This is a genomic window from Streptomyces sp. NPDC090445, assembly GCF_044769385.1.
GTDB lineage: Bacteria > Actinomycetota > Actinomycetes > Streptomycetales > Streptomycetaceae > Streptomyces.
The window spans coordinates 967,323-1,023,304 of the sequence record NZ_JBIVXV010000001.1; the positions used below are offsets into that span (position 1 = coordinate 967,323).

A 55,982-nucleotide genomic window follows, 5' to 3' on the forward strand; every position below is an offset into this window, starting at 1 on the left:
CAGGGAAGCGGCGACAGCATCCGCAGTGTTGTCAGGGAGACGAACGAGCCGGGCGTCCACTGGTGCCTCACCGGCTCCGACACCGGCCGGGTGACCACCGAACCCTGCAACGGCAGCTGGAACCAGAAATGGACCCACTACTCGGAGGGCTTCGTGAAGAACTGGGCGACCAAGCTGTGCCTGGACGTCAAGAGTGAGAGTCCGAACGTGGTGTACACGCGCGGGTGCCTGAAGCATGAGTGGCAGAAGTGGGCCTTCAAGCGGATCTGACGTCCCGCGGCGCGGTCGTGGACCGCTGAGGTGGCCTTCCACTGTCCGTGCCAGGGACGACCGGAGGCGCCTGCCCGGGCAACAGCCCAGGGCAGGCGCCTCTGCCCTGCTGAGGCGTCCCTTGCCGCGGGCTGAACGACGGCGGTCTGCCCACCCGCATCAGTTCCACCTGGGCCAGTGCCGCTCCGAGGCAACAGAACTTCTCGTGTCCGAAGCCGACATGAGGGTTCGGACCACCTCGCGCGGCTGCTCGCCGCGCCGGGCCGGGAGTGCGCCGACGGCTCGCAGAGATCGGGGTGCTCTCACCCCGGTTGCGGTCACAGTGCATTCCGCCGGCCCACAGCCTTCGGGCTGTAGAGGACCTGGCCCTCCGCGGCGGCGGCATCGAGGGTGACGACGAAGTCGACGCCGAGACGACCTGAGCGTGCTGTGGGTGGGTCTCACGCCGCGGATGCTGTGCCGCCTTCGTGTGCGTGCCTCCTGCTGGCCTCGTTCCTGGGTGCCAAGGGGGCGACCAACCCCCAGGTCGGGCGAATTCCACGCAACCGAGGTGCCGAGGGGACAGTGTGGCTCGCGGAGTTCGGGCTGGAGCCGGTCGCATCGCCTGGCCGGCACCCGCAAAGGCGCCGAGATCGCCGCAGGCGGAAGCGAGTCCTGGCAGCACGGCAGCTGGCCCGGATGCGGAGGGGGCGCCCCGCCCTCGCGACGACCGGCTACTTGATCACGGTGAGGAAGTCCGAGGTGGTCTATGAGGAGCGAGTCGTCCTGCGCCCCCATGCCCCTGATGGACCGTCAAGTAAGTCAGCATCTGCTCAGCAACAGTCCCCAAGCGTTCCTGAGCGGCTGATCGATTGGATGCCTGGTCGGCGGCGTCGCAACAGCCTTCCTGGCGCGGAAGTGCAGGCCAGGAGCCTTCTCGTCGGAGGGGAGCGATGTTCCTCACAAACATCGGACGGAGGTGTCGGTGTAGAGTCGAGACCGCCCTTGACCTGCAGAAAGCAGGCAGGGAGCCGTCTTCCAGGAGTTCAACATGCTGCGTACCATGTTCAAGTCCAAGATCCACCGGGCTACCGTCACGCAGGCCGATCTGCACTATGTCGGGTCCGTGACCGTCGACGCCGATCTGCTCGACGCCGCCGATCTGCTGCCCGGGGAGCTCGTCCACATCGTCGACATCACCAATGGGGCGAGGCTGGAGACGTACGTCATCGAGGGCGAGCGGGGGTCCGGGGTCATCGGGATCAACGGAGCCGCCGCGCACCTCGTGCACCCGGGCGACCTGGTCATCCTCATCAGCTACGCGCAGGTCGACGACGCCGAGGCCAGGGAGTTCACGCCGCGCGTCGTGCACGTGGACGCGCAGAACCGCATTGTGGAGCTGGGCGCGGACCCCTCCGCGCCGGTGCCGGGCACGGACCAGGAGCGCAGCCCCCACGCGGTGGCTGTCTGAGAGGAGTCGGGGACCATGACGCAGGCCGGATCGATCGAGTTCAAGGACCAGCGGGACGCCGGACGGCTGCTCGCCCTGGAGAACGGCGAGGCCGTCGGCCTCATCGCGTACTTCGTGCTCGACCGGGAGCCCGGCGCGCTCGTGGCCGTGCACACCATCGTCGAGCCCGGCCACGAGGGGCGGGGGATCGCCGGCGACCTGGTCCAGGCCTTCTACGGGATCGCCGCCGCCGAAGGGGTCCCCGTGGTCCCGCTCTGCCCCTACGCCGCGAGCTGGGCCGCCCGGCACCCCGACCAGGCGCCCGCGGCCCCCGCCGAGGCGGTCGCCGCGGCCCGGGCGCAGCTGGACGCCAGCCCCGACCTGTGGTGACGGGCCTGACCTGACCCTGCTGCACACCTCGCCGGTCCGCGTGTCCCTGTCTTCGACGCGCTGCGGGACCGGGACCACCCCGGGGCCGCGCTGCGCCACCTCGTGGTGCCGGAGCTGCCGGACCGGGCTCTGGGCGCACCACGGCAGCGGCGCCGTGCCGCTGCTCGACGCCGTCGGCCCGCCCGTCCTGGCCGGCGAGGGTGACTGGCATGCGTACACGGTGGCCGTTCCGGGCGACACCGACGGCGACGCCGACGGCAGGGTCGTGGCCTTCCGCGGCACCGCCGCCGGCCGGCATCGAGGCGGTACCGGCCTCCGGCCGCTGATCCGGGTCCCGGAGGCGTACCCGGCCGGATCCGGGGAAGGTGGGGCTTATGGTGCAAGAAGTGCGAAGCGTGCGAGGCGTGCGCGCCGAGGGCACGCAGCCGCCCGTGCCCGAGCCGCCGCCCACCCCCGGCCCGAACCCGTTTCCGGACCCGGAGCCCATCCCGCGGCCGGTTCCGCCCGTGCCCGGTCCCTTCCCCGAGCCGGATCCGGTGCCCGCGCCGCCCGGGCCCGCGCCCGTCCCGCAGCCCGGCCCGCTGAGCTGAAGCCCGCTGGGCCGAAGCCTGCTGGGCCGAAGCCTGCTGGGCTGAAACCCGCTGTCGGCGGCGGCGGCCCGGCCGCCGCCAACGACGGCACCGTCCTGCGGCCGGGTCAGGCCGTGCGGGTCTCCGAGCGGTCACCGCTCCAGAGGGTGTGGAACGATCCCTCACGGTCCGTGCGCCGGTAGGTGTGCGCCCCGAAGAAGTCCCGCTGCCCCTGGGTGAGCGCCGCCGGGAGCCGCTCCGCGCGCAGCGCGTCGTAGTAGGCGAGCGAGGCCGCGAAGGCGGGCACCGGGATGCCGTGGCCCACCGCCGCCGTCACCACGGTCCGCCAGTCGTCCTGGGCCGCGCCGATCTCCGCCGCGAAGCCCGCGTCCGCCAGGAGGCTCGGCAGGCCGGGCTGCGCGTCGTACGCCGCCCGGATGCGGTCCAGGAACGCGGCGCGGATGATGCAGCCGCCCCGCCACAGCGAGGCCACCGCGCCGAGGTCGATGTCCCAGCCGTACTCCTGGCTGCCCGCCTGGATCTGGTGGAAGCCCTGCGTGTAGGAGACGATCTTCGACGCGTACAGCGCCTGCTCCACCCGGGCGGCGAACGCGTCCGCCTCCGCGGCCGGCAGCGCCGCCGCCGACGGGCCCGCGAGCCCCCGGGCGGCCGTGCGCAGCTCCGCGTGGCCCGAGACCGCGCGGGCGAAGACCGCCTCGGCGATCCCCGACACCGGCACGCCCAGGTCCAGGGCGATCTGCACGGTCCAGCGGCCGGTGCCCTTCTGCTCCGCCGCGTCCGCGACGATGTCGACGTACGGGCGCCCGGTCGCGGCGTCCGTGTGCGCGAGCACCTCCGCCGTGATCTCGATCAGGTACGAGTCGAGCCGGCCCCGGTTCCAGGTCCGGAAGGTCTCCGCGATCCGCGCGGGGGAGTAGCCGGCGACCTCGCGCAGCAGGTGGTAGGCCTCGGCGATGAGCTGCATGTCGGCGTACTCGATGCCGTTGTGCACCATCTTCACGAAGTGCCCGGCGCCGTCGGGGCCCATGTGCGAGGTGCACGGCGTGCCGTCGGCGGCCTTCGCGGCGATCTTCTCCAGCAGCGGGCCGAAGGAGGCGTAGGACTCCTCGGAGCCGCCGGGCATGATGCTCGGCCCGAGCAGTGCGCCCTCCTCGCCGCCCGAGATGCCCACGCCCACGAAGTGGATGCCCTGCTCCCGCAGTTCGCGCTCGCGGCGGCGGGTGTCCTCGAAGTGCGCGTTGCCGCCGTCGATGATGACGTCGCCCGGTTCGAGCAGCGGGGCGAACTCGCGGATCACGGCATCGGTCGGCTCCCCGGCCTTCACCATGATGATCAGGCGGCGCGGCCGCTCCAGTGCGTCGACGAACTCCTTCGCCGATCCGGCGGCGACGAAGGACCCTTCGTGCCCGAACTCCTCCACCAGCACCTCGGTCTTGGCGGACGTGCGGTTGTGGACGGCGACGGTGAACCCGTTGCGGGCGAAGTTCCTGGCGAGGTTGCTGCCCATCACCGCAAGTCCGGTGACACCGATCTGGGCCGTGCTGCTCATGCGTGCGCTCCTGAGTGCTTCGACGGGCGGGGCCTTCGACGCTACCCCGGCGCGGACCCCCGTGGATCTTTCTGCTCACAAAACAACGTCAACTCGCCCGACCGTGCGCCCGGTTGCGCCCCTTGTCACGGCTTGGGTGTGACGTTAAGTTGTGGGATTCCTGATGTCTTGGATGGGGGCTTCCATGGGGGTACGGGGTCGGCACCGCCGGTACCAGCCGAGCAGTATCAACCGCGCGTCGCTCGCCGTCACCGCCGGCGGAGCCGGTCTCGCGCTCCCTCTCGTCGGAGCCGGGACGGGAACCGCGCAGGCTGCGTCGGTGGACACCTGGAACAAGGTCGCGGACTGCGAGTCCACCAACGACTGGCACATCAACACCGGCAACGGCTATTACGGCGGACTCCAGTTCAGCCAGAGCACGTGGAGCGCGTTCGGCGGCACGGTGTACGCCCCCCGCGCCGACCAGGCCACCAAGGAACAGCAGATCGCGGTCGCGGAGAAGGTCCTGAAGAGCCAGGGCCCGCAGGCCTGGCCGGCCTGCGGCCAGCACGCCGGGCTCGGCCGCGGCGGCCCGGCACCCGACCTCAAGCCCCAGAACCAGGTCGTCACCGTCCGGGCGCCGCAGGCCCCGGCGGGCGACCGGCCGGCCACCGAGCCCCGGCCGACCGGCACCTCGGTCCTGCCGAACCCGTACGTGGTCGCGCCCGGCGACTCGCTCTCGTCGATCGCCACGAGCCGGCACGTCGAGGGCGGCTGGCAGGCGCTGTACGAGACCAACCGGGCCACCGTCGGCAGCAACCCGAACCTGATCTTCCCCGGGCAGCGGCTCACCCTGCGCATCACCGCCGCCCCGCCCGCCCAGAACCCGGAGAAGCCGCCCCGCACGGCCGAGCCGGTCCCGCCCGTGGAGCCGGCGGAGCAGAGGACCGGGGAGCGGCCGGCGGACAAGCCCGCGGAGAAGCCTGCGGAGAAGGCCGCCGAGAAGGCCGCCGAGAAGCCCGCGGACAAGCCGGCCGAGCAGCAGGACCGGAAGCCCGCCGGCGGCCAGGGCGCCCAGCCGGCCGCCAAGCCCAAGCCCAAGCCCGCCGAGAAGCCCGCCGAGAAGCCCGCCTCAGCGCCGCTGCAGCAGCCGGCCGCGAGCGGCTTCACCGCCCCCGTCGACGCCGCCATCGGCACCGCCTACCGCAAGGCCGGCTCCGCGTGGTCCAGCGGCTACCACACGGGCGTTGACTTCCCCGTCGCCACCGGCACCGCCGTCAAGGCGGTCGGCCCCGGCCACGTCGTCTCCGCCGGCTGGGCTGGTGCGTACGGCTACCAGGTCGTCATCCGGCACGCCGACGGCCGGTACTCCCAGTACGCCCACCTGTCGGCGCTCGGGGTCAAGGACGGGCAGCAGGTCTCCGGCGGCCAGCGGATCGGCCGCTCCGGATCCACGGGGAACTCCTCCGGACCGCACCTGCACTTCGAGATCCGCAGCACCCCCGGCTACGGCTCCGACGTCGACCCGCTGAAGTACCTCCGCTCCCACGGGGTGGGCATCTGACCCCCGCACGTGCGGCGGCACGGCCGTGAGCACCACCAGGCCTGCCGCCGCCAGCGCGGCGCTCGCCAGGGCCACCGCCCCGCCCGCCGTCCCGTACCGGAAGCCCTCGCCGAACAGCGTGATGCCGACCGCCGCCGCGACCACCGGGTTGACCACCGTCACCGTGGCCAGCGGCGCGGTCAGCCCCGCCCCCCGGTAGGCCGCCTGGGACAGCAGCAGCCCGCCCGACGCGAGCACCGCGATCGCCGCAAGCTCCGGCCACACCGGCCCCGCGGGCCCCGCCGGCACCGCCGCCCCCGCGGTGACCCCCTCGGCCACCGACTTGGTGAACACCGAGGCCATGCCGAAGGACGTACCGGCCGCCGCCGCCAGCAGCACACTGCGCAGCACGGCCCGCCGCATCCGGTGCGCCGCCAGGAACAGCACGGCCACCGCGGCCGCGGTCACCGCCAGCAGCAGGCTCCGCTCCGCGCCCGCCGGCAGCCGGCCCCCGTCCCCGCCGGTCAGGGCGAGCAGCCCGGCCAGGCCCACGGTCGTGAGGACCGCGCCGCGCCAGGCGGCCGCGCCGGCCCGGCGGCGCACGAAGACGGCGGCCATGGGCAGCGCGAAGACGATGGTGAGCGCGCCGAGCGGCTGCACCAGGCTGAGCGGCCCGTACGCGAGGGCCACCACGTGCAGCAGGGCGCCGAGGCAGTTCAGTGCGACCGCAGCCCACCACACGGGCCGGCGCAGTGCGGCGTACGGCCGCCGGTCCGGGGTGCTCTCCGCCACCTGCTCCTGGACGATCGCGCCACCCGCGTACGCGATCGCCGACACCAGACAGAGCAGAACCGACAGCACCAGGGCACTCATGAATTCCACAATGCCCCACCCGACCGGCCATTTCCTCCCTCTGCGGGAGGGCGCCGATCCCACCCCGGGCGTAGTCCGAAAGCAGTACGCGGCCGCCCGCGCACTCCCGGCGGAGTACGCCGCGCCGGGTGCCCCGCACGGCGTCCCGTTCCGCGCCCTCCGTGACCGCCCGCTCGCGGTGCGTGAGAGCAGGCCCGACGGGTTTGTTTCCGGGCGTGTCGGATCCGTACAGTTGCCGCTTTGGGGACTTCCGCAGCAGGCGGACGCGGACGAGTGATCAAGGAACGGCAGCGGCCATGACGGTGACCGAGACCGAAGAGAACCAGGAATACGGGCCGGGCATCGACCCCGAGCGCATGGCCGTCTGCCTTGGCGTGCTGGAAGAGCTCGACCGGCTCGAGATCGACCACCCCGACGCCGTCGCCGTACGCCGGGCCACCGCCGGCGTCTACCGCACGGTCAAGCAGCGCCGCCGCCAGGAGCGCCGCGCCGCCAAGACCGCCAACGACAAGGCCGTCACCGAGGCCACCGCCACCGGGTCCGCGCAGCGCATCGACGACGAGACCGAGGGCATCCTGCCCTCCTCGGTCACGGAGGCCGGCCGGATCGCCGGGATACTCCAGCGCCCGCGCTCCTGCTACGTCTGCAAGACGCGGTACGTCGAGGTCGACTACTTCTACCACCAGCTCTGCCCGGACTGCGCCACCGAGAACCGCACCAAGCGCGAGGCCCGCGCCGACCTGGCCGGCAAGCGCGCGCTGCTCACCGGCGGCCGGGCCAAGATCGGCATGTACATCGCGCTGCGGCTGCTGCGCGACGGCGCCCACACCACGATCACCACCCGCTTCCCCAAGGACGCCATCCGCCGCTTCAAGGCGATGGAGGACTCGGCGGACTGGATGCACCGCCTGGAGGTCGTCGGCATCGACCTGCGCGACCCGGCCCAGGCCGTGGCGCTCGCCGACCAGGTGTCCGAGGCCGGTCCGCTGGACATCCTCATCAACAACGCGACGCAGACCGTGCGCCGCCTGCCCACCGCGTACGCCGCGCTGGTCGAGGGGGAGGGCGCCCCGCTGCCGGCCGGCGAGCTCCCCGCCCACCACGTCATCGGCGCCTTCAACTCCGGCGCGGTCGACGGCCTGGCCGCGCTGCCCGTCGGCGTGAGCGGGATCGAGGCGCAGAAGGTCGCCGACCTCGCCCTGGTCGCGGGCAACGCCAGCATCGAACGGCACCTCGACGGCACCGCCATCGACGCGGGCGGCCTGCTGCCGGACGTCGTCGAGTCCAACACCTGGGTGCAGACGATCGACCAGATCTCCCCGGTGGAGCTGCTCGAAACCCAGCTCTGCAACTACACGTCGCCGTTCATCCTGATCAGCAAGCTCCGGCCGGCGATGGCCGAGGCCGCCCGCAGGGCCTCCAGCGGGCGTGCGTACGTCGTCAACGTCTCGGCGATGGAGGGCGTGTTCAGCCGCGGCTACAAGGGCGCGGGGCACCCGAACACCAATGCCGCCAAGGCCGCGATGAACATGGTGACGCGGACCAGCGGCCAGGAGATGTTCGAGTCCGACCGCATCCTCATGACCTCGGTCGACACCGGTTGGATCACCGACGAGCGCCCGCACTTCGACAAGCTGCGCCTGGCCGAGGAGGGCTTCCACGCCCCGCTCGACCTGGTCGACGGCGCGGCCCGGGTCTACGACCCGATCGTCCGCGGCGAGGCCGGCGAGGACCTGCACAGCGTCTTCCTCAAGGACTACGCGCAGGCCAACTGGTAGGCCGACAGGCCGACAGGCCAGCAGGCGGGCAGGCGGGCAGGCCGGTAGGCGGGCAGGCCGGCAGGCGGGCCCGCACCCGCACCGTTCCGGACACGCTCCGGTCCCTCTTCCGAGGGGCCGGAGCGTGTCCGTTTTTGTGGTGTACCTCCGGACAACGGCACGGAACGGCCTCCTGAACACATCGGAAATTCGGTCCGTCAGGGTGGATTTGACCAATCTATAGAGCGCAGGCGCGCTCAAATGTGTAATCTGATGGGCAGCAGAACGGCCCCACCGGGCCGGCTCCACCATGACGCCACCGCGTCCGGAAACCCTTCATCCCCCTATTTGCCCGGCGTGCTGCGGCCGCCGGTTCGAGCGACACGAGGAGCGCGCGGTGACAGACACGAAGGTGAAGTCCGACGAACTGCCGGAGCGCACGGGCTGGCGCGTCCGCCCCCACTCCGACGAGCTCGGCAGCCTGGAAGTCTGGGCGCGCTCCGCGCCGATCCGGCTCGCCGGCTACGAGGAGGACCTGGCGGAGTCCCACATCCTGCCCGGTATCGACTGACCGGCCGGCCGCTCCCGGCCTGCCCGCACGCCCCCGAGCCGACCGGCGCCGGGGGCGCGGCACTGCCCGGGCCCACCCGTACCCGGGCCCCGCGAGCCCCGCCCGTACCGCGAGCGCCGCGAGCAGTTCCCGTTTCGTGTACGCCGTGAGCGTCATCGCTGACGGCGATCACCGCTTCCCCGCCGCACCGCCCCCGGGCAGGCTGGGGCGCATGACGAAACTGCTGATGCTGGGCGGGACCGAGTTCGTAGGCCGAGCCCTCACCGACGACGCCCTGCAGCGAGGCTGGGAGGTCACCGTCTTCCACCGGGGCCGCCACGCGCCGCCGCCCGGTGTCCGCACCGTGCACGGCGACCGCACCGCGCCCGGCGGACTGGACGCCCTCGCCGCGGCAGGGGAGTGGGACCTCGTGGTCGACACCTGGTCCGGCGCCCCCACCGCCGTACGCGACACCGCCCGCCTCCTCGCCGGCCGCGCCGGGCACTACACGTACATCTCCAGCCGCTCCGTGTACGCCTACCCCGCCCCGGTCGGCATGGCCGAGGACGGCCCCCTGGTCGAGGGCTCGCCCGACGCGGAGGCCACCGCCTACGCCGAGGACAAGCGCGGCGGCGAGCTCGCCGCCGAGGCGGCCTTCGGCGACCGGGCCCTCCATGTGCGCGCCGGCCTGATCGTGGGCCCGTACGAGAACGTCGGCCGGCTCCCGTGGTGGCTGAACCGGACCGCCCGCGGCGGCCCCACCCTCGCCCCCGGGCCGCGGGACCTGGCCCTCCAGTACATCGACGTGCGCGACCTCGCGACCTGGACCCTGGACGCGGCCCGGGCCGGCCTCGGCGGCCCGTACAACGCGGTCTCCCCGCTCGGGCACGCCACCATGGGCACCCTCCTGGAGGCCTGCGCGGCCGTCACCGGCGGACGCGCCGAGCTCCGCTGGACGGACCCGGAGGCCATCGCGGCAGCGGGCATCGAGCCCTGGACGGAACTGCCCGTCTGGCTGCCGCCGGGCGAGCTGTACGACTTCATGGTCGGCGGCGACGTCTCGAAGGCGCTGGCGGCGGGGCTGAAGTGCTGCCCGGTCGAGGAGACCGTCGCCGACACCTGGGCGTGGCTGCAGTCGCTCGACGGGCCGCCCCCGCACCGCTCGGACCGCCCCGCCAAGGGCATCGACCCCGAGCGGGAGGCCGCGCTACTCGGCCTCTGACCCGGTCCCGGCACCGCGGGCGCGGAAGTCCACCGCGAGACGGGTCGGCGGCAGGTACTCCCGGACGGGCCGGCGGTGCCACCACGCCCCCGTCTCGCGCAGCTCCCGCCAGGTCGTGAACCGGTACCGGTACACGCGGGCCCGGACGTAGCGCGGCGGCGCGTCCGGGAACGGGTTGCGGCGGATCAGCCGCAGCGTGTCCCGGTCGCCGGCCAGCAGCCGCTCGACGAGCTCCCCGAACCAGGGGTGCGCATAGCCGGGGGAGAGCGCCGCGAACCACATCAGCCAGTCCAGGCGCAGGTGGTACGGGGCGAACTGGCGCGGGACCCGCCGCAGGTCGCCCGGCTTGCCCTTGAACTCGTACTCCCGCCAGTCGCCGTCCTCCCGCGGCACCCGGTCCGCGGTGCCCTCGACCACCACCTCGTCGCGGATCCGGCCCACCGAGCCGAACGCCCCGTAGGTGTTGACCAGGTGCAGGGAGTCGAACGAGCGGTTCATCACCTGGCGGCGCGAGACCATGTTCGCCACCGGATGCCGGCTCAGCCACAGCACCAGCACCGTCACCGCGCAGACCGGCACCACGAACCACAGCGGCGCCCCGGCCGAGGCGGCGGCCGGCGGCGGCCCCGCGAGCCCCGTGAAGTCGACCGCCGACACGGCCAGCGTGATCGTCAGCCAGTTCAGCCAGGCGAAGTTCCCCGACAGCACCAGCCACAGCTGCGTCGCGATCACGGCGCCCGCCGCGTATGAGGCCACCGGCTGCGGGGTGAACAGCAGCACCGGCACGAACAGTTGCGTCACATGGTTCGCGGCGCACTCCACCCGGTGCAGCGGCCCCGGCAGCCGGTGGAAGAACCAGCTCAGCGGCCCCGGCATCGGCTGTGTCTCGTGGTGGTAGTACAGGCAGGTGAGCTCGCGCCAGCAGGCGTCCCCCCGCATCTTGATCAACCCCGCGCCGAACTCCACGCGGAAGACCACCCACCGCAGCAGCCACAGCACCAGCACGGGCGGCCCGACCCGGGCGTTGCCGAGGAAGACGGCGAGGAACCCCACCTCCAGCAGCAGCGACTCCCAGCCGAACGCGTACCAGGTCTGCCCCACGTTCACGATCGACAGGTACAGCAGCCACAGCACGGCCCACATCGCCATCGCCGCGCCCAGGGGCACCATGTCCCCGACGCCCGCGGCGAGCGCGGCGGCGATCGCCGCCCCCGCCCAGGCACAGCCGGCGAAGAAGCGGTCGGAGTAGTGCAGTTGGAACAGGCTCGGGGCGCGCCGGAACGGCACGTACCGCACGTACCGCGGCACGGGCAGCATGCCCTTAGCCCCGATCAGGGCCCGGAACTGCAGGGCGGCCCCGAGGAAGGCGAAGAGGTAGACGCCGGCCAGGGCCCGCTGGAAGACCAGCCGGGCCAGCCAGTAGCCGGGCGCCGTGAACCAGTCCATCGACTCCAGTATCCGGCCATCGGGCCGATCAGGCCGCCGCGGCCAGCCGGCGCAGGATCCGGCCCAGCCGGCGGGCGTAGCACCGCTGGAGGAAGGGGACCAGCGGGCCCGCCAGCCGGGTGTACCAGCGGGCGGGACGGCTGAAGGCGGTCACTTCGAACCACACCGTGCCGTCGGGGTCCCGGAGCACGAGGAAGGCCTCCTCGCCGCGCTCCGGATGCCCGGGCAGGGTGCCGTACGCGAAGCCGGTGCGCGCGGGCCCGTACGCCGTCCAGACCACCTCGCACGGGACGTCGATCCGCAGCGGCCCCCAGCCGATCCCCACGTCCACGCGGCTCCCGGGCCGGACGGCGACGTCGCCGCAGCGGACCCGCATGCCCGAGGCCCGGTGGACGGCCAGGGTGGTGACGGCGGTCCCGGCGGCCTCGAAGACGGCCCGGCCGCGGCCGATCCGGGTGCGGTGGTGCAGGTGGTGGTAGCCGGCGGGCGGCCGCCGGCCGTCGCGCCGCGCTCGGGGTAGCTGAGCGCGGGCCTGTCCGCGCTGATGATCCGGGTCACGGGGTGGTCACCTCCGGTCGTGGGCCGGCGGTGAGCCGGCGCCAGGCGAGTACCGAGCACAGGGCGAAGCCGAGCGCGTTGCCGAGGCCGTGGGTCGCGGCCATCCAGGTCAGGGTGGGGTGCGGGATTCCGGTGGCCTCGCCGAGCGCCCACCACAGGGCGAGCACCATGGTGGCCCCGAGGACGGCCGCCGAGACCGTCAGCAGCCCCCGGGTGCGGCGGTCCGGGCCGGCCGCCGGCCGGATCTCCTGCCAGGTCACGAGCGCCACCAGCCACATCCCGGCGGTCAGCACCACCGCGCCCGCCAGCTCCGCCCAGTCGTCCACGAAGTAGCCGAGGAGGACCAGCAGGGTCCCGCCGGGCACGCTGTACGCCGCCCAGCGCGCCCTGAGCTCCTGGCGCTCCCGGTGCTCCCGGTCCTCCCGGTCCTCCCGGTGCTCCCGGTCCTCCCGGCGCTCCCGGTCCTCCCGGCGCTGCCGGTCCTCCGGGCCGGGGTGCCCGGTCGCGGCGGCCCGGCACACCAGCCCGGCGACCAGGGCGGCGGTGAACCCGGCGTAATGGAAGTGCGGCACGGTCAGGGCCAGGATGTCCAGGTCGAAGCCGAACAGCCGGTACCCGCCGCGCTCGGCGACCAGGGCGGTCGCGGCGACCGCGGGCGAGGCCAGTGCGGTGAGCACGGCGGCCTCGGCGGCGGCCGCGCCGCGCGGGCGGGCTCTCCCGGGCCGGGTACGTGCGAGGGCCCGGGCCCGCAGCAGCCGTACGGGCACCCGGGCGGCGAGGGCCAGTGCGGCCACGGCGTACAGTGCGGCGAGCGCCACGGCGGGGGCGCCGCGCGGCAGCCACAGGCACAGGGCGCCGGGGGTGGCGGCGAGCGGCCAGATCCGGGCCGTCCTGCGCAGCCCGGCCGGGTCGATCAGCAGCAGGCCGGCGGGGACGATGCCGAGCATGCCCAGGGTGACGATCATGTTCACCAGTACCGTCACCGCGGACTCCCCTCCCTGCCGCGGTCGAACGCTTTGAACGCGTTCAATCCGCGGTCGTGACCTTACGGGGTTTCCTGAACATGTTCAAGATTCCGGGTCCGCGGCAGTCGGACGCTCCGGTTGCGGGCCCTGCGCGGATACGGCAGACAGGAGGGAGCAACCGGGGCGAACAGGGAGAATCACGTGCACGTTCCGACATCGCGTCAGACGCCGCGTCGTCACACACCGGCCCACGCAGCCGTCTTCACCCTCCTCGGCCTGCTCGCAGCGGCCTGCGGCGGGCAGGAGGAGCCCGCGAGCGCGCCCGGCCCCGAGAGCCAGAACCTCCACCTCCAGCCCGTGGCCTCCGCGGGCCCCGACCCCTTCACCCCCTCCAGCGCGGTCGGCGAGTCGGCCCCCGTCCAGCCCCCGCTGCCCAACCCGACCGGGCGAGGCGTCCGCACCGTCGGCGCGGCCACACCCGGCCTGTACGGCGGCACCCGCCGTCTCGGCAGCTGCGACGTCGAACAGCAGCTGCGCGCCCTGACCGCCGACGAGGCCAAGGTCCGCGCCTTCGCGAGCATCTCCGCCGTCGAGGAGGCGAAGCTCCCCGAGTTCGTGCGCGGCCTGACCCCTGTGGTGCTCCGCGCCGACACCCGGGTCACCAACCACGGCTTCCGCGACGCCGGCGCGTACGCCTTCCAGTCCGTCCTCCAGGCCGGGACCGCCGTCCTCGTCGACGGCAACGGCATGCCCCGGGTCCGCTGCGCCTGCGGCAACCCGCTGCTCGCGCCGCGCGCCCCCAAGGGCAACCCGGTGCTGAAGGGCGACCAGTGGAACGGCTACCAGCCCAACCAGGTCGTCGTCATCGAGCCGGCGCCGCACCTCCTCGGCAACCTCGTCATCGCCAACACGGCCGACAACACCTGGATCGAACGCAGGACCGGGGACGACGGCGCCCAGGACCGCACGCCCTCGGTGCGGCCCGCCCACGACCCGGCGGACGGCATCCCGGCCGGCTCCCCGTCCCCGGCGGCCCCCGGGCAGCCGACCGGACCGGCCGCCCCGTCCGACGCCCCGGGCCTGCCGTCGACTCCGGGGCGGCCCGACGCGCCCGCCGCCCCGCCGCGCTCGAACGCGCAGCCCGGCCTGCCCGGCGACACCCCCGCGGTCCCCGCGGAGCCGCCCTCCGGCGACCTGCCGGCCGACCCGGCGGTGCCGCGCGATCCGGCGGTGCCGCAGGACCCGGCGGTGCCGCGGGATCCCGACCTCTCGCTGCCCTGGCCGGTCGACCCCGCGGTCCCGGCGGACCCGCCGGTGCCGGTCGATCCCGCGGTCCCGGCCGACCCCGCGGTCCCGGCCGACCCTGCGGTTCCGGCCGATCCGGCCGTCCCGGCCGACCCCGCCCGGCCCGCGGCCCCGTACGACCCGTTCGACGTGTACGGGGAGCCCGCGCAGGGCAACACGTACGAGGAAGATCCCTTCGCCGTCCCGGACCAAGCGCTCCCGCCGGCCACCGACCCGGATCTGGAGAGCGCCTGACCCGCCCGTGTGTCATGGTGGACCGGTGCCGACCACCGTATCGCTGCCGGACGACTGGCCCGCACACCCGGACCGGTCGCTCTCGCTCAACCGCATGGGAAGTTTCGACTGGGACCTCGTCACCGGCCTCATGCACATGGACGAGGCGGCCCTCGATGTCTTCGACACCCTGCCCGGGGAATACGACGGACGGCCCGAATCGCTCGGCCCGCGCGTCCCGCACGCCGAGTCCGCCCGGCTGGACGCCCTCGTCTCCAGCACCCTCAAGGGCGGCGACGACAGCTACGGCGCCTACTTCCGCATCCGCTGCCGGGACGGGCGGCTGCGCTGGACCCACACCCAGGGCCGCGTCATGCGCGACCGGGACGGCCGGCCGTACCGGATCATCGGCATCGTCCGGGACGCCACCGAGGAGCTCACCCACTCGGCGGAGCGCCTCGGCCTGGACGAGGAGCGGCGCCGACAGACCTCCGTCGTCGAGAGCACGACCGCCGCCCTCGCCCACGCCCGGACCGTGCGGGACGTCATCGACGTCATCGGCGACGCGCACGGCCTGGAGCGGCTCGGCTCGATGGGCATGGTGATGGGCCTGGTCGAGGCCGGGCGGATCCACCTCGTGGCCGAGGGCCCCGAGGGCAGCTTCGTTCCCGGCACCCGCTACACCCGCGTCGACGAGAACTATCCGATGAGCGAGGTCGTCCGCTCGCTCCAGCCGCGCTTCCTGGACTCCGCGCACGAGTTCGCCGAGGACTATCCGGGGCTCTGGCAGAAGATCTCGTACATGGACATCTCGGCGGCCGCCTACCTGCCGCTGGTCGCTCAGGCCCGCCCGATCGGCGCCATCGGGCTGCTCTACCAGGACAAGGACGGCTTCACCCAGGACGAGCGGAACCTCCTCGTCGCCCTGGGCAGCAGCATCGCGCAGAGCCTGCAGCGCGCCATGCTGCTCGAACAGGAGCACGACCTCGCGGAGGGGCTCCAGCAGGCCATGCTGCCGCGCCGGATCCCCGCCGTCGACGGCGGGGAGATCGCGGTCCGCTACCGGTCCGCCCGGATGGGCCAGGACATCGGCGGCGACTGGTACGACGTCATCCCGCTGCCCGGCGGCCGGGTCGGCGCGGTCATCGGAGACGTCCAGGGCCACGACACGCACGCCGCCGCCGTCATGGGCCAGTTGCGGATCGTGCTGCGCGCCTACGCCGCCGAGGGGCACTCGCCGGGCACGGTCATGGCCCGCGCCTCGGTGTTCCTGCACGAGCTGGACACCGACCGCTTCGCGACCTGCACCTACATCGAGGCCGACCTCGCGACCGGCGTCCTGCAGGTCGTCCGGGCCGGGCACATCGACCCGCTGCTGCGCACCCGGGACGGGGACTGCCGGCAGCTGTCGGCCGAGGGCGGGATGCCGCTGGGCCTCTCCGCGGAGTTCGGCCGGCTGGAGTACCCGGTGACCACGGTCGAGCTGGACCCGGGGGAAACCCTGCTGATGTGCACCGACGGCCTGGTCGAACACCCCGGAGCGGACCTCGACGACGGCGTGCGGCTGCTCGGCGACCTGGTCCGCAGCGGGCCCTCCGACCTCCAGGAGCTCGCGGACCGGCTGTGCGAGGCCATCGACGAGCGCGGCGGCGACGACGACATGGCCCTGCTCCTGCTGCGCCGCCGGGTGGAGGAGGCGGCCCAGGGCGGCGGCCGGCTCCAGCAGCACGTCGCCCCCGGGGACCCCGAGGCCCTGGTCGCCGCGCGGCACATGATCGGTGCGGCGGTCCGGGCCTGGGGCGCGGGGGACCGGGCCGACGAGATCGAGCTCATCGCGGACGAGCTGATCGTCAACGCCCTGATGCACACCGACGGCCCCGCCATCGTGACCCTGCGTGTCCTGACCGGCCCGGAACGCAGGCTCCGGGTGGAGGTGGAGGACCGCTCCAGCGCACTGCCGCGCCGCCGGGAGGCCGGCGACTCGGGGGTCTCGGGCCGCGGACTGATGCTCGTGGACCGGCTGGCCGACGCCTGGGGCGTGGAATCGCGGGGCAGCGGCAAGTGCGTGTGGTGCGAGTTCCTGATGGACTGATGGACTGATGGCCTGATGGGCCGACCCGGTCCGCTCGCGGATCGCCGCCGATCCGGTCAGGCTGGGGGCATGCCCGAGCTGCCGGAGGTCGAGGCCCTCAGGGAGTTCCTCGACGAGCACCTCGCCGGGCAGGTGGTCGCCCGCGTCCTCCCGCTCGCCATCAGCGTGCTCAAAACGTACGACCCGCCGCTCACCGCCCTCGAAGGGCAGACGGCCGGCCCCACCGCCCGGTACGGCAAGTTCCTCGCGCTGCGGATCGGCGACCTCCACCTGGTCACCCACCTGGCCCGGGCCGGCTGGCTGCGCTGGTACGACGCCCTGCCCGACCGCCCGCCCCGCCCCGGCAAGGGCCCCCTCGCGCTGCGCGTCGCCCTGGAGGGCGGCGCCGGCTTCGACCTCACCGAGGCCGGCACCCAAAAACGCCTCGCCGTCCACGTCGTCCACGACCCGCAGGAGGTGCCCGGCATCGCCCGCCTGGGCCCGGACCCCCTGGCCGGGACCTTCGACCGGGACGCGTTCGCCGCGCTGCTGGCGGGGGAGCGGCGGCAGATCAAGGGCGTCCTGCGCGACCAGAGCGCGCTCGCGGGCATCGGCAACGCCTACAGCGACGAGATCCTGCACACCGCGGGGGTCTCGCCCTTCAAGCTGGCCTCCGCCTTCGACGAGGAGCAGGTCACCCGGCTGTACGAGGCCGTCCGGGGCACCCTGGGCGAGGCCGTGGAACGCGCCCGCGGTGTGGCCGCGGGAGGCCTGAAGGCGGAGAAGAAGAGCGGGCTGCGGGTGCACGGGAGGGACGGCGAGCCCTGCCCGGTGTGCGGGGACACCATCCGCTCGGTGTCCTTCGCCGACTCCTCGCTCCAGTACTGCCCCACCTGCCAGACCGGCGGCAAGCCGCTCGCCGACCGCAGGCTGTCGCGTCTGCTCAAATGACCCGCCCGGCGGCCGCGGGCTGCGTAGACTCCCGCAGCATGTCGCAGGAGCAGCCGCCGTCGCAGGAGCAGCCGTCTCCGCCGGGGCCGCCGCCTTCGCCGGGGCCGCATTCGGCGGGGCCGCATTCGTCGGGGCCGCCTTCGCCGGGGCCGCATTCGGCGGGGCCGCTGTCTCCGTCGGGGCTGCCGCTGCCGCCGCCCCGGCGGGAGACCGTCACGGGCGTGCCGCGCGGTGCCCGCCGCCGGCCACCCGCGCACACCCCGGCCCGCTCGGAGATCTGCGAGCAGACCACCCTGGGCGCCACCTACGTACGGGCCCTGATGCGCAGTCAGCTGCGGGCCGGGCTGTGTGCGCTGACGGCTCTCGCCCTCCTGGTCGGGACCCTGCCCGTGCTGTTCGCCCTGGTGCGCCCGGCGCCGGGCCCGCTGGTGTGGGCGGTGCTCGGCCTGGCGGTCTACCCGGTGCTGTGGCTGATCGCCCGCCGGTACGTCACCCGGGCCGAGCGCAACGAGGCCGACTTCACCGGCCTGGTGACGGACCCGGCCGAGGCCCCGGCCCCGCCGCGGCGGCGCTGAGCGGCGGCGGCGAGGCCGACGGCGGTTCGGCAGCGCCCCGAAGGGGCGCGGGGGGCTGCGCGACCGGCCGTGCCCGGGGCCGCAGACGATCGCCGGCCTCAGAACAGGTGCATCGCCAAGTGGCCCAGCGGGAGCCCGAGTTGCCAGGCCGGCGTCCAGACCCGGGCGTTCTCGTCCAGGGCCTGCGGGCCGTCGGCGTGGCCGGTCCGACCGGGGTCGAGGTTGGTGGCGAACAGCTCCGTGCTGTCGAGCCAGCGCCAGGCCGCCCGGGCCAGTTCGAGGTCCGGGTCCTCGCCGCGCCCGCTGTCGCGGGCCTCCTCGCCCAGCGCGAGGAACCGGGTGTGCACCCAGTCGCGCCAGGGGTGACCGTACGCGGTCAGCGAGAGCCATTCGTCGAGCTGCGAGACGACGCGGATCCCGGAGAGCTCGCCGACCGCGTCGGAGAGGTAGATGGTCAGGGCGAGCGTGTCGCGCCCGGCGCGGAACTCCAGGGTACTGACCGGGATCAGCCGTCCCGTGCGCAGCAGTTCGTCGGCGATGTACTCGGCGTAGAGCCATGCCATGGGCACCGCGAGCCCGCCGTCACTGGTGCCGTTCGTACCCTCGGGCTGCACCGTTCCACCTTCTCCCGCGTGTCGAGCTTGCCTTCGTCAGCGTCGAGCCTTCACCGCCCGACTCGCACGACGGGGCATGTTTACTCAACTTGAACGGTCTACGGCCGATTTCCATGCGTTTTCTGTCCGATCCATGCACATTGCGATCGTTCCGCGCGTGATTCCTCCGGGATTCCACGGGATTCCGCAGGGTTCCGCGGCGTTCCCCTGGCTCCGGCTCCTGCTCCGGCTCTCGGTCCGGCTCAGGCGCCGAGGCCGTACCCGTACCCCTGGAGGCCCTTGCGCAGGGCGCGCAGGGCGTAGTGGGTGCGGGACTTGACGGTGCCGGCCGGGATGCCGAGCTCCGCGGCCGCCTCGGCCACCGAGCGGTCGTGGAAGTAGACCTGCATCAGCACGGCGCGGTGCTCGGGGCCGAGGGAGCCCACCGCCCGCCGGACGTCGATGGCGATGACCGAGCCGGCCACCGCGTCCTCGGCCGCGGGCGCCTGCTCCAGTGACTCCGCGTCCACCTCCTGCGGCCGGGACAGGCGCGCCCGGCGGGCGTCGATCGCGAGCCGCCGCGCCACCGTGAACAGCCAGGGCCGCATGGAGTCGTGGCCGCTCGCCAGGACCTCGGGGTGCTGCCAGGCCCGTACGAGGGTCTCCTGGACGAGGTCCTCGGCGCGCTGGGGATCCCCGCCGGTGAGCCCGAGCAGGAATCCGAACAGGGCCCGCCCGTGGTCGTGCTGGAGTTCGGCCAGCGCCTCGGGATCGGTGCGGGTGAGGGCGGGGGAGAGGGGCACGGGTGGCTCCTTCCTGGGGCCGTCGGGTCCTGACGCACCCACCCTCACCTGCGGGGAGCGGCTCGGGAACCGTCGCGCGGGGGCGTTGCGCCCAAGCGTCCCGGTCGGCCGGTCAGCGGACGTGCCCGGCGGTGAACGGTCGAACGGCGCGGCGAACGGCGGCCGGGGCGGATCCCGCCGGCCGGAAGCGGAGGGAGCCGTTCTTGGGCGCGCGGCATCTCCCTCCATGGATTACGAAGGTGATCAGATAGTCGTACTAATGGGAGACGGTCCAGATGACGCCACACGCCCGGCGACGCACCCGGCACGCCCTCGCCGCCCTCCTGTCGACCGCCCTGCTCACGGGGGCCGTCGCAGGCTGCTCGGCCGGCGGGGAGCCCTCGCCCGCCCGCCTCGGCAAACCCCACGACCCACCGCCATCCGGCGGCGCCGGAGCCGCGCGCGGCTTCACCCTCGTCGCGAGCGGCGACGTGCTGCCGCACGACTCGATCATCAAACGGGCCGCGGCCGACGCGGACGGGAACGGCCACGACTTCCGGCCCATGTTCTCCCGGATCAAGCCGCTGGTCTCGGCCGCCGACCTGGCCCTGTGCCACATGGAGACCGTCTACGGACCCGACGGCGGCCCCTTCACCGGCTACCCCGCCTTCACGTCCCCGCCCCAGGTCGCCGACGGGCTGCGCGACGCCGGGTACGACGGCTGCTCCACCGCCTCGAACCACACCCTCGACGCAGGGCCCGAGGGCGTCAAGCGCACCCTCGACGCCTTCGACCGGGTCGGGCTGGGGCACGCCGGCTCCGCCCGCACCGCCGCAGAGGCGGCCGCGCCCACGGTGTACCGGGCCGGGTCCGCGAAGGTCGCCCATCTCGCGTACACGTACGACACCAACGGCTATCCGATGCCGAAGGGCCAGCCCTGGGCCGTCAACCTCATGGAGAAGGACAAGATCATCGCGGATGCGCGGGCCGCCCGGAAGGCCGGCGCGGACGTGGTCCTCGTCAGCCTGCACTGGGGCACCGAATGGCAGACCGAGCCCGACGAGCGCCAGCTCACGCTCGGCCGGGCGCTGACCGCCTCCCAGACCGGCACCCGCCCCGACATCGACCTGATCCTCGGCACCCACGCACACGTCCCGCAGGCCTACGAGAACGTCAACGGGACCTGGATCGTCTACGGCATGGGCGACCAGGTCGCCGGCGAGATGTTCAACCACTCCGGCGCCCGCGACCTGCGCGGCAACTACGGCTCGATCGGCCGCTTCACCTTCGCACCGCCCGCCGCGGCCGGGGAGCGCTGGCAGGTCGCGAAGGCCGAGTTCATCCCGCAGATGATGGACCTCCCCTCGGGCAAGGTCGTCAACCTGCCCGCCGCGCTCGCCGAGGACCCCGACCAGGACCGCTACCGGACCGCTCAGGACGCCATCGGCGAAGCCGTCCTCTCCCGAGGCGCCGCCAGGAACGGCCTGGTGATGGGCAGGTAGGCGACACCGGCGGCCCGGGCACGGGCCGCCCGCACCGCCCGCGGGCCACGGCGGCACCGCGGGGCGGCGGCCCGTCACGGCACCACCGTGACGGGCACCGCCCCGCCTGCACCAGGCGTCGTGGATCCCCCGAGCCGCTCCGCCGCCTCCCGGATCTCGGCGACCGGCCCCTGCGCGATCCCATCGGTCGTCCCCGCCACCGGCACGCCCGGCGCGGCGCCCGCCGCCACGACCGGCCGGACGTACACCGGCGCCGGCGGCGCATTCTGCCGCCGGCCCGGCCCGGCCGCGTACACCGCCGCGCGCATCGAGGCCGCGGCCCCGTCCGCCCCGGCGAGGACCACCGTGCTCCCGTGCCCCGCCACGCTTCCGCGGGCCGGAGGCTCGGCGCGCGGACCTCGCCCGCCCTCCCTACAGTGCGAACCATGACTGCCACCCTGGAGCGGACCAGGGGCACCCGGAGCCGCTTCCTGGGCCGGGTGCCCGACGCGTACGCCGCGTTCTTCGGAGCCCTCGGGGTGGTCTGCGCCGTCCTGGCGCTCTCCCCGACGCTGCGCCACCTCCTGCGGCACGTCGTCTGGTTCCTCGACGCCTTCGTGGTGCCCGTCAGCGCGAACCTCGCCTACGCCGTCTTCCTCTTCCTGCTCGCCGCCGCGCTGGGCACCCGCAAGAAGGTCGCCTGGTGGATCGTCGTCACCTATCTGGCCCTGCTCATCCTGGTCGACGTACTGATCATGGCCGAGGGGGACTTCTGGATCGGCGGCCCCTCCCTGGTCCTCGCCGTCGCCGCCCTGGTCCTCCTGATCGCCGCCCGCAGGGAGTTCTACGCCGCCTCCCGGCCCGGGGCCTTCTGGCGGGCCCTGCTCGTGCTGGGGCTCGGCCTGCTCGCCGCCGTCCTCCTCGGCTGGGGCCTGGTCGCGCTCTTCCCCGGCACCCTCCCGCCGGAACAGTGGCTGGACTGGGCCGCCAAACAGGTCTTCGGCGGCCTGTTCTCGGCCCGCCAGTTCGACGGCCACCCGCCCCGGCCCCTGTACTTCCTCCTCGGCCTCTTCGGAGCCCTCGCCCTGCTGAACGCCGCCGCCACCCTCTTCCGATCCCAGCGGCTGACCGCCGCCCTCCACGGCGACGAGGAGCCCCGGATCCGCGCCCTGCTCGGCGCGTACGGGCGCAGCGACTCCCTCGGCTACTTCGCCACCCGCCGCGACAAGGCCGTCGTCTTCGCCCCCAGCGGCCGGGCCTGCGTCACCTACCGCGTCGAGGCGGGCGTCTGCCTGGCCAGCGGCGACCCCGTCGGCGACCCCGCCGCCTGGAGCCCCGCCGTCGACGCCTGGCTCGGCGTCGCCCGGCGCCACGGCTGGCAGCCCGCCGTCATGGGCGCCTCCGAGGACGGTGCCACCGCCTACGCCCGGTCCGGGCTCAGCGCCCTCCAGCTCGGCGACGAGGCCATCCTCCACGTCGCCCACTTTGACCTCGACGGCCGGGACATGCGCGTCACCCGCCAGGCCGTCAACCGCGTCAAGAGGGCCGGAGCCACCACCCTCATCCGGCGCCACTCCGCCCTCACCGACGAGGAGATGCAGCGGATCATCGACCGCGCCGACACCTGGCGCGACACCGAGACCGAACGCGGCTTCTCCATGGCCCTGGACCGCCTCGGCGACCCCGCCGACGGGGACTGCCTGCTCGTCGAGGCCTTCGACCGGGAGGGCGAGCTCATGGCCCTGCTGTCCTTCGTCCCCTGGGGCAGGGACGGCATCTCCCTGGACCTGATGCGCCGCGACCGCAGCGCCCCCAACGGGGTCATGGAGTTCATGGTCGCCGAGCTGTGCGCCGCCGCGCCCGGCCTGGGCGTGCGCCGGATCTCCCTCAACTTCGCCGTCTTCCGGTCCGCCTTCGAGGAGGGCGCCCGGATCGGAGCGGGCCCGGTGCTGAAGCTGTGGCGCAGACTGCTGCTGTTCTTCTCCCGGTGGTGGCAGCTGGAGGCCCTGTACCGCTCGAACGTGAAGTACGGCCCCGAGTGGTACCCGCGGTTCCTCTGCTACCAGGACGCCGGCTCGCTCGCCCGGGTCAGCCTCGCCTCCGGCATCGCCGAGGGCTTCGTCTCCGTACCCAGCCTGCGCAAACTCTGGGGCAACGGGCACCCCAAGGGCCTCACCGCCCCCGCCACCACCGAAGGGCTGCCCCCGCTCGACGCCCTCGGCCTGGAAGGCACGGGGGAGGAGCAGCCGGCCGTCCCCGCCGAGCGGCTCCCGGAACAGGTGCGGGTCCGGCACGACAAACTGGAGCGGCTGCGCGCCGCCGGCGTCGACCCCTACCCCGTCGGCATCCCGCAGCGCACCCACACCGTCGCCGCCCTCCGGGCCGCCCATCCCGGGTACCCGCCCGGCACCCGCACCGGCGAGCAGGCCACCCTCGCCGGCCGGGTGATGGTCGTACGCGACCTCGGCGGCGTCGTCTTCGCCGTCCTGCGCGACTGGTCCGGGGACCTGCAGCTGATACTCACCCGCGACGAGGCCGGCCCCGGAGTCCTGGACTCCTTCGCCTCCCGGGTCGACTTCGGCGACCACGTCCTCGTCACCGGCGGGATCGGCACCAGCAGGACCGGTGAGCTCTCCCTCGTGGTCTCCTCCTGGCTGCTGACCGGCAAATGCCTGCGCCCGCTCCCCGACAAGCGCAAGGGCCTCGCCGACCCCGAGGCCCGGGTCCGGCGCCGCTACCTCGACCTGGTTGCCAGCCCCGAGGCCCGCGACGTCGTACGGGCCCGCTCGGCGGCCGTCCAGGCGCTGCGCCAGGGGCTGCTGGACCGCGGCTACCTGGAGGTCGAGACCCCGATGCTCCAGCAGATCCACGGCGGCGCCAACGCCCGGCCCTTCCGCACCCACATCAACGCCTACGACCTCGACCTGTACCTGCGGATCGCGCCCGAGCTGTACCTCAAGCGGCTGTGCGTCGGCGGCCTGGAGAAGGTTTTCGAAATGGGCCGCACCTTCCGCAACGAGGGCGTCTCCTACAAGCACAACCCCGAGTTCACGATGCTGGAGGCGTACCAGGCCTTCGCCGACTACGACGTCATGCTGGACCTCACCCGCGAGCTGATCCAGGGCGCCGCGACCGCCGCGTTCGGCACGCCCGTCGCCCACAAGGCCGGACCGGACGGGAAGCTCGTCGTCCACGACATCTCCGGCCCCTGGCCGGTCAAGACGATGTACGGGGCGATCAGCGAGGCACTCGGCGAGCAGGTCGACGCCGACACCGAGGAGGACGTGCTGCGCCGGCTGTGCGACCGGTCCGGGGTGCCGCACGCCCCCGACGACCCCCGGGGCGTCGTGGTGCTGGAGATGTACGAGCGGCTGGTGGAGGAGAAGACGCTGCTGCCCACCTTCTACAAGGACTTCCCGACCGACGTCTCCCCGCTCACCCGGCAGCACCGGCGCGACCCGCGCCTTGCCGAGCGCTGGGACCTGGTGGCCTTCGGCACCGAACTGGGCACCGCCTACTCGGAGCTGACCGACCCCGTCGAACAGCGGCGCCGGCTCACCGCCCAGTCGCTGCTCGCGGCGGGCGGCGACCCGGAGGCGATGGAGCTCGACAACGACTTCCTGGACGCACTGGAGTACGCGATGCCGCCGACCGGCGGTCTGGGCATCGGCGTCGACCGGCTGGTCATGTTCCTCACGGGCCTGACGATCCGCGAGACGCTGCCGTTCCCGCTGGTACGGCGCGGCTGAACGGGTGAGGGGACGGGGGAGCGTCCGCGCCCCGCGGCATCCGCGGCGGCGTCGTTGGTACGTAGTAATAATGAAAAACGACGAGCCGACAGTAGGGCGGCGCGTGCTCCTGCGTACCGCCGTGTTCCTCGGAATCGCCGCAGCCTCCGGACTCCTCGCCGCCGGCGAGGACGCACTGCCCGGACAGCCCTCCGCGGGCGGTGCGCCCGGCGGCGGGCCCGGCGCCGGCACAGGTGCCGGCGGAGGAGCCGGATCCGCCCTCGTACAGCCCGGCCCGGGCGGAGCCGCCGGACCGGGCGGCATCCGCGCCGTGCGGCCGCAGACCCCGGGCCGCACCGCCTACCGGCTGAGCCCCATGACCGCCGAGGCACCGCTGCGCCCACCGGTCGCGAGGCCCGCCGTGCGCACCCGGCCCATCATGGAACTCCCGCCCGCGGCCAGCACGGCCGGCGCCATGGTGCTCACCTTCGACGACGGCCCCGACCCCCGCTACACCCCCGCCATCCTCGACACCCTCGCCCGGTACCAGGTCCCCGCCCTCTTCTTCGTCTGCGGCGCGAGGGCCGACGAGAACCGGGACCTGCTGCGCCGCATGGCCGACGAAGGCCACGTCATCGGCAACCACACCTGGTCCCACGCCCGGATCCCCCGGCTCAGCCGGCCCGGCCTCGCCCACGAGATCGCCTCCACCAGCGAACTCGTCGAGAAGACCGTCGGAGCGGCGCCGGTGTGGTTCCGGGCGCCCTACGGGGCCTGGAACCGGGCCGCGTTCGAGATCGGCGCCGAACTGGGCATGGAGCCGCTCGCCTGGACCGTGGACAGCCTGGACTGGACGTGGCCCGGCACCTCCGTGATCGTCTCGCGCGTCCTCCAGGGCGCCGCCCCCGGCGTGATCGTGCTGAACCACGACGCCGGCGGCGACCGCTCGCAGACCGTCCGCGGCCTCGACACGTACCTGCCGCAGCTGCTCGCCCGCGGCTACCGGATGACCCTGCCCGCGCTGCCGCCCCGCTGAGGACGCGTCCCCCCGGCGGGGCGGGCGGGGCCGAGGCACGGCCGGCAGGTGTGGTGGGAGGCCGGGGAGGCGCTCGGCCGACCCGCCCGGCCGACCCGCTCGGCCGACCCGCTCGGCCGACCCGCCCGGCCCGCCCGGCGAGCCGGGCTCGGCCGGCCCGGCTCAGCGGGCCTCCACCATGCGGGCGAAGACGACGACGTTCCCCTCGTAGCCCTTGGCCTTCGAATAGCCGCCGCCGCACGTGATCACCCTCAGCTCCGGCTGCCCGGTGTCCCCGTACACCCGGGACCCGGGGAAGGTGTCCTTCGAGAACACCTCCACGCCGTACACCTCGAACACCGCCGTGCGCCCGTCGTAGCGCGCCACCTCGATCCGGTGGCCCTTGCGCAGCGAACCGAGGCCGTAGAAGACTGCCGGCCCGCTGGCGTTGTCCACGTGGCCCACGATCACCGCGGAGCCGCGCTGGCCGGGCGAGATGCCGTTGAGGTACCAGCCGGCCAGGTTCGGATCCTCGGCGGGCGGGGCGTCGATCCAGCCCTGCGGGTCCAGGCCCACGGTCATCACCGGCGCGTCCACCCTGATCGCCGGAATCCGGACGCGCTGCACCGACGAATGCTCCAGCACCTGCGGCGGAGCGGCCCGGTCGGCCGGGGCCGCCGCACCCGGCTGCTGCTCCGCGGGCGCCGTCACCGCCGCGGCCGCGGTCGGCTGCGGAGGACCGTCTCCGACGTCCGCTCCGTTGCGCATCATGGCGAGGCCGCTGAGCATGACCAGTGCGAGCGCGCCCCACGGCGACCATCTCCTGCGCGGCTGCTCGCTGTCGTCCTCGGTCATGGCTCTCCCTTCCCGACGCGGGGGTCCCGACCCGCGTTCGCGTCCCACCCCGGTACGCCCTTTCCCCCGCACGCTAAGGCCGCTCCCGCAAGACGGCGATCGCTGAAGGGCGAACGGGTGGCGGAACCCGCGAACGGTTGGCCGGTCCCGACGGGGTGCGCCCATCCAGGTATTCATCACATAAACAGCTGACGGGTCGTGACCTGCGGATCCGTCAGACGACGCGCGGACCGCCCGGCGTGTCGCTCAACCGTGCGGCCCAAAGCCGGACATGCGCTGGTTGCGGGCCGCCCCGAGGGTCGTCGTGGGAGGCGTTCTCGTCGATCATCCCGGGCGAACCGCTCCGGGGCGCTTTCCGCTGGAGGTTCCACCATGCGTGTTCTGCGCGCCCTCACCGTGGCAGCTGCGGCCTGCGCCACCATCGGCCTCAGTACGCCCCTCGCCGCAGCGAACAACAACCCGGCGGGCAACAACCCGGTGAACAACAACCCTGCGGGCAACATCCCGGCCGGCAACATCCCGGCGGGCAACAACCCGCCGGGCGGCTCGCCGGCGGGCGGCGGCCACGGGCCCAGCAACGTCACGGTCAACCCGTACTCCGTGCACCAGGGCTCCACCATGCAGGTCAGCGCGGCCGGCTGCCTGCGCGGCGGCACCGTCTGGTCGCCCAACAACTTTCAGCAGGAGCGGCTGTCGGCCGGCTCCATCGGGTTCGCGACCGTCCGGATCTTCAACCACGCCTCGCCCGGCAACCACACGCTGTCGGTCAAGTGCGACGACAACAGCCTGGTCGCCACGCACCGCTTCACCATCCTCGAAGGCAGGGGCGCGCAGGGCGGCCTCGGCGGCTCGATCGGCCCCTCCACCGCCGAGACCGCCATGGGCGCGAGCCTCGTGGGCGCCGCGGCCCTGGGCGCGGGCGCCCACGTGCTGCGCCGGCGCCGCCCGGCCCGCAACCGGGCCTGACGACCGGCCGGCCTCCCCGGTCGCAGTCCCGGAGAACCGCCGGTCGCCCCGGGTTCCGGCCAGGACCCGGGCGGCCGGCGGTCCGGCGTTCCGGGCGGCCGGCGGTCCGGCGTTCCGGGCGGCCGGCGGTCCGGCAGCCCGGCGGTCCGGCGGTCCGGCAGTCAGCGGTGCGCGGTGCGCGCAGGCAGGGCGCCCTCAGTGCTCGCGCGCACGCGCGCGGCGCCGGACCGCGTACCCGGTGCCGGCCGCGGCGGCGAGGAAGAGGCCCGCGCCCGCGCCGACCGCCCAGGGGTCCATCCCGGCGACGCTGCCGCCCAGTCCGCCCCGGACCCCCCGTGCGGGGCTCCGGGCGGGGTTCTGCGGGAGGTTCTGCGGGAGGTTCTGCGCGGAGGTGGGCATGCCGAGGCCCGTGGCGGTGAAGGTGGAACTCGTGGTGGGCCGGGTGGAGCCGCCGGTGATCGTGAGGTCGGCCGAGCCGTTCTCGCCGCTGCACGTGAAGGTGACCGAGTACACGGCCCCGCGGCGGGCGTCGCGGTCCACCGTGACGCGTGCCGTTTTGCCGCGATCGATGGTCACGGTGTCGAAGACCCCGGAGGAGGCGGTGGCGTAGGCGGCGTTGCAGCCGCTGACGGAGAGCGCCACCTGGCCGCCCGGGGCGACCGTGGAGGGGGTGACGGCGAAGCCGAACGAGGTGACGGGCTGGGCTCCGGCAGCCCCCGCACCGGGCACGCCGAGAATGCCGAGTGCGACCACGGCGCCCGCGGCGCCGGCGCTGAGCAGGGCAATTGCGGAGGTACGTATCGCACCCATGATTGGTTCTCCGGATCCCGAGGAGCAGCCGCGGAACCGTTTCCGCACGGGGAAGGGGATGCACCTCGACGCTCGCCACGCTAGGCGCGGGCGGCGCACCCCGCGATCAGGAGCGGGCGAATGGGGCACAGCGGTGGGCCGAACCGGGGAGGGAAGCCCCCTCCCCGGTTTGCCGGCCCGGTCAGCCGCCCAGGTCCAGGTGCGGGAACTGGGTGAGGAACGGCTCTGCGGTGGCCGCGATGCCACGCCCGAACGGGGCGTCGAAGTCCCAGATCAGGAACAGCAGGAACGCGATCAGCGCACTGAACAGGCCCGCCAGCAGCAACTCCCGGAACGAGCGCCGGATCTGCAGGGTGAAGATCAGGCCCACGGTCACCAGCGCCCCGGTGATCAGGCCGAACCACACCACCCCCGGCATGGTCGCCCCCGCGCTCCCGGCGCGGGAACTGCGGGCGTCGTCGACCAGCGCCACCTGGTCCACCAGCGGCTGGTAGGCCTGCCCTTCGTGGTCGGTCTGCGGCTCGTAGTCGGTCACGTCCCGGCGGATACGTTCCAGCAGCTCCGCGCCGCGGTCCGTGAGGGTGCCGTGCTCGGCCATCTGCTTCCACTCGGTGTCCACCACGTGGGACACGTACGCGTCGACGTCGGCCCGGATCCTCGTGCGCACCTCGGCCGGGTAGACCGCCGAGCGGACGCTGATCTCGTGCAGGGCCTGGGCCTCCTGGCGCACGTACTCCTGAGCGGCTCCCCGGCCCTCCCAGACGCCCGCGATGGCCAAGCCCAGCACGATGGCGTAGATCACGCCGATCATCATCGTCATGTACTCGATGACGTCCGGGGTCTCGCTGGGATCGTCGTCGTCGCCGATCCGCCGGTGGTTGAAGAAGACGATGGCCAGCACCACGGCGCAGGCCGCGGCCATCGCGATGGTCAGCACGAGCCATTCCGACAAGACGACTCCCAAGGGGACGCGGGTGGACGGGGCCGGGGTCTAGCGCGGGCGCAGGGCGGCCATGGCGAGCACCGCGGGGGCCGCGGTCATGAGCGTGAAGGTCACCGGTGAGATGTGGTGCTCCACCGGTTTGCGGGCCGGTGCCCGGTAGACCGGCTTGGCCACGGCCTTCTTCGCGGGAGGCGGTGGTGGTGCGGGCGGGGACGGGGGCGGCGGGGGCGGGGGCGGGGGCGGGGGAACCGCGGGAGCCGCGTACTTCTCCGGCGGGGCCGGCGCCGGTTCGGGGGGAGCCGGTGCGGGCGGCCGCGGAGCAGGGGGCGCGGGCTTGGGCGGCGGTGGCGGAGTGGGCGTGGGCTTCGGGGCGGGCGGGGGCGTCGGCTTGGGCGGCGGCGTCGGCTTCGGTGTGGGCTTGGGGGTCGGCTTCGGCGTGGGCTTCGGAGGACAGGGCGGGGGAGGCGGCGGCCAGTGGTGCCGCTCGTGGCCCTTTCCGCGGCCCTTGTCGTGGCCCTTCCCGTGGCTGCCGCCGTGGCCGGTTCCCCGGCCCGTTCCGCGGTCGTCCGACGGACCGGCGCCGTGATGTGCGCCACCCCGGATCCCGGCGTAGGCCCCGCTGCCGGCGACCGCGACCGCCGTCACGGCCGCCGGGCCGTCGCCGGTGCGGACCGTCGCGTAGGCGCAGCTATCGGCCACGGCCGGGGTGGCGGACAACGCGGCCCACAGCAGGGCAGGGGCCACCAGCAGGTGCCTGGCAGAGGCTCTGTTCACGCGGGGATCATGGGCTCGGGCGCGCCCGCGCACGCGGCGCTCGGCCCTGGTTCGCCTGAACGGGTGGCAGGGTGACCGTAGAGGTTTGAGCCACGAAACGATGCGACCCGGTCGAGAACCTGTCGCTCCTCATAGGAGACTTGTCGGTTTCGGTCAATCGTGGCGGCGGGGGCCGCGGGGGTCTTTGGTGTGTGATGAAGAACGGATCACCAATTTCCGCTTTTGCTCGCTCCCTTGGGCAATGATCAGTACATTCGGCTCGGACAGGTGTCCGACCCCGGACAACCGCCACGGACTACGGCTTGGAGACCGCGATGGAGCGCCCCGCCTGGGCCCCGCCAGGGATCGACATATCGGTGCCGAGCGTGTCCCGGATCTACGATTACTACCTGGGCGGCTCGCACAATTTCGAGGTCGACCGCCAGGCCGCCCGCCGCGCCATGGAATTCACCCCGGGCCTGCCCAAGATCATGCAGGCGAACCGGGCCTTCATGCGCCGCGCCGTCCGCTACGCCGTGGACCGGGGCGTCACCCAGTTCCTCGACATCGGCTCCGGCATCCCCACCTTCGGCAACGTCCACGAGGTCGCCCGGAAGGCCAGCCCCGAGGCCCGCGTCGTCTACGTCGACCACGACCCGGTGGCCGTCGCGCACAGCAACGCCGTCCTGGCCGGCAACGACACCGCCGGGGTCGTCGCCGCCGACCTGCGCAAGCCGCAGGACATCCTGGGCTCCTCCGAGGTCGCCCGGCTGCTGGACCTCGAACGCCCCGTCGCCCTGCTCCTCGTCGCCGTCCTGCACTTCCTGGAGGACGCCGACGACCCGTACGCCGCCGTCGCCGAACTGCGCGACGCCCTGCCCTCCGGCAGCCTGCTCGTCGTCACCCACGCCTCCTACGAGGGACTGCCGCTGCCCGAGGAGACCGCCAGCGGCATGGTCGCCGTGTACCGGGACATCCGCAGCCCCCTCGTGATGCGCAACCGCGAGCAGGTCGCCCGCTTCTTCGACGGGTTCGAACTGGTCGACCCGGGGCTCGTGTCGATGCCGAACTGGCAGCCCGACGGCCTCGCCGCCCCGCAGGACGGAGAGATGCCGGAGGACCCGTACGCCTTCGCGGGCTTCGGCGGAGTGGGACGCAAGGCGTGAGATCCCCGGCCGCGGTGCCTCCCGGCACACCGACCCCGAAGAACGCGCGCACAGCGCAGGGCGCGCCCCTCCAGGCCCCGCCCGCAGGCCCGCCGACGACCCCGGCGGGCCCCGCCGCGCTGAGCAGCGGGCTCGAGGACCGGATCGGGCGCTTCGCCACGATCTGGGGCCGCGCCATCTTCCCCTTCACGGCGACCTCGCTGACGCGCGTCGAGTTCGAGCAGCACCTGGTGCCGCTCACCCGGACGCTCACCGAGGCCCTGCACGCCCGGCCCTTCGACGCGGCCGCCGCCCAGCAGGTCGGGGCCGGCCTCGTCGCCGTGCACTGCACCGACCCGGAGGCGCTGGCCGGCACGCTCGGCGTGGTCGAGTCGTACCTCGTGCTCTACTGCGGCTCCGACGGCGTCGGCGTGGAGGGCGCCGAGGAGTACCGGTCCCGGTGCGCCCGGCTCCAGCACCAGATCGCGGCGGGCTTCGCCCGGGCCCTGCGCGAGCGCACCCTCAAGGAGCAGGAGGCCATCGCCCGCTCCGCGCTGACCGCCCGTGTCGACGCCCAGCAGGCCCTGCACGCCAGCGAGGAGCGCTTCCGGGCGGTCTTCGAGGGCGCGGCCGTCGGCATCGGCATCGCGGACCTGGACGGCAACGTCCTGGAGGTCAACGACGCGCTGCTGCAGATGTTCGGCGGCATGGGCGGGCACGTCCGCGGCCGCAACATCAGCGAGTGGGGGCACCCCGACGACGCCCCGCAGGTGTGGCGGATGTACGGCGAGCTCGTGCGCGGCGAACGCGAGAGCTACCGCGTGGAGAAGCCGTACTACCGGCACGACGGAACCGTCCTGTGGACCAATCTGACGGTGTCGCTGCTGCGGGAGGCCGACGGTACCCCGCAGTACCAGCTGGCGCTGATGGAGGACACCACCGAGCGCCGGCTGCTGAACCTGCGGCTGCGCTACGAGGCCACCCACGACGCGCTGACCGGCCTGCCCAACCGGACCCTGTTCTTCGAACGGCTGGAGAAGGCCCTGAGCGGGTTCGGCGGCAGCCGGTTCGGGCTGTGCTACCTCGACCTCGACGGGTTCAAGGCGGTCAACGACAGCCTCGGCCACTCGGCGGGCGACCGGCTGCTGGTGGAGGTCGCCGACCGGCTGCAGAGCTGCGTCACCGGCCAGGGCGAGGTCGTCGCCCGGCTCGGCGGCGACGAGTTCGTCGCCCTCACGACCGGCCCGGACACCGAGGAGAAGGTGACCGAGCTCGCCGTCCGCATCCTGTCCGCCCTCTCGGCGCCGATCCGCATCGAGGGCCGGGAGCTGTCGGTGCGCGGCAGCATCGGCATCGTCGAGGGCCCGGCCGGGGAGCGCACCCCGGCCGAGGTGCTGCGCAGCGCCGACATCACCATGTACCGGGCGAAGGCGGCCGGCGGCAGCCGCTTCGAGTTCGCCGACGCGGAGGCCGACGCCCGCGCCATCACCCGGCACGGCCTGACCAACGCCCTGCCCGCGGCGCTGGAACGCGGCGAGTTCTTCATCGAGTACCAGCCGCTGGTCCACATGCACGACGGCAGCGTCCGCGGCGCCGAGGCGCTGGTGCGCTGGGAGCACCCGCAGTACGGGGTCCTCGGCCCGGACCGGTTCATCCCGCTCGCCGAACGCACCGGGCTGATCGTGCCGCTCGGCCGCTGGGTCCTGGAGGAGTCCGTCCGCCAGGCCCGCACCTGGCAGCGCGAGCACGGCGGCTCGCCGCTGCGCGTCAACGTCAACCTCTCGCCGACCCAGCTCCAGCACCCCGGACTGGTCGCGGACACCGTCGCGGTGCTGGAGAGCGCGGGCCTCGCCCCCGGCGCCCTGTGCCTGGAGGTCACCGAGTCCGCCCTCATCGGCGCCGACGACGAGCTCCTCGAACCGCTGCACCGCCTCGCCGAGCTCGGCGTGGACATCGCGCTCGACGACTTCGGCACCGGCTACTCGAACCTCGCGAACCTGCGCCGCCTGCCGGTCAGCGTGCTCAAGCTGGACCGCTCCTTCACCAAGGGGATGCAGCAGCAGCCCGCCAACCCGGTCGACGTCAAGATCGTGGAAGGCATCGTCGCGCTGGCCCACAGCCTCGAACTCGCCGTCACCGTCGAGGGCGTGGAGACCGGCGCCCAGGCGGCCCAGCTGCGGGCACTCGGCTGCGACACCGCGCAGGGCTGGTACTACGCCCGCCCCGGCGCCCCCGACCGCATCCACGCCCTCTCCCTCTCCGACGCGGTTCCGACGCCCTCCTGACCGGCCCCCGCCGGGCCGGGGCCGCCCGCGGTGCTACTCGATGCCGGCCTCGGTCCCGCGGCCGGGAGTGCGCACCGCCTCGACGACCCGCTCGTACCGCCGCGTGGTGTCGGCGAGCACCTCCGCCGCGACCGGCAGCCGCTCCGCCTGGTAGGCGTCGAGCACCTCCGGACCGGCGGTCCCGGTCAGGGCGGAGGCCAGGGTCCGGGCGAGGGCCGCAGCGTCCTGGATGCCGGTGTTCATGCCGAGCCCGCCGGCTATCGGGTGCACGTGGGCCGCGTCGCCCGCGAGGAACACCCGGCCCTCGCGCATCCGGGCGGCCATGCGGACGTTGATCCGCCAGGACGAGAGCCACGTGGGGTCCGCCAGCCGGATGCCGGGCATCCGGGCGTGCCGGTCGAAGATCCGCTGGAAGCCCTCCAGCGACGGCGGCAGCTGCCTGCCCTCCTCGTCCCGCTCCGGCGAGGCCTGCAGCTGGAAGACGTCCGTCCCCGGTATCGGGCAGAGCAGGATCCCGGCCTCCTCGGAGGTGAACCACTGGTGCCAGAACTCCCGGCTGAGCCCGGGTGCCCGCACGTCTCCCAGCACCATCTCCTCCTCCTGCGCGGTGTGCCCCTCGAAGGGGATCCTGAGGAGCCTGCGCGTGGTGCTGCCCCCGCCGTCGCAGCCGGCGAGGTACGCGGCCCGGACCACTGTGCCGTCCGCGAGCTCGGCGTCCACCCCGGCCGCGTCCTGCCGGATCGCGGCCAGCCGGGATCCGTACTCGACGTGCACGCCGAGCTCGGCGAGCCGGCCGCGCAGCACCTCCTCGACCTGCCACTGCCCCACGAGCAGGCCGTCGCCTGGGGCGGGGGTGTCGCGCACGTGGGCGCCGTCGAAGTACTTGCGCAGCACCAGCTCCTTCCGGCCCACGGCGGCCATGCGTTCGGCCAGGCCCAGTCCGTCGAAGACCTCCAGGCCGGCGGGCTGCAGGCCCTTGCCGCGGGATTCGCGGTGCGGTTCCGCGCGCTGGTCCACGATCCGCACGCGCAGGCCGCGCAGGGCCAGGTCGCAGGCGAGCGTGAGCCCCGTCGGGCCGGAGCCCGCGATGAGTGCGTCGGTCATCGGATGTCCCTTCCTCGTCGTTGCCTCAAGGAAAGCGGCTCGCGCCAGAAAAAGCAACCCGGTTAAAAAATTTACTCGGTCATGAAGTCGTGCTAGGGTCTGCGCATGGAGAACACGACGGGTCTGCGCGAGAACAAGAAGCTCCGTACGCGCCGCCAGCTGGCGGCGACGGCGCTGGAGCTCTTCCTGGAGCGGGGCTTCGACGCGGTGTCGGTGGCGGACGTCGCCGCGGCGGCCGAGGTCTCCAAACCCACCCTGTTCCGGTACTTCCCGAGCAAGGAGGACCTGGTCCTCGACCGGTTCGCCGACCATCAGGACGAGGCCGCCCGCATCGTGCGCGACCGGACCGCCGGCCAGACCCCGGTCGCCGCGGTGCGCGCGCACTTCCTGGCCGCGCTCGCCGAGCGCGACCCGATCACCGGCCTGTGCGACCACCCGGAAGTGGTCGCCTTCCAGCAACTCCTCCACGCCACCGCCAGCCTGGCGTCCCGGCTGAACCACTACACGGCCCGCGAGGTCGAACTGCTCGCCGCCGTCCTGGAGGCGGAATCGGTCCCGCCGCTCGCGGCGCGCCTCGCGGCGGCACACCTGGTGACGGTCCGGCACGAGCTGGGCCACGAGAACTGGCGGCGGATCGCCGCCGGCCAGAGCGCCGACGAGGCCCATCCCGCGGCCGTCGCCGACGCCGACCTGGCCTTCGCCATGCTGGCCGGCGGGCTCGACAAGGAGTTGCCCATACCCCGCGCCTGACACCCGCCCGCCCCGGGCCGCACCTTCGCCTCAGGCCGCACCCCCGCCTCAGGCCGCGCCCTCGTCCCCGGTGGCGCCGCCGGCCCGCGGATCAGCCGCCCAGCAGGATGCGTTTGAGCTCGCGGGCCGCGCGCGGCGGGGCGACGTCCGTGCGGTGGGCCAGCGCGATCGTGCGGCGCAGCGGAGCGCCCTCCAGCGGAGTGCTGCGCAGCCCCGGCCCGGCATGGCCGACGACCATCGCCGGCACCACGGCGACACCGAGACCCGCGCGGACGAAGCCCAGCACCGCGTCCATCTCGCCGCCCTCCACCGTGAACACCGGCTCGAAGCCCTCCGCCCGGCAGGCGGCAACCGTCAGGTCCCGCAGGTCGTAGCCGTGGCGGAACATCACCATCGGCTCGTCCCGCAGACCCGACACGGTCAGCGGACCGCCGCCCCCCGGCGGCGGCAGCTGCGCCGACGAGACCACCACGAGGTCCTCCGTGAGCAGCTCCACCGTGTCCAGCGCCGGCGCCGACGGAGGCAGCGGCAGTGCGATCAGAGCCAGGTCCAGAGCCCCGCGTGCAAGCTCCCGCACCAGATCCAGCGAACCGCTCTCCTCGATCAGCAGCTCGATCCCCGGATGCGCCGTGTGGAAGGCCCGCAGCACATCCGGCAGCAGGCCCGTGCACACGCTCGGCGTGGCCCCCAGCCGGACCCGCCCGCGCCGCAGCTGCGCCAGCTCCTGCACCTCCAGCCGCGCGGTGTCCGCGTCCGCGAGGATCCGCCGCGCCAGCGGCAGCAGCGCCTCGCCCGCGTCGGTCAGCGCGATATTGCCCCGCGCCCGGCTGAACAGCTCCGCCCCCAGCTCCCGTTCGAGCGCCTTGATCTGCTGCGACAGCGACGGCTGGGCCACGTGCACCCGCTCCGCCGCCCGCGTGAAGTGTCGGGTCTCGGCGACCGCCACGAAGTACAGGAGCTGCTGGAACTGCATCTCCCCAGGCTACCCGCCTTCATAGGTCATGCCTATCGACATCAGCACCATCATGTCTTGGACCTCTCGGGGTGCCGGTCCCTACCGTCTTGTCCCATGGCTCTGGCAACGCGGACGGGCCGACGGCCGTCCACCCCGCGCACGCTCTGGGAATCCACCGTCGGCAAGAAGGCCGTGATGGCGGTCTCCGGCCTGATCATGCTCGGCTACCTCGTCGTCCACATGATGGGCAACCTCAAGATCTTCTTCGGCCCGGAGGAGTTCAACGCCTACGGACGCTGGCTCCGTCACATGGGCGAGCCCTTCCTGCACAGCCACTGGGGCCTGTGGGCGGCCCGCATCGTGCTGCTCGCCGCCGTCGTCGCCCACGCCGTGTCCGCCTACCAGCTCAGCCGCCGCGACATCAAGGCCCGCCCGGTCGGGTACGCCCACAAGCGCCGCCGCGCGAGCTACGCGACCCGCACCATGCGCTGGGGCGGCGTCATCCTCGGCCTGTTCATCGTCTGGCACCTGCTCGACCTCACCACGCTCACCGTCAACGAGCGCGCCTGGGCCGGCCACCCCTACGAGAACGTCCTCGCCACCTTCTCCACCTGGTACGGCAACACCATCTACATCACCGCGATGGCCGCCCTCGGCCTGCACGTCCGGCACGGCTTCTGGAGCGCGGCCCAGACCCTCGGTGCGGGCAGCGCCCGCCGCGACCGCACCTTGAAGGCCCTCGCCAACGCCCTGGCCCTGCTCCTCTTCGCGGGGTTCGTCTCCGTCCCCGTCGCCGTCATGACCGGAGTGGTGAACTGACCGTGAACGACTACACGCGCTACACCACCGGCGAGCCCCTCGCCGACACCAACGCCCCGGCCGGCCCCATCGCCGAACGCTGGGACCGCCGCCGCTTCGAGGCCAAGCTCGTCAACCCGGCCAACCGCCGCAAGCACACCGTCATCGTCGTCGGCACCGGACTGGCCGGCGGAGCCGCCGGCGCCACCCTCGCAGAGCAGGGCTACCACGTCGTCCAGTTCTGCTACTCCGACTCCCCGCGCCGCGCCCACTCCATCGCCGCGCAGGGCGGCATCAACGCCGCCAAGAACTACCGCAACGACGGCGACTCCATCCAGCGGCTCTTCTACGACACCGTCAAGGGAGGCGACTTCCGGGCCCGCGAGTCCAACGTCCACCGCCTCGCCCAGATATCCGTCGAGATCATCGACCAGTGCGTGGCCCAGGGCGTCCCCTTCGCCCGCGAGTACGGCGGCCTCCTCGACACCCGCTCCTTCGGCGGCGTCCAGGTCTCCCGCACCTTCTACGCCCGCGGCCAGACCGGCCAGCAGCTCCTCCTCGGCGCCTACCAGGCACTGTCCCGGCAGATCGCCGCGGGCAACGTGGAGATGCACGCCCGCACCGAGATGCTCGACCTGATCACCGTCGACGGCCGGGCCCGCGGCATCGTCGCCCGCGACCTGGTCACCGGCGAGATCTCCACGTACCGGGCGGACGCCGTCGTCCTCGCCACCGGCGGCTACGGCAACGTCTTCTACCTCTCCACCAACGCCATGAACTCCAATGCGACCGCCGTCTGGCGGGCGCACCGCCGCGGCGCGTACTTCGCCAACCCCTGTTTCACCCAGATCCACCCCACCTGCATCCCGCGCACCGGCGACCACCAGTCCAAGCTCACGCTGATGAGCGAGTCCCTGCGCAACGACGGCCGGATCTGGGTCCCCAAGACCAAGGGGGACACCCGCCCGCCCGCCGACATCCCCGAAGCGGAGCGCGACTACTACCTGGAGCGGATCTACCCCTCCTTCGGCAACCTCGTCCCCCGCGACATCGCCTCCCGGGCCGCCAAGAACGTCTGCGACGAGGGCCGCGGCGTCGGCCCCGGTGGCCAGGACCAGGGGGGCGGAGCCGAAGGCTCCTCGGTCGAGGGCGGTGGTGGGCGACGGGAGGGCGTCTACCTGGACTTCGCCGACGCCATCCGCCGCATGGGCCGGGACAAGGTCGCCGAGAAGTACGGCAACCTCTTCGAGATGTACGAGCGGATCACCGCCGAGAACCCGTACGAGGTCCCGATGCGGATCTACCCGGCCGTGCACTACACGATGGGCGGCCTCTGGGTCGACTACGACCTCCAGACCACCGTTCCCGGCCTGTTCGCGATCGGCGAGGCCAACTTCTCCGACCACGGGGCCAACCGCCTCGGCGCCTCCGCCCTCATGCAGGGCCTCGGCGACGGCTATTTCGTCCTCCCCTCCACCATCAACGACTACCTGGCCCGCCACCCCCACCAGGACCCCGTCGACGACAGCCACCCCGAGGTCGCCGCCGCCGTCCGCGAGACCCGCGACCGCCTGGAGCGGCTGCTCTCCGTCGACGGCGACCGCACCCCCGACTCCTTCCACCGCGAGATCGGCGAACTCATGTGGGAGTACTGCGGGATGGCCCGCAACGACGCCGGACTGCGCAAGGCCCTCACCCGGATCCCGCAGATCCGCGAGGAGTTCTGGCGCCGCATCAAGGTCCCCGGCACCGGCGAGGAGTTCAACCAGTCGCTGGAGAAGGCCAACCGCATCGTCGACTACCTCGAACTCGCCGAGCTGATGTGCCTCGACGCCCTCCACCGCGCCGAATCCTGCGGCGGCCACTTCCGCGAGGAGTCCCAGACCCCGGACGGCGAGGCCGCCCGCCGCGACGAGGAGTTCGGCTACGCGGCCGCCTGGCAGTTCCGCGGCACCGGCGCCCCGCCCGTCCTCCACAAGGAAACCCTCGTCTTCGAGTACGTCCACCCCACCCAGCGGAGCTACGCATGAGGCTCAACCTGCGCGTCTGGCGCCAGCAGAACCCCGACGCCCCCGGCGCCATGGTCACCTACGAGGTCGACGGCGTCTCCCGCGACATGTCCTTCCTCGAAATGCTCGACACCCTCAACGAGGACCTCATCCTGCAGGGCGAGGACCCGGTCGCCTTCGACCACGACTGCCGCGAGGGCATCTGCGGCGCCTGCAGCCTCGTCATCAACGGCGACGCCCACGGCCCCGAGCGCACCACCGCCTGCCAGCTGCACATGAGGTCCTTCACCGACGGCGACACCATCGACGTCGAACCCTGGCGCGCCGCCGCCTTCCCCGTGGTCAAGGACCTCGTCGTCGACCGCAGTGCCTTCGACCGGATCATCCAGGCCGGCGGCTACATCACGGCCCCCACCGGCTCCGCCCCCGAGGCCCACGCCACCGCCGTGCCCAAGGACGCCGCCGACCACGCGTTCGAGCACGCCGAGTGCATAGGCTGCGGCGCGTGCGTGGCGGCGTGCCCCAACGGCTCCGCCATGCTCTTCACCTCCGCCAAGATCAACCACCTCAACGTGCTGCCGCAGGGCTCGCCCGAGCGGGAGACCCGCGTCCTGGACATGGTCGCCACGATGGACGAGGAGGGCTTCGGCGGCTGCACCCTGACCGGCGAGTGCGCCACGGCCTGCCCCAAGGGCATCCCGCTGCCGTCCATCGCCGCCATGAACCGGGAGTGGCTCCGCGCCCTCGGCAAGCGCGGAAAGGCCCGGAGCTGACGCCTTCGCCCCGCCGGCGCGCGCCGACCGACCAGCTGATCCTGCCGACAGATCGACCCGCTGATCAGCCCGGCTGCTCCGTCCGGTCGATCCGCCCGGCTGCTCCGTTCGGTCGATCCGCCCGGCTGCTCCGTTCGGTCGATCCGCCCGGCTGGTCCGTCCGGTTGATCCGGTCGGCCGATCGATCGGCCGACCGGGCGCTCTGCCCGGGCCACGACGTGCCGCACCCGCGACCGCTCCGTGCCATGGGCAACAGTGGCCCCATGCGAGAAGCCCTCCGCGGGTCCGGGCCGCGCCGCCGAACGGTGCTGGCCGCCACCCTCACCGCGCTCGCGACGGCCGGCTGCTCCGCCGAGGAATCGCCCCGCCCCCCGGCCCGGGGCCCCGGGGGAGCCCCGGCGAAGGACGCGCTGGTGATGGTGATCCGGCACGCGGAGAAACCGTACGCCGGGGACACCGGCGAGGACGGCGACGGCAACGAGAGCCCCGGCTTCCTCGCCGGACGCGGCCGACGCCGGGCCGAGGAGCTCCCACGGCTCTTCACACCGACCCGCAGCTCCCTGCTGCCCCGCCCCGCCGCGGTCTTCGCCGCCGGCGGGGCAGCGGCGCCCGCCCGCTGCCGCCAGACCGTCGCGCCGCTGGCCGCCGCCCTGCACACCCGCGTCCGCACCGACTTCGCCGTCGGCGCCGAAGCCGCCCTGGCCGGCGCCGTGCTGGCCGCCCCGATGCCGGTGCTGGTCTGCTGGGAACACCAGGGCGTCCCCCGCCTCGTCCGCTCCCTCGGGGCACACCACGTGCTCGGCGTCCCCGCCGCCTGGCCCGACCGCCACGACCTGGTGTGGCTGTTCACCCGCAGCCAGGGCCGCTGGAGCTTCCGCGAAGTCCCGCAGCACCTGCTCCCCGGCGACGCCTGAACGCTCCGCGGGTAGTCCGGTCATGACACCGCGGGCCGGTGGGGGCTGGTCGCAGTTCCCCGCGCCCCTGCGGGGCGCTGCCCCGCCTCTACTCCGCGCCCAGGGCCCGGGCCAGGTAGTCCGCCGTGCGGCCCTGCCCCGCGCGTGCGACCTGCCGGGGCGTGCCGGCGGCCACGATGCGGCCGCCGTCCGCGCCGCCGCCGGGCCCCAGGTCCACCACCCAGTCCGCGCCCGCCACCACGTCCATGTCGTGCTCGACGACCACCACGGAGTGGCCGGCGTCCACCAGCCCGTGCAACTGCCGCAGCAGCACCCGTACATCGGCCGGGTGCAGCCCGGTCGTCGGCTCGTCCAGCACGTACAGGGTGTGGTCGCGGCGCTGCCGCTGCAGCTCCGTCGCCAGTTTGATCCGCTGCGCCTCGCCGCCCGACAGCTCGGTCGCCGGCTGCCCCAGCCGCAGGTAGCCCAGCCCGATCTCCTCCAGCGCCTTCAGGCTCCGCGCCGCCGCCGGGACCCCGGCGAAGAACGCGGCCGCGGACTCCACCGTCAGTGCCAGCACCTCCGCGATGTTCAGCCCCTCGTGGCGCACCTGGAGCGTCTCGGCGTTGTACCGCGCGCCCCCGCAGTCCGGGCACGGGGCGTACGTACTGGGCAGGAACAGCAGCTCCACCGACACGAAGCCCTCGCCCTGGCAGGTCTCGCACCGGCCGCCCGCCACGTTGAAGGAGAACCGGCCCGCCTTCCAGCCGCGCGCCCGCGCCTCGGGAGCTGCCGTGAACAGCCGGCGCACCACGTCGAACAGCCCGGTGTACGTGGCCAGGTTGGACCGCGGGGTGCGGCCGATCGGCTTCTGGTCCACCTCCACCAGCCGCCGCACAGGGAAGTCCGGCTCGGCGAGCCGTTCGCCGACCTCCCGGGCGAGCACCTGCCCCACCAGGGTCGACTTGCCGGATCCGGACACCCCGGTGACCGCCGTGAACACCCCGAGCGGGAACTCCACGTCCACATCCCGCAGGTTGTGCCGGTCGACGCGCTCCAGCCGGACGGCCCCGGCCGCCTCCCGCACCGCGCGCCCGTCCCGCACCGCGCGCCCCTCGTGCCCTGCGTGTCCCCCGTGCCCCTTGCGCCTCTCGTGCTCCTCACGCACCTGGCCGTCCCCGCCCGCCCCGAACAGGTACCGCGCCGTCGCCGACTCCGCGACCCCGGCCAGCTCGCGCGGCGGCCCGCTGTGCAGCACCCGCCCGCCGTGCTCACCGGCCCGCGGACCCACGTCCACCAGCCAGTCCGCGTGCCGCACCACGTCCAGATGGTGCTCCACCACGAACACCGTGTTCCCCGCCGCCTTGAGCCGGTCCAGTACGCCGAGCAGCGCCTCGGTGTCGGCCGGATGCAGCCCCGCCGACGGCTCGTCCAGCACGTACACCACGCCGAACAGCCCCGACCGCAGCTGCGTCGCCAGCCGCAGCCGCTGCAGCTCGCCGGCCGACAGGGTCGGCGCGGTGCGGTCCAGGCTCAGGTAGCCGAGGCCGAGCTCGACGACGGGCCCGATCCGGGACCGGAGGTCCTCGGCGAGCACCCGCGCCGCCTCCCCGCCCGCTCCGCCCTGCGCCCCCGCTCCGCCCTGCGCCCCCGCTCCGCCCGGCGCCCCCGGTGCAGCGGGCGCGGCTTCGGCCAGCAGCCGGTCCAGGGCGGTCAGCGGCAGCGCCGCCAGCTCCGCGATCGTCCGTCCCGCGAACGTCACGGCCAGCGCCTCCGGCCGCAGCCGCCGCCCCTCGCACACCGGGCAGGGGGAGTCGGCGAGGAACCGCTCCGCGCGGGCCCGCAGGGTGGCGCTCTTGCTGTCCGAGAAGGTCCGCATCACATAGCGGTGGGCGCTCATGTACGTGCCCTGGTACGGCCGCTGGATCCGGTCCGCGTCCCGCACCGGGTGCACGGTCACCACCGGCTGCTCCTCGGTGAACAGGATCCACTCCCGGTCGGCCGCCGGCAGCTCCCGCCACGGCACGTCCACGTCGTGGCCGAGCACTTCCAGGATGTCCCGCAGGTTCTTGCCCTGCCAGGCCCCGGGCCACGCCGCGATGGCGCCCTCACGGATCGACAGCCCCGGGTCGGGAACGAGGAGTTCCTCGCTGGTGCGGTGGATGCTGCCGAGCCCGTGGCAGGAAGGGCAGGCCCCGGCGGCCGTGTTGGGGGAGAAGGCGTCGGAGTCGAGCCGCGGCGCGCCCTCCGGGTAGGCGCCGGCGCGGGAGAACAGCATGCGCAGGGAGTTGGACAGCAGCGTCACCGTGCCGACCGACGAGCGGGAGCCGGGGGAGGAGCGCCGCTGCTCCAGCGAGACGGCCGGCGGCAGGCCCGTGACCGAGTCGACCTTCGGCGCGCCGATCTGGTGGATCAGGCGCCGCGCGTACGGGGCCACCGACTCGAAGTAGCGGCGCTGGGCCTCGGCGTAGAGCGTGCCGAAGGCCAGCGAGCTCTTGCCGGAGCCGGAGACCCCGGTGAAGACGGTCAGTGCGTCGCGCGGGATGTCCACGTCGACGCCGCGCAGGTTGTGCTCCCGGGCACCCCGCACGCGGATGAACGGGTCGTGGCTGCGGGGCTGGGCGGCCGGGGGCGGCTCGGCGGTCTGGTGCATTCGCCCCACTTTACGGGGGTGCCGCAGCTCAGGCCCCCGCCGGCCCCGAGAGCCCGGCCAGGCGGGCCAGCCGCCCGAAGGACTCCAGCAGGGCGGCACGGTCGTACGTGGACGTCGTCACCAGCAGCTCGTCCGCCCCGGTCAGCGCGGACACCTCGGCCAGCTCGGCCGCCACCCGCTCCCCGGTGCCGTGAATGTGCCCGGCGAGCGCGCCCTCGTACAGCTCCCGTTCCTTCGCGCCCATCTCATAAACAATTGCACGTTAGTGGTAGGTCGATCCGAATCGATACAGTCGACTGGTCGGGTGACCTTGGTCGTTCTGGCCTCCCCGTATGTCGGGGAGTGGCCGAGTGCCCTGGCCGCCGAGACCCGGCCGCTGACCCCAGTCCCGCACCAGCTGGCTTCCCGGTAGCCGGTGCGTGGCTTTCTGTGTTTCAGCCCACGGCATCAATGGCAGCTGCGATGAGGGAACGAGCCTCAGGCCCGTAGGCGGCAACCTCTTTCAAATTCCCGAATGCCTTGAGGTGCAGCGCTACGTCACTCGGCTGAGTTTCCTTGATGGCCGCTGAAAGTGTTTCCACGTGAACACGCTGACGGTCGAAGATGGTGAAGGTTTCCAGTGGCCAAGCTTGCCGGGATGCCGTGAACGGAATGATTCCCAGCGAGATTGAAGGGAGTGCCATGACCGACAGCAGGTGGCCTAGTTGGGCGGCCATGATTTCGGCGCTGCCAATCCGGTACCGCAACACTGACTCTTCAACCAGCACAGCGAATCGGTGATCGCCCTCACGGATAACATGCGAGCGGTCCATGCGTGCTTGCACGGCGTCCGACACGTCGTCTGGTGTTCCGCGAAACTGTGCAATTGAAGTCAGCAACGCGGTTGCATAGCCGGGAGTTTGAAAAAAGCCGGGCACCACGTTGGAGCAGTACACATGGAATTGCTGCGTCTGCTCGTAGAGGGGTGCGCCCGACTCCTGAAGTTGCCTTAGGCCCGTTCGCTGTAGCCGCTTCCACTGGACGTACATGAAATCGGCCTGACGGTTGGAGGCGATCAAATCATCGGCAAGCCCCGGCACGCCGCATGCTGTGCACCAGGCTCTTATGTCCGCGTCGCTGGGTGGCGTCTTGGCGTGCTCGATCCGCGAGGACTTGGACTCGCTCCACCTACACCGGACAGCCAACTCGCGGGCTGTGATTCCTGCGTCAAGCCTGATTTCCCGCAACCGACCGGCTACGGCTTCCCTGGCTGCTTGGGCTTTGGACGAAGGGGATGACATGAATTGGCTGTCCGGTTCGACTCGGATCGCGTATTCGCTGTGCGGGGTTGCTCGCTGCCAGACTTCCTCGAATGCACTGCCACAGAGCTTCAAGATGCCGGCTTCAGTGCTCAGTTCGTCCATGACGTGACGGCCGTCCCCGGCGAAGTGGTGGATACGGATCAGTTCTCCGTCGAACAGCCAGAAATCATTGGCGGGAACCAGGAAACCCGTTGCCTGGCTACGCGGCAGCCAGCGCACGTCTTCGCCAGCAATGACGTTGGCGTGCGTGGCGTAGTGCTCCCAGCGGATGTACTCGCTGACAGGCTCCGAAACCACACGGGCACGGCGCACAACCACACCACGCGCGACGGCATCCACAATGTCCTGGTGGAACGGATGGAACCAGGATTCACGGTTGTCCCAGTTGACACGTTCCCCGCGCTGCCATGCTTCTAGCCGGGGGTTGGTCCCGTAGTCGTCCCGTAGTTCCAAATGGACAGCGGATTCACGGGCATTGCCCAGCAGCTCACTGAATAGCGGAACGCTCGACGGCATCGCTCGCTTCCCTGATCATCGGCACCATGCGGGCCGGAATCCTGATGATTCCCTCGCTGTCAGGGATCGAGCCCTTGGCCGGGCTGCTCGCCTCACAGGTCGCGCGGAGTGCAGAGCCTGCCTTCCACCCCTGCAACACCAGTTCTCCCGCCTCTTCGTCAGCCCAGACGGTGGGGCAGTGCTCAAGGCCGGTGTTCGGGTCGATCCCAACGAACCGTAGCGCCATGACGGCCTCTTTCCGGATGTGGTTTGCCTGAACTTGCACGGCCGTCCTCCCGGTACTGCGCAGACAGTCAAGACCGCCTGCAACGAAATGGCGTGCAAGTTCATGCAAGTTGATGGAGCTGCCGACGCGGCGCCCTTTAACGTCCTCATCACCACGACGGCACCGAGGGGACGGCGGCATGGTGAGCAGTGCTGACGCAGCAAACGATGAGTTCGACTATGTGACCTACCCCCGAAGCGCGAGACGTGCCCGTCCTGCCGCAAACCGATCCCCCTGGACCTGCCCGCCCGTCGAGGGACGCTTGCCCGGAGGGACGGACCGGGCTGTGTCGCCTACTGGCACCTTCGGTGCGTCCAGGCAGGCGGCAGCCGGCCGTGAGATCCGTAATCCGACACACCGAACACCGAATCATCCGAGACCCGGAGACCATGCCCACCGTGGTGGCGAGCTGCCTCTACACGGGCTGTGGATGGTCGGCTCTGCCCGGCGGCGGCGTAGCGGCAGCAGACCGTCAGTGCATGACCCATACGGGCCTGAACCAGGGACACAGCCGGTTCCTTCGAGGGTTCGAGGACATCGCCGTTGTTCATCGGGTCGAGAAGACCTGACACAGACTCCCGCCCTGCCAGGGTGGGTCAGCACCCCCACACCATCACGGGTGAAGGAGCACCAGATGCCCAAGCACGGCGGCGGTTCCGGAAGCTGCCAGGGCGGCAGTCAGCAGGACGACGGCAGCAGCGGACGCGGACACGGGGGCGGCGGCTCGGAGACGAGCGGCGGCAACTCCTCCGACGGCTCCGGCCCCGCGAAGTAGCACCGGATGACCGCACGCAAAGAGGAGGTGGTCCCTTCGGGGCTCGCCTCTGCGCTCGTTGCTTCGGGTGCGCTGCAATCTGACTGGCTGCCGACGTTCAAGGCAGTCCCCCGCGACATGTTCGTCCCTGACCGCATCTGGCCGGGCATGGCGGACGGCACCCGGCAGAACCCCGTGGTGGACCGCGCCAAGGACCCGGACGCGTGGCTCAGGGCGGTGTACTCCGATATCCCGCTGACCACTCAGTGGGACGACGGCAGCCACAGCGGGGATGAGCTGGGCAAGACGCCTTCCAGCTCCAGTTCGCAGCCTCACATGGTGTTCTCGATGCTGGCCGATCTTGAGGTGAAGGACGGACACAGGGTCCTTGAGATCGGGACGGGTACGGGCTGGAATTCGGCGCTGCTCGCACACCGACTCGGCACAGAGAACGTCGTCTCCATCGAGTTCGACGCCGAGGTTGCGAAGGGGGCCGGGGAGAACCAGCGCAGCGCAGGCCTGTCCCCGCTGGTGATCGTCGGAGACGGCCGGTTGGGGTACGCCAGAAGGGCTCCATATGACCGCGTCATCGCGACATGCTCAGTTGGGGAGGTGCCCCAGATATGGGTAGACCAGACAGTCGGCGGCGGGCTGATCGTGGCCCCCTGGGGGACCCTGTACGGCGGTGAGGCCATCGTCAGGCTGACCGTGGACGGCGGAACTGCAAGTGGCCGGTTCACGCGCTCCAGTGCCTTTATGCGGCTTCGGCAGCAGCGCCCGGAACTGCACCCCCATGACGCCTATCTCAAGGGCAAGGAGTGGCCTGCGGACGGCGACAGGAGCACCACCACGCTTTTGCCCACCGAGGTTGGCGGATGGGTGGAACAGTTCGCTATCGGGCTCCAGATGCCCGGGGCGTTCTGGTCCGTGGAGCGCTACGACGACGGCACGTACACGCTGTGGACCTACAGCACCGACACCCTGTCTTGGGCCTCGGCTGACTACGAACCAGGGGCGGATTCCTTCGACGTGGTGCAGTCCGGGCCGCGAAGGCTATGGGACGAGACGGAAGCGGCCTACCTCTGGTGGGAAGTGCGGGGACGGCCCGGGTTCGATCGGTTCGGGCTGACCGTGGACAGAGACGGGGGACAAGCCTGGCTCGACTCTCCGGACCACCCCGTCCCCTCAGTGGGCTGACCCTCTCCGTACGCCCCGTCTGTGCGCTGCTCCCGTGGCGCGTGGGCGGGGCTTCCATCTGCCGCTGACCTGCGAAAACGCGTGGCTACAAGGGTGTGCACTCCACCCAGAACCGGTGGTAGCCCAGCCGTTCCGCCTGCCGGGCGAGTTCGACGGTGTCGCGCACGGCGTGGGGCGCGGGGTGCCCCTCGCGGGTGCGGGACCGGTCGAGGACGGAGAGTCTGCGGATCACACAGGTCTCAACGTCTCGCGCCTGTCAGGATTCCCCGACCGGGGCGGGGCGGCGCGGCTGCCGGGGCGGGGCCGGCGGTGGTGTCAGTGCTGCGGTGCGCGGTGGCGGTACAGGTCGCGCAGCAGGGCGATCTCGGCTCCGTGGTGCAGCAGTTCCTGGTTGACCCACCACACGATGTCGAGGAGGGGCTCCTCCGCGTCGCTGCCGTGCGGGTAGGTGCAGTAGCCGATGGTGTCGAGCGCGGTGTCGTCGAGGCCCAGCAGTGCCTTCCGCCAGGCCGCGGCACCGGCCTCGAACGCGGTGACGGCCTCCGCCGCGGTCCCGCTGACCGGATGGTCGTCCCGGGTCAGGGCGTGGCTGCCGGCCGTGTGGTCGGCGCGCAGGGCCAGCATCTCGCCGAGGTGGCTCAGGCGCCACGCCAGGGTGGTGAACGGCGGCGGCCAGGGGTGCGGGTAGGCCGCGGCGTCGCGTCCCCAGTCGCCGGTGCGGGCGCCGGCCAGGAGGGTCGCCCGCGGCCCCGGCCCGTCGGAGCGCCGTCGTACCGACCAGCAGTCCGGCACCGGCTCCCAGAGGTACTCCTCGTCGGTCAGCGGGGCGCCGACCCGGGTCTGCGTCCCGTCGCCGCTGTCCATGACGGGTCCCGACATGCGGCCGGAGAGGCGCTCGTACGCGAAGTCGAACTGCTGGAGGAGCGGGATCAGGCGGGCTGGTGTCACGGGTGCTCCGGTGGCGGTCCGGCCGCGGGAGGCGGCGGCGGGGGAGGGACGGTCTGTCAGCCCGCCAGCCTGGCACGGCGGGCACCCCATCGCGTACCGGTTTTCCGACGGCCGACCGACCCCGCCGACGGCCGACCGGCCCGGCTGACTGCCGAGCGGCCGCCGGCCACCGGGCTGCAACTCCTTAGGGTGGCCCGTATGAGTGAGCGAACCGACCGCAGGCAGCTGGCCGTCTTCGACATAGACAACACCCTGGCCGACACCGACCACCGCCAGCACTTCCTGGAGCGCCGCCCCCGGGACTGGGAGGGTTTCTTCGCCGCGGCCCCGGCCGATCCGCCGCTCGCGCGCGGGGTGGCCCTGGCCGTCGAGCGCGCGGCCGACTGCGAGATCGTGTACCTGACCGGCCGTCCGGAACGGTGCCGGGCGGACACGGTGGAGTGGCTGACCCGGCACGGGCTGCCCGAGGGGCGGCTGTGGATGCGGCGGAACGGCGACCGCCGGCCCGCCCGTACGACCAAGCTGGAGGTGCTCCGGCAGATCTCCCGCGGCCGGGAGGTGCGGATGCTGGTGGACGACGACGAGCTGGTGTGCCAGGCGGCGCGTGCCGCGGGATTCCGGGTGGTTCCGGCGACGTGGGCGGCGGACGCACCGGAGCTCCGGGCCGTGCAGGAGACGGAGGGCCGCACCTGATCCCGAGCCGCCGAGCCGCCGAGCCGCCGGACCGCCGGGCCACTGAGCCGCCGCACCGTCGGACCGCCGGGCCACTAGCTGCCGGGCCACTGAGCCGCCGGGCCGCTGCACCGCCGGGCCCGCCCGGCCGTCGTGCCGCAGGGCCCTGGGGTTGGCCCCCGGGCCCTGCCGCGTGCCGGTCGGTCAGTCCCCCTCGTCGAGCCGGAAGCCGACCTTCAGTCCGACCTGGTAGTGCGCGATCCGGCCGTCCTCCAGGTGGCCGCGCATCTGGGTGACCTCGAACCAGTCCAGATTGCGCAGCGTGAGGCCGGCCCGGGCGATCCCGTTGCGGATGGCCTGATCGATGCCCTCGGTGGACGTGCCGACGATTTCGGTCACCCGGTAGGTGTGGTTGGACATGGAGGTCTCCCGAGAGTGGGGGCTTTGTCGTGTTCTACGGTGCCCCAGTACGTCCGCGTCCGCGAACTTTGCCACGACATTTCCCGGGCGAAAGAGCCTTGACCAGCCCATTGGTCTATGCCAATTTTCAAGCCGGCTCCGATCAACCCCGGAAGGTGGCCCCACGTGAAGACGCGTTTCCCCGCCGTGTGCACCGCCCTCGCGGCCGCGGCCGCCCTCACCGGGTGCAGCGGCCCGGGAGGTGCGGCCCCCGAGCCGCAGAAGGTGACGCTCTGGCTGATGAAGGGCAGCGCATCGGAGGACTTCACCGCGCGGTTCACCGCCTCCTTCGAACAGGAGCACCCGGGCGTCGACCTCGACGTCAGGATCCAGGAGTGGACGGGCATCGGCGACAAGGTGAACGCCGTGCTCTCCGGCAGGAGCGGCGAGAGCGCCGACGTCATCGAGGTCGGCAACACCCAGGTCGCCCGGTACATCGAGACCGGCGGCCTGTCCGAGCTCACCCTCGAAGGGCTCCGCAGGTGGGGCAACCAGGACTGGCTCCAGGGCCTCGCCGACCCCGGCAGCATCAACGGCGCCCAGTACGGCGTCCCCTGGTACGCGGCCAACCGCGTCGTGATCTACCACAAGGACCTCTTCGCCAACGCCGGGATCAAGAACCCGCCCAGGAACCGCCAGGAGTGGCTCCAGGCCACCCAGAAGCTCGACAAGGGCGACCAGCAGGGCATCTACCTCCCCGGCCAGAACTGGTACGTCCTGTCCGGGTTCGTCTGGGACGAGGGCGGCGACCTCGCCACCGAGGGCAACGGGAAGTGGAGCGGCGCCCTCGACGACGACAGGGCCCTGGCCGGCATGGAGTTCTACAAGCGGCTGCAGGCCCTCGGCGACGGCCCCAAGGACGCCGACGAGGAGACGCCCCCGCAGGCCGACGTCTTCGCCCGGGGCAAGGTCGCCCAGATCATCGCCCCGCCCGGCCAGGCCGCGGCCATCGAGGCCGCCAACCCCGCCCTCAAGGGCAGGCTCGGCTTCTTCCCGGTCCCAGGCAAGACCTCCGACAGGCCCGGCGCGGTCTTCACCGGCGGCTCCGTCCTGATCGTCCCCGCGCGGACCGGGCAGCGCGACCACGCCATCGACCTGATCACCGACCTGGTCGGCGAGCGGTGGCAGACCGAGCTGGCCCGCACCATGAGCTACGTGCCGAACAAGACCACCCTCGCGCACGTCGTCGAGGGCAACGAGGGTGCCGCGAGCATGGCCGCCGGCGCCGCACAGGGCCGGGCCACCCCCAAGTCCGCCCGCTGGGCCGAGGTCGAGGCGGACAACCCGATCAAGCCCTACATGACGGCCGTCCTCACCGGCCAGGACCCCCGGAAGGCCGCCAGGACCGCCTCCGAGTCGATCAGCAGGGTACTGAACGCCGCCCGCTGACCCCGGCGAGTTCAGACTCCGCACATCCACGGGCCGCGAAGCGGTCATGTCGAATCCAGCCGGTCACGGAAGAAGTAAAGGAGCCGGGCCGCCACACCTGCGGCCCGCCCTCCGCGCCCGGACCAGGAGCCGCCATGACCATCGCCCCCCTCTCGCCGTCCGCCGTCCCGCCCATCGCCGCTCCCGCCCCCGCCCTCCTCACCCCCGCTCCCGGAGCATCCCCCGCCCCCGGAGCAGCCCCCGAAGCCGCCGCCACGCCCCGGTACGCCGTCCGCCTCGCCCGCAACGAGGACGAGGTGCGCGCCGCCCAGCGGCTGCGCCACCAGGTCTTCGCGGGCGAGCTCGGCGCCCGCCTCGACGGCCCCGAGCCCGGCCTCGACTCCGACGCCTTCGACGCCTACTGCGACCACCTCCTCGTCGTCGAGGAGGAGACCGAACAGGTCGTCGCCACCTACCGGCTGCTGCCCCCGGAGCGCGCCGCCGTCGCCGGACGCCTCTACTCCGAGAGCGAGTTCGACCTCTCCGCCCTCGTCCCCATCCGTCCCGACCTCGTCGAGGTCGGCCGCTCCTGCGTCCACCCCGACCATCGCAACGGCGCCGCCATCGCCCTGATCTGGGCCGGCCTCGCCCGCTACATGGACCGCTCCGGGCACAACTGGCTCGCCGGCTGCTGTTCGATACCGCTGGCCGACGGCGGGGTCCTCGCCGCCGCCACCCGCGACAACGTCCTGCCCCGCAGCCTCGCCCCCGCAGAGTACCGCGTCACCCCGCACATCCCCTGGAACCCCGAGGGCATCGCCTTCCCCGAGCGCAGCCAGCTCCCGCCGCTCCTGCGCGGCTACCTCCGGCTCGGCGCCTGGGTCTGCGGAGAGCCCGCCCACGACGCCGAGTTCGGCTGCGCCGACCTGTACGTCCTGCTCTCCCTGCGCCGCACCAACCCCCGCTACCTCAAGCACTTCCTGGCGCTCGCCCCGACGACGTCATGAGCGTCTGGCTGCCCACCTCGCCCTGCACCCCGCAGGACTGCGCCGGCCACGACGGGCACACCGTCGGCCTCCCGCACGCAGTCCTGCGGCTCACCGCCGCAGCCGCCCTCATCCTCCTCGGAATCCTGGGCGCACCCCCGGTCCGGCTGCTGCCGGCCGGCCCCCGGCACACCGCGATCCGGGCCTGGTCGGCCGCCCTGGTACGGGCCTTCGGGCTGCGGATCACCGTCCGCGGCAGCGCGGGCTCGGACGGCGCCCGCCTCGTCGTCGCCAACCACGTCTCCTGGCTGGACATCCCGCTCGTCACGGCCGTGTTGCCCTCCCGGATGCTCGCCAAGAGCGACATCCGCGCCTGGCCCGCCCTCGGCCGGCTCGCCGCACAGGCCGGCACCCTGTTCATCGAACGCGACCGGATCCGCGCCCTCCCGGACACCGTCGCCACCCTCACCCGCGCCCTGCTGGCCGGCGACCGGGTCACCGTCTTCCCCGAGGGCAGCACCTGGTGCGGGCGCGCCCGAGGACCCTTCCGGCGGGCCGCGTTCCAGTCCGCCCTCGACGCACGCGTCCCCGTCCAGCCGGTCCGGCTCGACTACCGGCTGCCCGGCGGGGACACCGCCGGGGCCGCCTCCTTCGTGGGCGACGACCCGCTGACCGCCTCCCTCTGGCGGATCGCCCGCGCCCGCGGTGTCCGGGCCGAGGTGCGGCTGCTGCCGCGGATCCCGCCGGGCCGGTACGGGCACCGGCGGGACCTCGCGGCCGCGGCTCAGGCCGCGATCACCTCGGGCGACCCTGCCTCCGTCCCCACCGCCTCCTCGCCGCTGCCGGGCCTGCCCGCCCAGCCGAAACCGCCGTCGGCCACGGACAGGGACAGCGCGAACCGGCCCTCTGCGTCCGTCCACCACCGGGTCAGCTCCAGCCCGGCCGCCGCCAGCTCCTTCCGTACGCCCTCCTGACGGAACTTCGCGGACACCTCCGTCAGGATCTCCTCACCCTCCTCGAACGGCACCAGCAGGTCCAGGGCCCGGACCTTCACCACCAGCTCCGACCGGGCCCGCAGCCGCATCTCGATCCACTCCTGCTCCCGGTTCCACACGGCGACGTGCGCGAAATCCTCGGCACGGAAGTCCGCACCCAGCTCCCGGTTCATGACCGCCAGCACGTTCCGGTTGAACTCGGCCGTCACCCCCTGCGCGTCGTCGTACGCCGCCACCAGCACGGACTCGTCCTTCACCAGGTCCGTCCCCATCAGCAGCGCGTCCCCCGGCGACAGCATCGCCCGTACGGACGACAGGAACACCGCCCGCTCCGCCGGCAGCAGGTTCCCGATCGTCCCCCCGAGGAACACCACCAGCCGCGGCCCGGGCGCCTCCGGCAGCCGCAGCGGCTTGGTGAAGTCGGCCACCATGGCGCGCACCCGCAGCCCCGGATGCTCCTCCTGCAGGATCCGCGCCGCCCCCTCCAGCGCGCTCGCGCTCACGTCGACCGGGACGTACGTGTCCAGCGCGGGCATCGCCGCGAGCAGGTGCCGGGTCTTGTCCGAGGAACCGGAACCCAGCTCCACCAGCGTCCGGGCCCCGCTCACCGCGGCGATCTCCCCGGCCCGCGCCAGCAGGATCTCCCGCTCCGCGCGCGTCGGGTAGTACTCCGGCAGCCGGGTGATCTCGTCGAACAGCTCGCTGCCGCGGGCGTCGTAGAACCACTTGGGCGGCAGTACCTTCGGCGACCGCGTCAGCCCGGTCAGCACGTCCTCGCGCAGCGCGGAATCGGCGGCGTTGTCATCGAGCGTGCGGGTCAACTGGAAGTCACTCACTGAACGGTCTCCTTGAGCGGGGTCAGGTCGACCCGGGTGCGATGGGCGGTCAGCAGGGTCCGGTCGGGCACCTCGTGCCAGCGCGGATCGTCGTCATACGGCTCCGACGCCACCACGACGCGCTGCGCCGCCGGGTCGGCCAGGTACCACAGCGAGTCCCCCCAGGCCGTCGCGGCGATCGCCCGGCCGTCGGTCAGCAGCAGGTTCAGCCGGGAACCCGGCGCGGCCTCCGCGAGTTCCCGCACCGGCTCGGCGAGCGCCGCGCCCAGGTCGTCCCCCCGGCGCAGCCGGTGCAGCACCAGCGCCCAGACGAGCGCCGAATCCGTCGTCGCGGCCAGCCCCAGCACCTCGCCGGCCGGCAGGGCCGCCGCGAGCGGAGCCGCCGTGCCCGGCCAGCCCCGTATCGCGCCGTTGTGGCTGAACAGCCACCGCCCGCCCGTGAACGGGGCGGCCGCGGCCTCCCCCTCCGCTCCCGCCAGCGTGGCGTCCCGTACGGCGGCCAGCGCCGCCCCGGCCCGGACCACCCGGGCCAGGTCCGCGAAGGTCAGGTCCCCCCAGATCGGCCCCGCCCGCCGGTAGCGGGCCGGCACCGGATCCCCCTCCGCGTACCAGCCCACCCCGAAGCCGTCGGCGTTGACCGTGCCGTGGCGCTGCCGCCGCGGCCCCCACGACTGCCGTACGAGCGAGTACTCCGGATCGCTCAGCAGCCGCCCCAGGGGCACCTCGGGCCCCACGAAGGCGATATGGCGGCACATCAGGCGTCCCTCGCGGTCCGGAAACCGGAGAAGATCTGCCGCCGCACCGGCAGGTCCCAGTTGCGGAACGTCCCCCGGCAGGCCACCGGGTCCACCGCGAACGAGCCGCCGCGCAGCACCTTGTACTCCGGCCCGAAGAACACCTCCGAGTACTCCCGGTACGGGAACGCCCGGAACCCCGGATACGGCAGGAAGTCCGAGGACGTCCACTCCCACACGTCACCGATCAGCTGGCGCACCCCGAGCGGGGAGGCCCCCGCCGGATAGCTGCCCGACGGTGCCGGACGCAGGTGCCGCTGCCCCAGATTGGCGCGTGCGGGCGTCGGATCGGCGTCCCCCCACGGGTAGCGGGTGGAGCGCCCGGTCGCCGGATCGTGCCGGGCCGCCTTCTCCCACTCCGCCTCCGTCGGCAGCCGCCGGCCCGCCCAGCGCGCGTACGCGTCCGCCTCGTACCAGCTCACGTGCAGGACCGGCTCCTCCTCCGGCACCGCCTCGGTCATCCCGAACCGGCGGCGCAGCCACTGGCCGGCCTCCCGGTACCAGAACAGCGGTGCGCCGATCCCGTGCCGGCGGATCTGATCGAAGCCCTCCGGCGCCCACCAGCGGCTTTCGAGATAGCCGCCGTCCGCGATGAACGCCTGGAACGCGGCGTTCGTCACCGGCACCGTGTCGATCCAGAACGGCCCCGTCTCCCGGACGTGCGCCGGCCGCTCGTTGTCCAGCGCCCACGGCTCCGCCGAGGTCCCCATGGTGAACGGGCCGCCCGGAACCAGCACCTCGGACACCGCCGGCGGCGGCCCCGGCGGCGGGGACGGGTACGGGGCGGCCAGCACCGGGGCGCCCCGCCGCAGCTGATGCGTGATCAGCATCGTCTCGTCGTGCTGCTGCTCGTGCTGCGCGACCATCCCGAAGGCGAAGCCCGAGTCGAGCAGCGCGCTGCCCTCCAGAGGGGTCCGCTCCAGCAGGTCGAACACCCGCCCGCGCACGTCGGCCGTGTACCGGCGGGCCTCGGCGGGCCCGAGCAGCGGCAGCTTCGGCCGTTCGGAGCGCGGGTGCTCGAACGCGTCGTACAGCGGATCGATCTCCGGGTGCATGGCCTCACGGCCGCCGACCCGGCGCAGCAGCCACAGCTCCTCCTGGTTCCCGATGTGCGCGAGGTCCCACACCAGCGGGGACATCAGCGGCGAGTGCTGGGCCGTCAGGTCCTCGTCGGTCACCGCATCGGTCAGCCCGGCCGTGCGGATCCGGGCCGCGGTCAGGGCCTGCAGCGCCCGCTCGCGGAGGTCCGCCGGCTCGCCGGGCGAGAAGGATTCGCGGGGTTCGTGTGCGGACACGAAGGATTCTGCGGTCATGAGCGGGCCCCCGTCCCGGTGAGCTGGTACGCGTTCTCGTCGGCCGGGCAG

Annotated in this window: 48 protein-coding genes and 7 pseudogenes (2 of these 55 cut by a window edge); 29 read left to right on the top strand and 26 right to left on the bottom strand. The window is 73.1% G+C overall.

Annotated elements, in window-relative coordinates; all coding sequences use genetic code 11:
• The 4 genes and pseudogenes from ACIQUT_RS04320 to ACIQUT_RS04335 all read left to right on the top strand — a co-directional run.
• A protein-coding gene (locus tag ACIQUT_RS04320; RefSeq protein ID WP_403559050.1) for a ricin-type beta-trefoil lectin domain protein crosses the window boundary here: on the top strand, positions 1–270 show its 3' portion. It extends 234 nt beyond the left edge of the window; only the last 270 of its 504 coding nucleotides appear in the window; its start codon lies beyond the left edge, outside the window; its stop codon occupies positions 268–270.
• A gap of 1,030 nt (positions 271–1,300) precedes the next feature.
• Positions 1,301–1,720: an aspartate 1-decarboxylase gene (gene panD, locus ACIQUT_RS04325; protein WP_360637938.1), complete on the top strand. Its 420-nt coding sequence runs from the start codon at positions 1,301–1,303 to the stop codon at positions 1,718–1,720.
• Positions 1,721–1,735: 15 nt separating this feature from the next.
• On the top strand, positions 1,736–2,089 hold the full coding sequence (locus ACIQUT_RS04330) for a GNAT family N-acetyltransferase (protein ID WP_403559054.1): 354 nt from the start codon (positions 1,736–1,738) through the stop codon (positions 2,087–2,089).
• Between the two features lie 10 nt (positions 2,090–2,099).
• Positions 2,100–2,218: pseudogene (locus ACIQUT_RS04335) on the top strand (arylsulfatase); the annotation flags it as partial.
• Between the two features lie 567 nt (positions 2,219–2,785).
• Here the strand turns inward: ACIQUT_RS04335 and gndA are convergent.
• On the bottom strand, positions 2,786–4,228 hold the full coding sequence (gene gndA / locus ACIQUT_RS04340) for an NADP-dependent phosphogluconate dehydrogenase (RefSeq protein ID WP_403559057.1): 1,443 nt from the start codon (positions 4,226–4,228) through the stop codon (positions 2,786–2,788).
• A 184-nt stretch (positions 4,229–4,412) separates the two neighbouring features.
• Here gndA and ACIQUT_RS04345 point away from each other — a divergent pair, with 184 nt between their 5' ends.
• Entirely contained in the window at positions 4,413–5,771 is a 1,359-nt protein-coding gene (locus ACIQUT_RS04345) for a transglycosylase family protein (protein WP_403559060.1), read from the top strand.
• A gap of 102 nt (positions 5,772–5,873) precedes the next feature.
• On the opposite strand, the pseudogene ACIQUT_RS04350 reads toward ACIQUT_RS04345, so the two are convergent.
• Positions 5,874–6,623, bottom strand: a pseudogene (locus ACIQUT_RS04350) (DMT family transporter); the annotation flags it as partial.
• Positions 6,624–6,919: 296 nt separating this feature from the next.
• Here ACIQUT_RS04350 and ACIQUT_RS04355 point away from each other — a divergent pair.
• The 3 genes from ACIQUT_RS04355 to ACIQUT_RS04365 all read left to right on the top strand — a co-directional run bounded on the left by ACIQUT_RS04355 (position 6,920) and on the right by ACIQUT_RS04365 (position 10,152).
• Positions 6,920–8,401 (top strand): SDR family NAD(P)-dependent oxidoreductase, encoded by a 1,482-nt coding sequence (locus ACIQUT_RS04355; protein WP_403559063.1) that lies wholly within the window; start codon positions 6,920–6,922, stop codon positions 8,399–8,401.
• Positions 8,402–8,777: 376 nt separating this feature from the next.
• Complete coding sequence (locus ACIQUT_RS04360; protein WP_403559066.1) at positions 8,778–8,951, top strand: hypothetical protein; 174 nt, start codon at positions 8,778–8,780, stop codon at positions 8,949–8,951.
• Between the two features lie 211 nt (positions 8,952–9,162).
• Entirely contained in the window at positions 9,163–10,152 is a 990-nt protein-coding gene (locus ACIQUT_RS04365) for an NAD-dependent epimerase/dehydratase family protein (RefSeq protein WP_403559069.1), read from the top strand.
• Here the strand turns inward: ACIQUT_RS04365 and ACIQUT_RS04370 are convergent.
• From ACIQUT_RS04370 to ACIQUT_RS04380, 3 genes and pseudogenes are all read right to left on the bottom strand, one after another.
• Positions 10,138–11,598, bottom strand: a complete 1,461-nt coding sequence (locus ACIQUT_RS04370) for a lipase maturation factor family protein (RefSeq protein WP_403559072.1) — start codon at positions 11,596–11,598, stop codon at positions 10,138–10,140. The two genes, ACIQUT_RS04365 and ACIQUT_RS04370, sit on opposite strands and share 15 nt — an antisense overlap.
• Positions 11,599–11,626: 28 nt before the next feature.
• Positions 11,627–12,156, bottom strand: a pseudogene (locus ACIQUT_RS04375) (DUF1990 family protein).
• The gene (locus tag ACIQUT_RS04380; RefSeq protein WP_403559074.1) at positions 12,153–13,139 is read right to left on the bottom strand and encodes a YndJ family protein; all 987 of its coding nucleotides are present in this window, start codon (positions 13,137–13,139) and stop codon (positions 12,153–12,155) included. Before ACIQUT_RS04380 ends, ACIQUT_RS04375 begins: the two are co-directional and overlap by 4 nt.
• Before the next feature lie 183 nt (positions 13,140–13,322).
• On the opposite strand from ACIQUT_RS04380, the gene ACIQUT_RS04385 reads away from it, so the two are divergent.
• The 4 genes from ACIQUT_RS04385 (at position 13,323) to ACIQUT_RS04400 (ending at position 18,236) form a co-directional block, all read left to right on the top strand.
• Positions 13,323–14,660, top strand: coding sequence for a DUF6777 domain-containing protein (locus ACIQUT_RS04385; protein ID WP_403559077.1), 1,338 nt, complete (start codon positions 13,323–13,325; stop codon positions 14,658–14,660).
• Positions 14,661–14,667: 7 nt separating this feature from the next.
• Positions 14,668–16,731, top strand: a complete 2,064-nt coding sequence (locus ACIQUT_RS04390) for a SpoIIE family protein phosphatase (protein WP_403559080.1) — start codon at positions 14,668–14,670, stop codon at positions 16,729–16,731.
• Between the two features lie 69 nt (positions 16,732–16,800).
• Positions 16,801–17,661, top strand: a complete 861-nt coding sequence (locus ACIQUT_RS04395) for an Fpg/Nei family DNA glycosylase (protein WP_403559083.1) — start codon at positions 16,801–16,803, stop codon at positions 17,659–17,661.
• A 221-nt stretch (positions 17,662–17,882) separates the two neighbouring features.
• Positions 17,883–18,236 carry a hypothetical protein gene (locus ACIQUT_RS04400; RefSeq protein WP_403559086.1) on the top strand — a complete coding sequence of 118 codons (354 nt, stop codon included), beginning with the start codon at positions 17,883–17,885 and terminating at the stop codon, positions 18,234–18,236.
• Positions 18,237–18,334: 98 nt separating this feature from the next.
• On the opposite strand, the gene ACIQUT_RS04405 is transcribed toward ACIQUT_RS04400, so the two are convergent.
• Both ACIQUT_RS04405 and ACIQUT_RS04410 read right to left on the bottom strand, forming a co-directional pair.
• Positions 18,335–18,799, bottom strand: coding sequence for a hypothetical protein (locus ACIQUT_RS04405; protein ID WP_403559339.1), 465 nt, complete (start codon positions 18,797–18,799; stop codon positions 18,335–18,337).
• Positions 18,800–19,092: 293 nt separating this feature from the next.
• Entirely contained in the window at positions 19,093–19,632 is a 540-nt protein-coding gene (locus tag ACIQUT_RS04410) for a sigma-70 family RNA polymerase sigma factor (protein ID WP_403559089.1), read from the bottom strand.
• Positions 19,633–19,907: 275 nt separating this feature from the next.
• Between ACIQUT_RS04410 and ACIQUT_RS04415 the strand changes: the two genes are divergently transcribed.
• Positions 19,908–21,113: a CapA family protein gene (locus ACIQUT_RS04415; RefSeq protein ID WP_403559092.1), complete on the top strand. Its 1,206-nt coding sequence runs from the start codon at positions 19,908–19,910 to the stop codon at positions 21,111–21,113.
• Positions 21,114–21,187: 74 nt separating this feature from the next.
• Here the strand turns inward: ACIQUT_RS04415 and ACIQUT_RS04420 are convergent, their stop codons facing one another.
• Positions 21,188–21,478: a hypothetical protein gene (locus tag ACIQUT_RS04420; protein WP_403559095.1), complete on the bottom strand. Its 291-nt coding sequence runs from the start codon at positions 21,476–21,478 to the stop codon at positions 21,188–21,190.
• Positions 21,479–21,538: 60 nt separating this feature from the next.
• Between ACIQUT_RS04420 and lysX the strand changes: the two genes are divergently transcribed.
• Positions 21,539–24,841, top strand: a complete 3,303-nt coding sequence (gene lysX, locus ACIQUT_RS04425) for a bifunctional lysylphosphatidylglycerol synthetase/lysine--tRNA ligase LysX (RefSeq protein ID WP_403559098.1) — start codon at positions 21,539–21,541, stop codon at positions 24,839–24,841.
• Positions 24,842–24,911: 70 nt separating this feature from the next.
• On the top strand, positions 24,912–25,856 hold the full coding sequence (locus ACIQUT_RS04430; protein WP_403559101.1) for a polysaccharide deacetylase family protein: 945 nt from the start codon (positions 24,912–24,914) through the stop codon (positions 25,854–25,856).
• Positions 25,857–26,018: 162 nt separating this feature from the next.
• Here ACIQUT_RS04430 and ACIQUT_RS04435 read toward each other — a convergent pair whose 3' ends face one another.
• A complete protein-coding gene (locus ACIQUT_RS04435; RefSeq protein WP_403559103.1) occupies positions 26,019–26,690 on the bottom strand; it encodes a class F sortase in 672 nt (223 codons plus the stop codon).
• 372 nt (positions 26,691–27,062) lie between these two features.
• On the opposite strand from ACIQUT_RS04435, the gene ACIQUT_RS04440 reads away from it, so the two are divergent.
• Positions 27,063–27,656 (top strand): hypothetical protein, encoded by a 594-nt coding sequence (locus ACIQUT_RS04440; protein ID WP_403559106.1) that lies wholly within the window; start codon positions 27,063–27,065, stop codon positions 27,654–27,656.
• A gap of 195 nt (positions 27,657–27,851) precedes the next feature.
• Here ACIQUT_RS04440 and ACIQUT_RS04445 read toward each other — a convergent pair whose 3' ends face one another.
• The 3 genes from ACIQUT_RS04445 to ACIQUT_RS04455 all read right to left on the bottom strand — a co-directional run bounded on the left by ACIQUT_RS04445 (position 27,852) and on the right by ACIQUT_RS04455 (position 30,183).
• Positions 27,852–28,466, bottom strand: coding sequence for a hypothetical protein (locus ACIQUT_RS04445; RefSeq protein WP_403559109.1), 615 nt, complete (start codon positions 28,464–28,466; stop codon positions 27,852–27,854).
• Between the two features lie 181 nt (positions 28,467–28,647).
• On the bottom strand, positions 28,648–29,418 hold the full coding sequence (locus ACIQUT_RS04450; protein ID WP_403559112.1) for a hypothetical protein: 771 nt from the start codon (positions 29,416–29,418) through the stop codon (positions 28,648–28,650).
• A gap of 39 nt (positions 29,419–29,457) precedes the next feature.
• Complete coding sequence (locus tag ACIQUT_RS04455; protein ID WP_403559115.1) at positions 29,458–30,183, bottom strand: hypothetical protein; 726 nt, start codon at positions 30,181–30,183, stop codon at positions 29,458–29,460.
• Positions 30,184–30,497: 314 nt separating this feature from the next.
• Between ACIQUT_RS04455 and ACIQUT_RS04460 the strand changes: the two genes are divergently transcribed.
• A complete protein-coding gene (locus ACIQUT_RS04460) occupies positions 30,498–31,328 on the top strand; it encodes an SAM-dependent methyltransferase (protein WP_403559118.1) in 831 nt (276 codons plus the stop codon).
• A gap of 119 nt (positions 31,329–31,447) precedes the next feature.
• Positions 31,448–33,592 carry a putative bifunctional diguanylate cyclase/phosphodiesterase gene (locus ACIQUT_RS04465; protein ID WP_403559341.1) on the top strand — a complete coding sequence of 715 codons (2,145 nt, stop codon included), beginning with the start codon at positions 31,448–31,450 and terminating at the stop codon, positions 33,590–33,592.
• 33 nt (positions 33,593–33,625) lie between these two features.
• Here ACIQUT_RS04465 and ACIQUT_RS04470 read toward each other — a convergent pair whose 3' ends face one another.
• Positions 33,626–34,696 (bottom strand): FAD-dependent monooxygenase, encoded by a 1,071-nt coding sequence (locus ACIQUT_RS04470; protein ID WP_403559122.1) that lies wholly within the window; start codon positions 34,694–34,696, stop codon positions 33,626–33,628.
• A gap of 105 nt (positions 34,697–34,801) precedes the next feature.
• Here ACIQUT_RS04470 and ACIQUT_RS04475 point away from each other — a divergent pair, with 105 nt between their 5' ends.
• Positions 34,802–35,446 carry a TetR/AcrR family transcriptional regulator gene (locus tag ACIQUT_RS04475; protein WP_403559124.1) on the top strand — a complete coding sequence of 215 codons (645 nt, stop codon included), beginning with the start codon at positions 34,802–34,804 and terminating at the stop codon, positions 35,444–35,446.
• Between the two features lie 91 nt (positions 35,447–35,537).
• Here ACIQUT_RS04475 and ACIQUT_RS04480 read toward each other — a convergent pair whose 3' ends face one another.
• Positions 35,538–36,419 (bottom strand): LysR family transcriptional regulator, encoded by an 882-nt coding sequence (locus ACIQUT_RS04480; RefSeq protein WP_403559127.1) that lies wholly within the window; start codon positions 36,417–36,419, stop codon positions 35,538–35,540.
• Between the two features lie 96 nt (positions 36,420–36,515).
• Between ACIQUT_RS04480 and ACIQUT_RS04485 the strand changes: the two genes are divergently transcribed.
• The 4 genes from ACIQUT_RS04485 (at position 36,516) to ACIQUT_RS04500 (ending at position 40,895) form a co-directional block, all read left to right on the top strand.
• Positions 36,516–37,220, top strand: a complete 705-nt coding sequence (locus ACIQUT_RS04485) for a succinate dehydrogenase (RefSeq protein ID WP_403559130.1) — start codon at positions 36,516–36,518, stop codon at positions 37,218–37,220.
• A 2-nt stretch (positions 37,221–37,222) separates the two neighbouring features.
• Positions 37,223–39,229: a fumarate reductase/succinate dehydrogenase flavoprotein subunit gene (locus tag ACIQUT_RS04490; RefSeq protein WP_403559132.1), complete on the top strand. Its 2,007-nt coding sequence runs from the start codon at positions 37,223–37,225 to the stop codon at positions 39,227–39,229.
• Complete coding sequence (locus ACIQUT_RS04495) at positions 39,226–39,981, top strand: succinate dehydrogenase/fumarate reductase iron-sulfur subunit (protein ID WP_403559134.1); 756 nt, start codon at positions 39,226–39,228, stop codon at positions 39,979–39,981. The genes ACIQUT_RS04490 and ACIQUT_RS04495 overlap by 4 nt, the downstream gene beginning before the upstream one ends.
• Before the next feature lie 263 nt (positions 39,982–40,244).
• Complete coding sequence (locus tag ACIQUT_RS04500) at positions 40,245–40,895, top strand: hypothetical protein (protein ID WP_403559136.1); 651 nt, start codon at positions 40,245–40,247, stop codon at positions 40,893–40,895.
• A gap of 88 nt (positions 40,896–40,983) precedes the next feature.
• Here ACIQUT_RS04500 and ACIQUT_RS04505 read toward each other — a convergent pair whose 3' ends face one another.
• The 5 genes and pseudogenes from ACIQUT_RS04505 to ACIQUT_RS04525 form a co-directional block, all read right to left on the bottom strand.
• Complete coding sequence (locus tag ACIQUT_RS04505; RefSeq protein WP_403559138.1) at positions 40,984–43,527, bottom strand: ABC transporter; 2,544 nt, start codon at positions 43,525–43,527, stop codon at positions 40,984–40,986.
• A gap of 28 nt (positions 43,528–43,555) precedes the next feature.
• A pseudogene (locus ACIQUT_RS04510) lies at positions 43,556–43,771 on the bottom strand (LLM class flavin-dependent oxidoreductase); the annotation flags it as partial.
• 190 nt (positions 43,772–43,961) lie between these two features.
• Positions 43,962–44,807: a helix-turn-helix domain-containing protein gene (locus ACIQUT_RS04515; protein ID WP_403559344.1), complete on the bottom strand. Its 846-nt coding sequence runs from the start codon at positions 44,805–44,807 to the stop codon at positions 43,962–43,964.
• A gap of 87 nt (positions 44,808–44,894) precedes the next feature.
• Positions 44,895–45,344 (bottom strand): annotated as a pseudogene (locus ACIQUT_RS04520) (DUF6879 family protein); the annotation flags it as partial.
• Complete coding sequence (locus tag ACIQUT_RS04525; RefSeq protein WP_403559347.1) at positions 45,316–45,570, bottom strand: hypothetical protein; 255 nt, start codon at positions 45,568–45,570, stop codon at positions 45,316–45,318. The gene ACIQUT_RS04525 and the pseudogene ACIQUT_RS04520, both read right to left, overlap by 29 nt.
• 673 nt (positions 45,571–46,243) lie before the next feature.
• Between ACIQUT_RS04525 and ACIQUT_RS04530 the strand changes: the two genes are divergently transcribed.
• Together ACIQUT_RS04530 and ACIQUT_RS04535 are read left to right on the top strand one after the other, a co-directional pair.
• Positions 46,244–46,384, top strand: a complete 141-nt coding sequence (locus ACIQUT_RS04530; protein WP_403559140.1) for a hypothetical protein — start codon at positions 46,244–46,246, stop codon at positions 46,382–46,384.
• A gap of 6 nt (positions 46,385–46,390) precedes the next feature.
• Positions 46,391–47,560, top strand: a complete 1,170-nt coding sequence (locus ACIQUT_RS04535) for a protein-L-isoaspartate(D-aspartate) O-methyltransferase (RefSeq protein WP_403559142.1) — start codon at positions 46,391–46,393, stop codon at positions 47,558–47,560.
• Between the two features lie 103 nt (positions 47,561–47,663).
• Here the strand turns inward: ACIQUT_RS04535 and ACIQUT_RS04540 are convergent.
• Positions 47,664–47,792: pseudogene (locus ACIQUT_RS04540) on the bottom strand (LLM class flavin-dependent oxidoreductase); the annotation flags it as partial.
• A gap of 83 nt (positions 47,793–47,875) precedes the next feature.
• Positions 47,876–48,508 carry a DinB family protein gene (locus ACIQUT_RS04545; RefSeq protein WP_403559144.1) on the bottom strand — a complete coding sequence of 211 codons (633 nt, stop codon included), beginning with the start codon at positions 48,506–48,508 and terminating at the stop codon, positions 47,876–47,878.
• Between the two features lie 198 nt (positions 48,509–48,706).
• Between ACIQUT_RS04545 and ACIQUT_RS04550 the strand changes: the two genes are divergently transcribed.
• Entirely contained in the window at positions 48,707–49,201 is a 495-nt protein-coding gene (locus tag ACIQUT_RS04550; protein ID WP_403559146.1) for an HAD family acid phosphatase, read from the top strand.
• A gap of 183 nt (positions 49,202–49,384) precedes the next feature.
• Here ACIQUT_RS04550 and ACIQUT_RS04555 read toward each other — a convergent pair whose 3' ends face one another.
• Positions 49,385–49,600 carry a dodecin gene (locus ACIQUT_RS04555; RefSeq protein ID WP_403559148.1) on the bottom strand — a complete coding sequence of 72 codons (216 nt, stop codon included), beginning with the start codon at positions 49,598–49,600 and terminating at the stop codon, positions 49,385–49,387.
• A gap of 165 nt (positions 49,601–49,765) precedes the next feature.
• Here ACIQUT_RS04555 and ACIQUT_RS04560 point away from each other — a divergent pair, with 165 nt between their 5' ends.
• The 3 genes and pseudogenes from ACIQUT_RS04560 to ACIQUT_RS04570 form a co-directional block, all read left to right on the top strand.
• Complete coding sequence (locus tag ACIQUT_RS04560; RefSeq protein WP_403559151.1) at positions 49,766–51,028, top strand: extracellular solute-binding protein; 1,263 nt, start codon at positions 49,766–49,768, stop codon at positions 51,026–51,028.
• Between the two features lie 134 nt (positions 51,029–51,162).
• Positions 51,163–52,014, top strand: a complete 852-nt coding sequence (locus ACIQUT_RS04565; RefSeq protein ID WP_403559154.1) for a GNAT family N-acetyltransferase — start codon at positions 51,163–51,165, stop codon at positions 52,012–52,014.
• Positions 52,011–52,538 (top strand): annotated as a pseudogene (locus ACIQUT_RS04570) (lysophospholipid acyltransferase family protein); the annotation flags it as partial. The gene ACIQUT_RS04565 and the pseudogene ACIQUT_RS04570, both read left to right, overlap by 4 nt.
• A gap of 239 nt (positions 52,539–52,777) precedes the next feature.
• On the opposite strand, the gene egtD reads toward ACIQUT_RS04570, so the two are convergent.
• The 4 genes in view from egtD to egtA are tightly spaced (each overlapping or abutting the next) and all read right to left on the bottom strand, a layout consistent with a single transcriptional unit that may run on beyond the window.
• On the bottom strand, positions 52,778–53,824 hold the full coding sequence (egtD, locus tag ACIQUT_RS04575) for an L-histidine N(alpha)-methyltransferase (protein ID WP_403559157.1): 1,047 nt from the start codon (positions 53,822–53,824) through the stop codon (positions 52,778–52,780).
• Entirely contained in the window at positions 53,821–54,579 is a 759-nt protein-coding gene (gene egtC / locus ACIQUT_RS04580) for an ergothioneine biosynthesis protein EgtC (RefSeq protein WP_403559160.1), read from the bottom strand. The genes egtD and egtC overlap by 4 nt, the downstream gene beginning before the upstream one ends.
• Positions 54,579–55,931, bottom strand: coding sequence for an ergothioneine biosynthesis protein EgtB (gene egtB / locus ACIQUT_RS04585; RefSeq protein WP_403559163.1), 1,353 nt, complete (start codon positions 55,929–55,931; stop codon positions 54,579–54,581). Before egtB ends, egtC begins: the two co-directional genes overlap by 1 nt.
• Positions 55,928–55,982, bottom strand: the end of a protein-coding gene (egtA, locus tag ACIQUT_RS04590; RefSeq protein WP_403559166.1) for an ergothioneine biosynthesis glutamate--cysteine ligase EgtA. Its footprint extends 1,328 nt past the window's final position; 55 of the gene's 1,383 nt are visible here — the last part of the coding sequence; the start codon falls outside the window, past its right edge — the gene reads right to left on this strand; its stop codon occupies positions 55,928–55,930. The genes egtB and egtA overlap by 4 nt, the downstream gene beginning before the upstream one ends.

Excerpts from the sequence above, each read along its gene's own strand:
- ACIQUT_RS04505 (WP_403559138.1), bottom strand. The coding sequence starts at position 43,527 with ATGCACCAGACCGCCGAGCCGCCCCCGGCCGCCCAGCCCCGCAGCCAC.
- ACIQUT_RS04475 (WP_403559124.1), top strand. The coding sequence starts at position 34,802 with ATGGAGAACACGACGGGTCTGCGCGAGAACAAGAAGCTCCGTACGCGC.
- ACIQUT_RS04530 (WP_403559140.1), top strand. The coding sequence starts at position 46,244 with ATGCCCAAGCACGGCGGCGGTTCCGGAAGCTGCCAGGGCGGCAGTCAG.
- ACIQUT_RS04445 (WP_403559109.1), bottom strand. The coding sequence starts at position 28,466 with ATGGGTGCGATACGTACCTCCGCAATTGCCCTGCTCAGCGCCGGCGCC.
- ACIQUT_RS04435 (WP_403559103.1), bottom strand. The coding sequence starts at position 26,690 with ATGACCGAGGACGACAGCGAGCAGCCGCGCAGGAGATGGTCGCCGTGG.
- ACIQUT_RS04565 (WP_403559154.1), top strand. The coding sequence starts at position 51,163 with ATGACCATCGCCCCCCTCTCGCCGTCCGCCGTCCCGCCCATCGCCGCT.
- ACIQUT_RS04495 (WP_403559134.1), top strand. The coding sequence starts at position 39,226 with ATGAGGCTCAACCTGCGCGTCTGGCGCCAGCAGAACCCCGACGCCCCC.
- lysX (WP_403559098.1), top strand. The coding sequence starts at position 21,539 with ATGACTGCCACCCTGGAGCGGACCAGGGGCACCCGGAGCCGCTTCCTG.
- panD (WP_360637938.1), top strand. The coding sequence starts at position 1,301 with ATGCTGCGTACCATGTTCAAGTCCAAGATCCACCGGGCTACCGTCACG.
- ACIQUT_RS04535 (WP_403559142.1), top strand. The coding sequence starts at position 46,391 with ATGACCGCACGCAAAGAGGAGGTGGTCCCTTCGGGGCTCGCCTCTGCG.
- ACIQUT_RS04525 (WP_403559347.1), bottom strand. The coding sequence starts at position 45,570 with ATGGCGCTACGGTTCGTTGGGATCGACCCGAACACCGGCCTTGAGCAC.
- ACIQUT_RS04330 (WP_403559054.1), top strand. The coding sequence starts at position 1,736 with ATGACGCAGGCCGGATCGATCGAGTTCAAGGACCAGCGGGACGCCGGA.
- ACIQUT_RS04500 (WP_403559136.1), top strand. The coding sequence starts at position 40,245 with ATGCGAGAAGCCCTCCGCGGGTCCGGGCCGCGCCGCCGAACGGTGCTG.
- egtC (WP_403559160.1), bottom strand. The coding sequence starts at position 54,579 with ATGTGCCGCCATATCGCCTTCGTGGGGCCCGAGGTGCCCCTGGGGCGG.
- ACIQUT_RS04460 (WP_403559118.1), top strand. The coding sequence starts at position 30,498 with ATGGAGCGCCCCGCCTGGGCCCCGCCAGGGATCGACATATCGGTGCCG.
- ACIQUT_RS04550 (WP_403559146.1), top strand. The coding sequence starts at position 48,707 with ATGAGTGAGCGAACCGACCGCAGGCAGCTGGCCGTCTTCGACATAGAC.
- ACIQUT_RS04345 (WP_403559060.1), top strand. The coding sequence starts at position 4,413 with ATGGGGGTACGGGGTCGGCACCGCCGGTACCAGCCGAGCAGTATCAAC.
- ACIQUT_RS04480 (WP_403559127.1), bottom strand. The coding sequence starts at position 36,419 with ATGCAGTTCCAGCAGCTCCTGTACTTCGTGGCGGTCGCCGAGACCCGA.
- ACIQUT_RS04355 (WP_403559063.1), top strand. The coding sequence starts at position 6,920 with ATGACGGTGACCGAGACCGAAGAGAACCAGGAATACGGGCCGGGCATC.
- ACIQUT_RS04415 (WP_403559092.1), top strand. The coding sequence starts at position 19,908 with ATGACGCCACACGCCCGGCGACGCACCCGGCACGCCCTCGCCGCCCTC.
- gndA (WP_403559057.1), bottom strand. The coding sequence starts at position 4,228 with ATGAGCAGCACGGCCCAGATCGGTGTCACCGGACTTGCGGTGATGGGC.
- ACIQUT_RS04515 (WP_403559344.1), bottom strand. The coding sequence starts at position 44,807 with ATGTCATCCCCTTCGTCCAAAGCCCAAGCAGCCAGGGAAGCCGTAGCC.
- ACIQUT_RS04365 (WP_403559069.1), top strand. The coding sequence starts at position 9,163 with ATGACGAAACTGCTGATGCTGGGCGGGACCGAGTTCGTAGGCCGAGCC.
- ACIQUT_RS04395 (WP_403559083.1), top strand. The coding sequence starts at position 16,801 with ATGCCCGAGCTGCCGGAGGTCGAGGCCCTCAGGGAGTTCCTCGACGAG.
- ACIQUT_RS04555 (WP_403559148.1), bottom strand. The coding sequence starts at position 49,600 with ATGTCCAACCACACCTACCGGGTGACCGAAATCGTCGGCACGTCCACC.
- ACIQUT_RS04370 (WP_403559072.1), bottom strand. The coding sequence starts at position 11,598 with ATGGACTGGTTCACGGCGCCCGGCTACTGGCTGGCCCGGCTGGTCTTC.
- ACIQUT_RS04485 (WP_403559130.1), top strand. The coding sequence starts at position 36,516 with ATGGCTCTGGCAACGCGGACGGGCCGACGGCCGTCCACCCCGCGCACG.
- ACIQUT_RS04470 (WP_403559122.1), bottom strand. The coding sequence starts at position 34,696 with ATGACCGACGCACTCATCGCGGGCTCCGGCCCGACGGGGCTCACGCTC.
- ACIQUT_RS04440 (WP_403559106.1), top strand. The coding sequence starts at position 27,063 with ATGCGTGTTCTGCGCGCCCTCACCGTGGCAGCTGCGGCCTGCGCCACC.
- ACIQUT_RS04430 (WP_403559101.1), top strand. The coding sequence starts at position 24,912 with ATGAAAAACGACGAGCCGACAGTAGGGCGGCGCGTGCTCCTGCGTACC.
- ACIQUT_RS04405 (WP_403559339.1), bottom strand. The coding sequence starts at position 18,799 with ATGGCATGGCTCTACGCCGAGTACATCGCCGACGAACTGCTGCGCACG.
- egtB (WP_403559163.1), bottom strand. The coding sequence starts at position 55,931 with ATGACCGCAGAATCCTTCGTGTCCGCACACGAACCCCGCGAATCCTTC.